Below are 57,671 nucleotides of genomic sequence, written 5' to 3'. Positions count from 1 at the left end.
CCGCCTGATGAAACTGCCGGAGGCAGTCCGCAACAAGTACGACGTCTCGTCGCTGCGCCACGTCATCCATGCCGCCGCGCCGTGCCCGGCCGACGTCAAGCGGGCCATGATCGAGTGGTGGGGACCGGTGATCTACGAATTCTACGGCTCGACCGAGTCCAGTGCCGTGACGTTTGCGACCTCCGAGGACGCGCTGAAGAAGCCCGGCACGGTCGGCAAGATATCGCCCGGCGCCGAGCTCCGCTTCATCGGCGAGGACGGCCGCGTGCTCGGCGTGGGTGAGATCGGCGAGATCTATTCCCGCATGGCGGAGCTGGCCGACTTCACCTATCACAACAAGCCGGAGAAGCGCGCCGAGATCGACCGCGACGGCTTCATCACCTCCGGCGATGTCGGCTATATCGACGAAGACGGCTACGTCTTCATCTGCGACCGCAAGCGCGACATGGTGATCTCGGGCGGCGTCAACATCTATCCGGCGGAGATCGAGTCCGTGCTGCACGCGGTATCAGGCGTGCATGATTGCGCGGTGTTCGGCATCCCCGACGCCGAATTCGGCGAGGCGCTGATGGCGGTGGTCGAGCCGCAAGCCGGCGTCACGCTCGATGAAGCCGAGGTTCGCGCCGCGCTGAAGGCGCATCTCGCCGACTACAAGGTGCCCAAGCACATCGAGATCCGCACCGAGCTGCCGCGCGAAGACTCCGGCAAGATCTTCAAGCGCCGCCTGCGCGACCCCTATTGGGAGCGGGCGGGACGGAAGATCTGAGGTGATGCCGTAAGGGTGGGCACGTCGCAAGGGCCCCTTTGCCTACGGGACTTCGCTCCATCCGGATCTACGTCTTGCGGGCCTTGAAGCGTCTTAGCAGGGACAGATTTCGATCCTATATAGATGGCGTCATCCACCTCCGGATCATGTCATGACCCCCGTCTCCATCCTCCTCAACATCGTCTGGATCCTCATCGGAGGCGCCTGGATGGCGTTTGGCTGGCTGATCGCCGCGATCATCATGGCCATCACCATCATCGGCCTGCCCTGGGCGCGGGCGGCCTTCAACATCGCGGTCTACACGCTGCTGCCGTTCGGTTCAAAGGCGGTCAGCCGCTACGAGGTCACGGGTGTCGAGGATATCGGCACCGGCCCGCTCGGGGTGATCGGCAACATCATCTGGTTCATGCTGGCCGGCTGGTGGCTGGCGCTCGGCCACCTCGTGACCGCACTGGTGCTCGCTGTCACGATCATCGGCATCCCCTTCGCCTGGGCCCATCTGAAGCTTGCAGGCATCGCGCTCTGGCCGATCGGCAAGGTGATCGTGCCGGCATAGGCCCGTGACCGTGAACGTCGGCTTTCGACGGCAGAGCGGAAGTCGCACGGTTTGGCCATCATTGACGGCTTGTGGACCCATGCCGGTCGTCGCCTGTCCGTCCGACACGTCGTTTTCGGGCTGCTCGTCTCGCGCATCTCACGTACATGACAGGAAGAAAGTTAACCACTTTGATTTAACCTAATTTAATATTGAAGACATTAAATCGTATAAAGTGCCACGATACCCGAGCAAGCTTTTGGGGCAGGGCGTTGCGGGCGCACGTGCCCTGGTGGCCCAAGCTCGTTCTATCGGAATGGAGCTGGCTGGCATGGATCGAGAAGACCTTGACGCGATGTCCATCGATGAGTTGTGGGCGCTTCACACTGAGGTCGATCAGATCCTCGCTGCGAGGCTCCTTGCGGAAAAGCGCGAACTCGAAAAGCGGCTCGATCAGCTCGGCCAAGGAGCAAAAGCAAACCCGAACGAACCGGCAAAGAACTCCCCGGCGAAGCACTAGAATGCGAAAGCCGGTTTCTGGCGGGAACCGGGGTTCTGTTATATTTAGTGATTGAAATGAATTAACGTAATTTAATTAATTCGGAGCTCGATGGGGGTTTAATTGCAGCAACCGTGAGGGGCTCGATGTCCTCATCCGAACACAACTACCGGCGCGAGTTTTTGAAGACCTGCGGAAAATTCGCGGCCGTAACTCCTCCTGCCGTAACCATGCTGCTTTCGAGATCAAACTCGGTCGCGGCGTGTGGCGGGGAGGGCGCGGGGGCCCATAAACACTATCATCACAAACGCGGTGAAGATTAGCTGAGGGTCGCCGACCGGGGCGCGGCCTTACTGCTCATCTCTTCTCGCGACGAAATCGGTGGAGAACCTTCGGAGGTTCGAACCCTCGGTACGTCGCCACGCGGAGGACCGGCCATGAGTGGTCTCCATCATCTCCAGACTTCCCCGGCGGCCCTGGCCCGGGCCGATCTTCTCAAATCGGCCAAGGTGCCGGCGGGCAATCCCTGGGTGGATGCCGCTGCCGCTCTTCTTCGTCACCGTTTCGAAGCGCTCGCTTCTCAGCTCGCCGAACTGGAAGCGCTTCGCGAACGAGTGCTTGAGGCTGAGCAGAAGCTCGACCCGAGTTTCACCTGATGAAAAGCTAGGTCGGGCAACAGCAAGCACCGCTAGCTTGATGAACTCGGCCCCGTTCCGCTTCTGGGCCTCTGAAGAGTGCTGCCGCGCCAAAGAAATAGGGCGCCATTGGAGGCAGATATGCTCAGATCGGTGATCAAGTCTACTGTCATAGCAGCGTTGTTGATCACCTTGATTAACCCGCCGGTCATCACCCAGGCCTTTGGCCACGGGAGCGGTGGTGGCGGTGGTGGTGGTGGCGGCGGTGGTGGCGGTGGTGGTGGTGGCGGCAGCGGTGGTGGTGGCGGCAGCGGTGGTGGTGGCGGCAGCGGTGGTGGCGGCGGCGGCGGTGGTGCCGGTGGCGCTGGAGCTGGCAGCGGTGGTGCCGGTGGCGCCGGAGCTGGCGGCAGTGGTGCCGGTGGCGCGGGAGGCGCTGGAGCTGGCGGCAGTGGTGCCGGTGGCGCGGGAGGTGGTGCAGGAAGCGCTGGTGGTGCCGGCAGCGGTGGTGGGGGTGACGCTGGTGGTGCTGGATCTGCGAACGGCGGTGCCGGTGGCGGTTATGGCGGGGGCCATGATTATGCTGGTGCATCCAGCTTGCCCTACTCGAGCCGGCTGGGCACGAACATGCAGATGATCCAAAGAAGCAATGCTTGGCCTCGCGGTGGTTGGGTTCGTGGCGATACTTTTTTTTATGGGTTCCGCGAACGCGCGCCCCGGCTGCGGTGGGATATGTGGAGGTACGCAGCGCCCTCATCTGATCTCCACAGGCTTCACAAGGCTCAGCGAACAAGGATCAAGCCGCACGAAATGCGGAAGATATTGTCGGACCAGAAATCTGTGCAATCGTTCGGGGCGCGAACCTCAGTGGACGCCCATCGCCGAGGGCGCGATGATGCGACAGCTGCCAGCGGACCGGTAAATCGCTCGCGGGTCGAAGTTCAGGCAGCGCCGCCATCCGTGATCGAGCGTCAGGAAGAGCAAAGGACTGGCGCGGCGCCGGTAGATGTCCCGGCGGATGTAATTAAGGTCACGTCGCCACCCGCGATCGAGCGCAAAAGCGAGGAAACGATCGGCACGGCACTCGTAGACGCGGATGTCGCTCAAGTCAGCCCGCCATCCATCATCGAACATCACGACGCGTCGATAACGAGGTCACTCGAAGGGCTGGTCATGATGATGGCACTCGTGGCACTTGGTCTTGTCCCATTGCTCATTCGCCATGGGTATGCCCAACGCGTGTTAGCCTATGCTGCGACGCGTCGCTCCGAACCACAAGTTGGCGATGCTCGCCCCGTCTACTTACTTTGTCCACCGCGGATCGAGGCCGATCCAGATCTCGTATCCAATCTGGAAGCCTCCGTGAAAAACGTTCTCGACACAATCAAGGAGGCGGAGGCCGAGATCGCTCTCTCGCGACAGCTCCGAAGACCCTCGTGAAGCCGAGACCCTCGCTTTGTCAGTACACCACGTGCAGGGAAAAAAGAGCGCGCCATAAGCCGTAAAACCATTGCGCAGGGAAGGCCGGGAGCCCGGCATCACCTGTGGTCAACCCGCGTGCGTTTCTCGCGTGCGGACCCTGGGTGCCAGCCGGCGCCCGGCCTTCCCTGCGCCCTTTCTTCTCGATGAGGGCGAAACGGTCAGCAGAGCTCGGGCGGAGCGCGCCGCGAGACCGCGAAGAGATGCTTGTTGAAAGACTGATTGTTTTCTTGTGCCCCGGACGCAGCGCAGCGCGCCCCCGGCAATGCAAGGCATCGTCCGGTGCGGGGTGATGCACTGCAGAGCCGGGGCCCAGAATGCGGCGATGTGCTCTTCGGCTCCTGGTCCCGGCTCTGCGCCGCAACGCCCGCAACGCCAAGGGCGTTGCAGCGCGTCCGGGACGCGAGCCTCGCCGGCAGTGTGCACCGCCCCCAACTTCACCTTGCACTGCGGTAGAAAAATAGCGCACACTCCTCCCGACCGGGGAGCCGAGCCAGCTCTTCAAGAGAGCGCTTGAAGGGGAGCGAGCCATGTCCCTCCAGACCGTACCATCCGACGCCAGTGAGCATCGCCCCAATCGCCCTGAGGACGTCCAGGCGATGGAGGCCGATGCGCGGCTGCGGGACGACATCCGCCTGCTCGGGCGCATCCTCGGCGACACCGTCCGCGACCAGGAAGGGGCCGACGTATTCGACCTGGTCGAGCGTATCAGGCAGACCTCGATCCGGTTTCACCGCGATGAGGACCGGCTCGCCCGCCGCGAGCTCGAGCAGATCCTCGATAGCATGTCGATCTCCGAGACGGTGCGGATCGTCCGTGCCTTCAGCTATTTCTCGCACCTTGCCAACATCGCCGAGGACCAGAACAACATTCGCCAGATGCGCGCGCGCAGCGCCGCCAGGAGTGGCGGCTCCGGCGTGCTGGCGGAAACGCTCGCCCATGCCAGGGACGCCGGCATCGGCCCTGACCAGCTGCGCAACTTCTTCAAGACCGCGCTGGTCAGCCCGGTGCTGACCGCGCACCCGACCGAGGTCCGCCGCAAGAGCACCATGGACCGCGAGATGGAGATCGCAGCCCTGCTCGACCGCCGCGAGCGGGTCGCCATGACAGCGGAGGAGGCCGACGCCAGCGACGAGCAGCTCCGCCGCGAGGTGCTGACGCTGTGGCAGACCAATCTCTTGCGCCGGACCAAGCTCACCGTGCTCGATGAGGTCGCCAACGGCCTGTCGTTCTACGACTACACTTTCCTGCGCGAGGTGCCACGCCTGATCAACGCGCTGGAGGACCGGCTGGACGAGCGCGGCGAACAGGCTGCGAGCGAGCTCGCCTCGTTCCTGCGCATGGGCAGCTGGATCGGCGGCGACCGCGACGGCAATCCCTTCGTCACCGCCGACGTGATGCGCGGCACGCTGCGGCTGCAGTCGAGCCGGGTGATGCAGTTCTATCTGAACGAGTTGCACGTGCTCGGCTCGGAGCTGTCGATCGCGGCGCATCTCGCCGACGTCTCCGAGGAGCTGCGCACCTTGGCGGAGCGCTCGCCGGACACCTCGCCGCACCGGAGCGGCGAGCCTTATCGCCTTGCGGTTTCCGGCATCTATGCGCGCCTGACCGCGACGGCCGAAAAGCTCGAGGTCGAGATCACGCGCCGGCCGGTCGGCAAAGCGGCGCCATACGAGAGTGTCAGGGAGCTGCAGGCCGATCTCGACGTGCTGCATCGCTCGCTGGTCTCCAACAACGCGCGCGTTATCGCCCGCGGCCGGTTGCGGCATTTGCGGCGCGCGGTGGACTGCTTCGGCTTCCATCTGGCGCGGCTCGACATCCGCCAGAACTCGGCGGTGCACGAGCGCACAATTGCCGAGCTGATGGACGCCGCCAACCCCGGCATGTCCTATCTCGCGCTCGGCGAGGACGCGCGCATCTCGCTGCTCACCAATGAATTGCGCTCGACGCGCGCGCTGGTGTCGCCCTTCGTCAAGTACAGCGACGAGACCATGGGCGAGCTCAACGTCTTCCATGCCGCCGCGGAAGCGCATGCGAAATTCGGCTCGGATGCCATTCCCCAATGCATCATCTCGATGTGCAAGGGCATGTCCGACATGCTCGAGGTCGCCGTGCTCCTGAAGGAAGTGGGCCTGGTCCATCCTTCAGGGCGCAGCGCCATCAACATCGTGCCGCTGTTCGAGACCATCGAGGATCTGCAGGCCTCGAGCGGCATCATGGACCGCATGCTGTCGCTGCACGATTACCGCCGCCTCGTCGACAGCCGCGGCAGCGTGCAGGAGGTGATGCTCGGCTATTCCGACTCGAACAAGGACGGCGGCTTCGTAACTTCCGGCTGGGAGCTCTACAAGGCCGAGATCGGCCTCGTCGAGGTATTCGAGCGCCATCATGTGCGGCTGCGTCTCTTTCATGGCCGCGGCGGCTCGGTCGGCCGAGGCGGTGGGCCGAGCTATGACGCCATCATCGCGCAGCCCGGCGGCGCCGTGAACGGCCAGATCCGCATCACCGAGCAGGGCGAAATCATCTCGTCGAAATATTCCAACGCCGAGGTCGGACGCAACAATCTGGAGATCCTCGCCGCGGCAACGCTCGAAGCAAGTCTGCTGCATCCGCGCCAGAGCGCGCCGCGCCGCGAATACCTGACTGCGATGGATGAATTGTCGAACCTCGCCTTCAAGGCCTATCGCGGCCTCGTCTACGAGACCGAGGGCTTTGTCGATTACTTCTGGGCTTCCACGGTCATCAACGAGATCGCAACGCTGAACATCGGCAGCCGCCCGGCCTCGCGCAAGAAGACCCGCGCGATCGAGGATCTGCGCGCGATCCCCTGGGTGTTCTCCTGGGCGCAATGCCGCCTGATGCTGCCGGGCTGGTACGGCTTCGGCAGCGCGGTCGAGCAGTGGATTGCGGAGCATCCCGACAAGGGCATGCCGTTCCTGAAAGAGCTCTACACGGAATGGCCGTTCTTCCGCATGCTGCTCTCGAACATGGACATGGTGCTGGCGAAGAGCTCGATCGCGATCGCCTCGCGCTATGCCGAGCTCGTGCCGGACGAAGCTTTGCGCGAGAAGATCTTCGGCCGCATCCGCCGCGAGTGGCATTCCTGCATCGAGACGCTGCTCGACATCATGGGGCAGGACCGCTTGCTGCAAGGCAATCCGCTGCTGGAGCGCTCGGTGCGGCACCGTTTCCCCTATCTCGATCCGCTCAACCACGTGCAGGTCGAGCTCTTGAAAGAGCACCGCGCGCAGAATCCCGACGAGCAGGTGCTGCGCGGGATTCAGCTGACGATCAACGGAATCTCGGCGGGGTTGCGGAATACGGGGTAGGGCGAGGCAGCCCGCCGCACCCTCGCTCGTCACGGCCGGGCTTGACCCGGCCATCCACGTGCCTCTGCAACCACGGGACAGGCGTGGATGCCCGGGTCAAGCCCGGGCATGACGAACAGAGTGCGGGGCATTCAACAGAAATGCGCCCCCTGCGTCTCCACATAGACCGCATAGAGCGACTGGCTCGCGGTCATGAACAGGCGGTTGCGCTTCTTGCCGCCGAAGCAGACATTGGCGCAGGTCTCCGGCAGCAGGATCTGGCCGATGCGCGCACCGTCGTTCGGTGCGAACACCTGCACGCCGTCGTAGCCCGGCCCGACCCAGCCAGCGCCGACCCAGATGTTGCCTTCGGTGTCGACGCGCAATCCGTCCGGGAAGCCCGACTTGCCCTCGAGCTTCATGTCGATCAGCTTCTTCGGGTTCGACAGCTTCGTCCCGTCGATGTCGTAGGACCACACCACGTTCTCGGCCTGCGGATAATGCGTGATGCCGGTGTCGCAGACATAGAGCTTCTTGTAGTCGTGGGAGAAGGCGATGCCGTTCGGCTTGAACGGCTCGTCCGCGACTTTCGCCAGTTGGCCAGTTTGCGTGTCGAGGCGATAGACGGCTTCCTTCTGGTGTGGCTGAACCGAGCCTGTGTTGGCGAGCTTGCCCTCGTAGATGCTGATCGCGCCGTAGCCGGGATCGGTGAACCAGATTGCTTTGTCGTTGGGATGCACGACCATGTCGTTCGGGCCGTTGAGCGGCTTGCCGTTTGCCTGCTCGGCCAGCGCTGTCACCGAACCGTCATGCTCGTAGCGGACAAGACGGGTGCGCTCGGCACTGATCTGACGTCCCTCGGTGTCGAATGAATTGCCGTTGGCCTCGTTCGACGGCTTGTGGAACTGCTCGGAGATGTGGCCGTCGTCGTCGAGATAGCGCAGCTGCCGGTTGGCCGGGATGTCGCTCCAGACGAGATATTGGCCTTGCGCGTTCCACGCCGGCCCCTCCGCCCAGAGGCAGCCGGTATAGAGCCGCTTGATCGCGGTGTTGCCGACCTTGGCCTTGAAGCGTTTGGGGTCGATGACGACGATGTCTGGGTCGGGATAGCGCTGCGGCTCGGCGTTGGCCCCGAAGTCGCGGGCGTCGGCGTTGGAGGCGAGCAAGGTCGATGCAGCGAGTGTCGCCGCACCTTGCAGCAGGGTGCGGCGGTCGAGACCGCTGCTGGCCGTTGTGTCGTCGGGGTTGGTCAGTATTCTTGTCATGGTTTCCTCCCAAAGTTTCGTTGGGAGGACACCATTCGCCCGCATTCAGGCGTAAACCGGGGCGATCTCCGGCCGAGACAACCGAAGATCGCAGGGCAGGAATGCCGGAAATGCGGCTAGACGGGATCCCAAGTAAAGATGTCGGCGGAGCGGTCGAGCTTGTAGAACGAGCCCTTCAGCGCCGGCATGCCGTGTTCCGCGATGGATTGCGGCGTCCAGCCTTCGCTCCGCTGCACCGAGCGGATCGGGCGGTTCTGGCTGAACAGGAAGATCTCGTTCATGCGCACGCCGAAGATCTGGCCGGTGACGTCCTTGGCGGAATCGCCGAGCAGATAGCCGCAGAGCGGCGCGATCTTCTCCGGTCCCATCTGCTTGATCTTCTCGACCCGCGCCTTCTCCGCCTCGGTCTCGGTCGGGATGGTGCCGATCATGCGCGTCCAGGCGAACGGCGAGACGCAGTTGGAGCGGACATTGAAGCGGCCCATGTCGAGCGCGATCGACTTCGACAGCCCCACGATGCCGAGCTTGGCCGCGGCGTAATTCGCTTGTCCAAAGTTGCCGATCAGGCCGGAGGTCGAGGTGAAATGCACGAAGGAGCCCGACTCCTGCTCGCGGAAGATCCGCGCCGCAGCGTGGCTGACGTAGAACGAGCCCATCAGGTGCACCTTGATGACGGCCTCGAATGCTTCCACGCTCATCTTATGGAAGATCATGTCGCGCAGGATGCCGGCATTGTTGACGACGCCGTCGAGCCGGCCGAAATGATCGGTCGCGGTCTTCACGATCTTGCTGGCGGGGATCGCTTCCGCGACGCTTTCGAAATTGGCGACCGCGCTGCCGCCGCGCTTCTTGATCTCCTCGACCACTTCCTCGGCGGGCGCGGCGTTCGAGCCGGCGCCGTCGGCGGCCCCGCCGGGATCGTTGACCACGACCTTGGCGCCTTCGGCCGCACACAGCAGCGCGATCTCGCGCCCGATGCCGCGGCCTGCGCCGGTGACGATGATGACCTTGTCTTGCAGTGATTTCGTCATGCTAGCCTCTCTATGTTGCCGTCGCGGCCGCAGCTAACCAAGCTCGTCACGCGCGGGCGTGACCCGCGCATCCATCTTCAGAAGAGGATGGATTGCCGGGTCAAGCCCGGCAATGACGAGCAAATGTTGTCCGAGCCGCTTACCTCTCGTTCGTGAACACGATCGTGCCCGATGCCGCGAACATGCCGCCGACGCCATGGCACACCGAAATCTTCGCATTCGGCACCTGCGCCGGTGCGATCCCGCGCATCTGGCGCACGCTCTCCTGAAGCGCGTACATGCCGTACATGCCGGAATGCATGTAGCTCAAACCGCCGCCATTGGTGTTGAGGGGCAGTTTCCCGCCCGGCCGCGTGTTGCCGTCGGCGATGAACTTCCCGGTCTCCTCGTACGGCATGAAGCCGAGATCGCCGAGGCCGAACAGCGGCAGATGCGCAAAGGCATCGTAGATCATGAGGTGATCGACGTCCTTGTGTGTGATGCCGGCCTCCTTGAAGGCCAGCGGGCCCGCAACTTTGAACGCGCGCGAGGAGTTGAACGTCTCCATCTGGCTGACCATCGGCGTTTCCACGCTCTCGCCCGTGCCCATGATGTAGACGGGCTTCCTTGGAAAATCCCTGGCACGGTCGGCCGAGGTCAGGATCAGCGCGCCGCCGCCGTCGGTGACGAGACAGCATTGCAGCAGCCGGAACGGATAGGCGATCATACGCGAGTTGAGCACATCGGCGACCGTGATCGGGTCCTTCATCATCGCGCGCGGATTCTTCGCCGCCCATTCCCGCTGCACCACCGCCACCGAAGCAAGCTGCTCATGCGTGATGCCGTAGGTCTTCATGAAGCGCAGCACGGGAATTGGGAACATGCTCGGCGGGCCGTAGACGCCATAGGGCGCTTCGAACTGGCCCTGCAGGCTGTCTGCGGGAATCGAGCGCGGCAGCTTGCCGATCATCGACTTGCCGCTCTCGGCATGGGTGATCAGCACCGTCTTGCACAGGCCCGCCTCGATCGCCGCCGCCGCATGGCGGACGTGCAGCATGAAAGAGCAGCCGCCGACCGAGGTGCCGTCCACCCAGGTCGGCTTGATGCCGAGATAGTGGCAGACCTGCTGCGGTGTTTCGACCGCGGTGGCAAAGCCGTCGATGTCGGACAGCTTCAGCCCGGCGTCGGCAATGGCATTGAGCGCCGCATCCGCATGGAGCTGGAGCTGCGAGGCGTTGGGGATGATACCGAGCTCGGTCGTCTCGGCCGCGCCGACGACGGCAACCTGGTTCCTGCGCATGACTTACCCCTTCACCGGACGGAACACGGGGAGGGTGATCTTGTCGTCGAGTGCCTCGAAAGCGACCTCGAGCTTCATGTCGAGCTCGAGTGCCTCAGGCGTCTGCGGGCAATCGATGATGTTGCTCATCATCCGCGGGCCTTCGTCGAGTTCGACCACCGCGATGGCGTAAGGCGGCGTGAAGCCCGGCGCGGCGGGGCGATGGTTGATCACGTAGCTGTAGAGGAAGCCCTTGCCGCTCGCCTTGAAGATGCTGACCTTGCGCGAGGCGCAGGAGGGGCAGAACGGGCGCGGCGGGAAGTAGACATGCGCGCAGGCATCGCAGCGCTGCAGGCGCAATTCGCCGGCTTTCGTGCCGTCCCAGAAATGCTGGGTCTCCGGCGTCGGTTTCGGTCGCGCGCGCTGCGGTTCGGCCATTCGGAACGCCCTCCCAAGGGCAGGCTTCACGCCCGCCTGTTTCGATCTTGATGCGACAATCGACCATCGTGCGTCAACGGTCCAGCAATGCGCATGCATGCCATCATGCGCACAATGCTTGTGTCGAACCGAGCCAGAGCTATAGATTGCGCGCGAAATATTCCGTGAGACAGACATGCCCGATTTTCCGACACTGGCGAAGCTCGCCGAAGACCTCGAAAGCGGCCGCACCACCGCCCGCAAGCTGGTCGAGGCATGCCTCGCCAAGATCGCCGACCCCGCCGGTGAGGGCCGCCGCACCTTCATCCATGTCGATAAGGACGCGGCGCTGACCACCGCCGATGCCATGGATGCCCTGCGCAAGGTCAAGGCGGCGCCCTCGCGCTATGCCGGCATCCCGATCTCGATCAAGGACCTCTTTGACATCAAGGGCCAGGTGACGCGCGCCGGCTCCCGCGCGCTCGACGATTCCCCGGCGGCCGAGCAGGACGCGGCCACGGTATCGCGGCTGCGCAAGGCCGGCTTCGTGCTGATCGGCCGCACCAACATGACCGAGTTCGCCTATTCCGGCATCGGTATCAATCCGCATTACGGCACGCCGAAGGGCGCCTGGAACCGGGCCGAAGGTCACGTGCCCGGCGGCTCCTCCTCCGGCGCGGCGGTCTCCGTGCTCGACGGCATGGCGCATGGCGCGCTCGGTACCGACACCGGCGGCTCCTGCCGCATTCCAGCCGCCTTCAACGGCATCGTCGGTTACAAGCCGACGCAGCGGCGCGTGCCGCTCGATGGCACCGTGCCGCTGTCGTTCTCGCTCGACAGCATCGGGCCGCTGGCGCGATCGGTCAGCTGCTGTGCCATACTCGATGCCGTGCTCGCGAACGAGCCCATCGTCGCGCTGAAGCCGCGGCCCGTAAAGGGCATGCGGCTGGCGGTGCCCACCACGATCGCGCTCGATGATCTCGATGCGGAGGTCTCCGAGACCTTTGAGCGCGCGCTGAAGACGCTTGCCGACCATGGCGCCGCCATCGAGCGCATCGAGATGTCCGAATTCCACGACATCGGCCCGATGAACGCCAAGGGCGGCTTCGCTGCCTCCGAGAGCTATGCCTGGCACCGCTATCTCATCACGTCCAAGGGCGACGTCTACGATCCTCGCGTGTCGGTGCGCATCATGCGCGGCGAGGCGCAGAGCGCGGCCGACTACATCGATCTCCTCAACGAGCGCCGCTCGCTGATCGCGCGCGTCAATGCGCGCATTGCGCCCTATGACGCCCTGGTGCTGCCGACCACCGCCAACACGCCGCCGAAGATTTCCGATCTCGCCGACGACAAGGCCTTCACCACTCAGAACCTGCGCGCGCTGCGCAATTGCACCCTGATCAACATGATCGACGGCTGCGCCATCTCGCTGCCCTGTCATCGCGCGGGCGACGTTCCTGTCGGCCTGATGCTTGCGGGCGCGGGCGGCTCGGATCGCCGTATCTTTGAGCTTGCTGCCGGCATGGAGGCCGTCATTCGTGTTTGACCTCACTTTCACCATCGACGCCCAGGACACCACCACGCCGCTGACCTTGGCGATCGACCAGATGGTCATCGCCGGCTGGACCGGCCGCGATCCGGTCGCGCGCGACAAGCACATCGCCGAGCTACAGGAGATGGGCATCGCCCCGCCGGCCTCGACGCCGATCTACTACCGCGCCTCGGCGCGGCGGCTGACCCAGGAAGACCGCATCGAATGCAGCGGCGGCGATTCCAGCGGCGAGGTCGAGTTCGTGCTGATCGGCTGGCAGGGCCGCATCTTCGTCGGCTGCGGCTCCGATCACACCGACCGCAAGGTCGAGGCCTATAACGTCACGGTCTCCAAGCAGATGTGCGACAAGCCGATCGCCTCGACGCTGTGGGAGCTCGAGGACGTCATCGGTCATTGGGACAAGATGATCCTGCGCTCCTACGCCACGATCAAAGGCGAGCGCGTGCTCTACCAAGAGGGCACGCTGGATGCGATGCTCCCGGTCGCCGACCTCATCGCGCGCGGCTTTGATGGCGGGAAGCTGCCCGATGGCTGCGCCATGTTCGGCGGCACCTTCGCCGCCAAAGGCGGCATCCGCCCTGCCGACCGCTTCGATTTCGAGATTGAAGATCCCGTGCTGAAGCGCACGATCAAGCACGGCTACGACGTGGTGACGCTGCCGGTGAGGGGCTGATCTCTCCCCGCCGTCGTTGCGAGCGAAGCAATGCAGGCTGGTTCCGAGGAGGGACTCTGGATTGCTTCGTCGCAAGGGCTCCTCGCAATGGCGGGGGGATGGTCATCGGAAATCGGGTGGCGGCGGGGGCGTCGTATTGCGAGAGTCGCAGCCATGACAGCAACCGCACGCAAATCGTCCCATTCTCCCTCCATTGACCTCGCCGGGCAGATCGACGCACTCGATTGGCCGCAAATCACCGCCGAGCTCGACTCCCAAGGCTGCGCCGTCCTGAAGAACCTGCTGACGTCGGACCAATGCCGCGCCATGGCCGAACTCTATCCGGACGATACGCACTTCCGCAGCCGCATCGTCATGAGCAGCCACGGCTTCGGTCGCGGCGAGTACAAATATTTCTCCTATCCGCTGCCCGAGCTGATCGCGCAGCTGCGCCCGGCGCTCTATGCGCATCTCCAATCCGTCGCCAATCGCTGGAACGAGGCGATGGGGATCGACATCCGCTATCCCACAGCGCATGCGGCATTCCTGAAGCGCTGTCACGAGGCAGGGCAGGCGCGGCCGACGCCGCTGCTGCTGCAATATGAGGCTGGCGACTACAACTGCCTGCACCAGGACCTCTATGGCGAGCACGTGTTCCCGCTCCAGGTCGCGATCCTGCTCTCCGAGCCCGGGCGCGATTTCACCGGCGGCGAGTTCGTGCTGACCGAGCAGCGGCCGCGCATGCAGTCCCGCGCCGAGGTGGTGCCGCTCGCGCAGGGCGATGCGGTCGCCTTCGCTGTGCATCACCGCCCGGTGCAGGGGACACGCGGCACCTACCGCGTCAATCTCCGCCATGGCGTCAGCCGTATCAGGTCCGGCCATCGCCACACGCTGGGTGTGATCTTCCACGATGCCAAATGAGCGCTGCGATTGACGGGTGATCTGTTCGACAATGTCGCCGAGGCGCAGCGCTCACGCGAGCAGATCGCGGACGGTGCCGTGCTGCTGCGCGGCTTCGTCAAGCCGATCGAGAGCGAGCTGGTCGATGCGGTGCGGGCCATCGTCGCGCAATCGCCGTTCCGGCGGATGACCACGCCCGGCGGCTATCAGATGTCGGTGGCGATGACCAATTGCGGCGAGCGCGGCTGGATCACCGATCACACCGGCTATCGTTACGATCCCATCGATCCGCGCACCGGCGCGCCTTGGCCGGCGATGCCGCCGGTGTTTTGCGATCTCGCCCGCCGCGCGGCGGAGCAGGGCGGCTTTGCCGGCTTTGCGCCCGATGCCTGCCTCGTCAATCGCTACGAGCCCGGCACGCGGCTGTCGCTGCATCAGGACAAGGACGAGCTGGATTATTCCGCGCCGATCGTCTCGGTCTCGCTCGGCCTGCCCGCGACCTTCCTGTTCGGCGGCCTCGCGCGCGCCGACAAGCCGCGCCGCTTCCGACTTGTTCATGGCGATGTCGTGATCTGGGGCGGCGCCAGCAGGCTCGCCTATCACGGCGTCGCGCCGCTCGCCGATGGCGAGCATCCGCTGCTGGGAAGGAAGCGGATCAATCTGACATTTCGCAGGACGCGCTAGGGACCCGTCATTCCGGTGGCGCGCGCTAGCGCGAACTATGGTGCGCATCGCCCCGGAACGACACTAAGGCTTCGGCGGATGAATGAACGCCCACGGGCTCACCTCCGAATCCCTGGTCACCTCGACCGAGATCAGATACGGCCCGCCATGGCTGAGCGCCTTCTCCATCGCCGCCTTGAACTGATCGGGCGCGGTCACGCGTGCTGCGGCCACGCCAAAGGACTCCGCGAGCTTGACGAAATCCGGATTGACGAGGTCCGACGCCACCACGCGGCCGTCGAAGCGTTCGCGCTGGTCGCGTCGGACATTGCCATAGGCGTTGTTGTTGAACACGAGCGTCACCACGCCGATGTTGAACTGCACGGCGGTGGCAAGCTCCTGCACGCCGAACATGAAGCCGCCGTCGCCGGTGATCGCCACCACCGGCTTGTCGGGATTGGCGACCTTGGCGCCGAGGGCGGTCGGAAAGCCCGAGCCGAGCGTGCCCTGGTAGCCCGAGGTGATGAAGGTGCGCGGCTGGTACACCGGGAAGCCGTACCAGGAGGCGAAGCCGACCTGCGACAGTTCATCGGTGACGATCGCGTTGTGCGGCAGCACCTCGCGCAGGATGTCGAGATAGGCCATCTGCGGCTGGATGCGCTGGATCTCTGCTTGCGCCGCCGCAGTGGCTTCGCGGATGTCTCCGCGCCGGCCGCGGCCTTTGGCATAGCCGACCTTCTTCACGGCGGCGACGAGATCGGCGGTGCCGGCCTTCGCATCGGCGACAATCCCGACATCGGCGGCGAGCCGGCGCATCTCGGCCGGATCGATGTCGATACGAATGGATTTCAGGCCGCTCGGTTGACAGGGCCAGCGGAAACCGGATGCCGGCAGCTCCGCGCGCGTGCCGATCGCGATCATCAAATCGGTTGTCGGCCACAATCTGTAGGCCGCCGCCATGGTAAGGCCGAGCTCGTGCGCGTTGGAGACGATGCCGCGGCCGCTGCGGAAGGCGACCACGGGCGCATCGATCATCTCGGCCAGCTCGAGGATCTCCTCGCGCGCCTCGATCGCGCCGCTGCCGACGAAGATCATCGGCGACTTGCCCGCCTTGATGAGCGCGGCCGCCTGCTTGATCGTATCAGGATCGGGTTGCGGCGCAGGCAGCGGCTCCAGCACCTGGGCAGCTGCCGTATTCGCGCGCTGGGTGAGAACGTCCCAGGGCATCTCGACCGAGGCGGGACCGCGCCGTCCCGACATCATCTCCTGGAACGCGCGCGCGACGACCGTCGGCGCGTTGCCGGGATATTCGATGCGCTCGGCCCATTTCACATAGGTGCGCAAGGTCGCGAGCTGGTCCGGCATCTCGTGCAGATGGCCGCGGCCCTTGCCCAGGAACGGCGTCGGCACCTGGCCGGTGACGCACAGCACCGGCTCGTTGCAGCCGAACGCGGTGAGCAGAGCCGCGCTGGCATTGAGCACGCCGGGGCCTGGCACCACGCTGAACACGCCGGGTCGGCCGCTCGAGCGCGCATAGCCGAATGCCATGTAGCCGCAGGCCTGCTCATGTCGCGCGCCGATCACCTTGAGCTGGGCCTGATGAAACGCGTCGAACAGGCCGTAGACTTGCGCGCCAGGCAGGCCGAACACGGTGTCGACGCCATGGGCGACGAGCCCGCTTACGATCGCTTCGCCGCCGGTGAGGGTGGTCATTGCACTATTCCACTTTGGTTGTTGGTCAGGCTTCGTCGATGATGCCGTTGCGTAGAGCGCCGATGCCCTCGGCCGCGATCTCGACGACGTCGCCGGGCTTCAGGTATCGCGGCGGATCGAACCGCGCGCCCGCTCCGGTCGGCGTGCCCGTGACGATGATATCGCCGGGGACGAGGGTTGCGAAGGTCGAGATATAGTTGATGAGATAGCGGAACGGAAACATCAACCGGCTGGTGCGATCGTCCTGCCTGAGCTCGCCGTTGACATGCGTGGTGAGACGAATGTCCGCAATCTGCGATTCCGATGTGTAGGGCACGAGCCACGGGCCGAGACTGCCGCTGGAGTCAAAGTTCTTGCCCTGGGTGACGTTGAACTTGGCATGACGCAGCCAGTCGCGCACCGAGCCCTCGTTGCACAGCGTCAGCGCCGCGATGTGGTCGAGCGCGGCGCTTTCTGGAATGTGCCGGCCCTGCTTGCCGATCACCAGCACGATCTCGCCCTCATAGTCGAGCTGCGCGGAAGCACGCGGGCGGACCAGCGGCGTGTCGTGGCCGACGAAGGAGCGTGGGCTCCGCATGAACATGCTGGGATATTTCGGCGCGTCCTGGCCGTCCTTGTATTCGGCGTTACGGTCGGGATAGTTGACGCCGATGCAGATGATCTTTTCCGGCGCGGGCACCGGCGGCAGCCAGGTGATGTCGGCGAGCGCGTGATCGGCCGTGCGGCCGGTGGCCTCCTCGGCGAGGCTCACGAGCTTGCCGGCCGCGATCACCTCGCGCAGGGTGGGATAGTCCTTGGCGTAGCGCGCCGACAGATCGATGATGCCGCCGTCCACGACGGCACCGTAGCGGGTTGCACCCTTGACGGAATACGTGGCGAGGCGGGGGAGTATCATCAATCCGCCACCAGCACGTCGGCCACGAATCTCGGCTCGCGCACTGGCTGGCCCGTAAAGGGCGAGCCTCGCTCGAACCAGGAGCGCGGGGCAGGCGCGCCCCACAGCGTCTGGCGGCGCGGATCGCGCAACGACCAGCGCAGCGGCTCATGGTCGTGATCGCCGGTGAAATAATCGCTGGTGTAGAGCTCGAGGCGGTGGCCGTCGGGGTCGCGGACATAGAGGAAGAACGCGTTCGAGATGCCGTGACGTCCCGGGCCGCGCTCGATGTTCTTCACGAACCCTTGCGAGGCCATGACGTCGCAGAGATGGATGATGTTCATCGCCGTCGGCGTCCAATAGGCGAAATGGTGCAGCCGCGGGCCCTTGCCGTTGGTGATGGCAAAATCGTGGACATTGCCTTTGCGATGCATCCAGGCCGCGGCGATGCGCCCGTTCGGGCCGTCCTCCTCGGCATATTCGGTGAGGCGGAAGCCGAGCCGGGCGTAGAACTCCATCGTGTCCTGCACTTCGGCAGCGAACACGTTGAAATGGTCGAGCCGTTGCGGATGGCAACCCCGGTAGAGGTCGTAGCGGCGCAGCAAATGCGGTCGGCGATCCATCGATGCATAGAGCTCGATCTGGAAGCCGAAGGGATCGGTGAACTGCAGCGTGCGGCCCTGGAACGGCTGATCGGCGAAGGCGTAGCTGAGGCCGTGCTCGGACAGGAACGCGGCCGCCTTGTCGAGATCTTTGTCGTTGCCGACCTTGAGGCCGAGCCTGTTGCAGGCGGGCACGGCTGCCTTGCGCAGCACCAGCGAATGATGCTGATGCTCCTCGGCGGCGCGCAGGTACACGACCTTGTCGTCGGCGTCCTCGACATGCAGGCCGACGGTGGTCTCGTAGAACGAGCGGCTCAGCTTCAGGTCGGTGACGTCCAGCACGACGTGGCTGGAGCGGATGATGTTGAACGGTGGCTCGAAGACGTGTTGCGGTACGGGCATGTACGTTTCCCCTCGTCCTGTCATTCCCGGGGCGGTCCGCAGGACCGAACTATGGTGCGCAATTGCGCACCTGAGAATCTCGAGGTTCCGGGTTCTCCGGGCCGCGCTTGCGCGGTCCCGTCACCCCGGAACGACGAAGCGTTAAATTCCCAGCTTCTGAATCTTGTGCGTGCCCCGCGCCAGCGAGACGTGCTTGGTTTCCATGTAGAAGTCGAATGAATAGTCGCCGCCGTCGCGGCCGATGCCGGAGGCCTTCATGCCGCCGAACGGCGTCGGCAGATGGCGGACGTTCTCCGAGTTAAGCCAGATCATGCCGGCCTCGAGCGCATCCGCAACGCGCAATGCGCGGCCCATGTCGTTGGTCCAGACATAGCCGGTGAGGCCATAACGGATGTCATTGGCGATCTCGACGGCGTCCTTTTCGTCCTTGAACGGCAATACCGTGAGGAACGGGCCAAACACCTCCTCCTGCGCCACGCGCATCTTGCTGTGCGCGCCGGTCACCAGCGTCGGCTCGACATAGTGTCCGCCGCCCGGGCCGTCAAAGGCCTTGCCGCCGACCGCGATGGTCGCGCCGTCCTGGCGTGCGACGTCGAAATAGGAGCAGACTTTTGCGAGGTGGCGCTCGTGGATCAGCGGCCCGATCTCGGTGGCGGGATCGAGGGGATGGCCGATCCTGAGCGCCTTCACGCGCGCGGTCAGCTTCTCCATGAACTTCTCCGCGATGCTCTGCTGGATCAGCAGGCGGCTTGATGAGGTGCAGCGCTCGCCGTTGAGCGAGTAGATCATGAACACGACGGCATCGAGCGCGCGGTCGAGATCGGCATCGTCGAACACGATCACGGGGTTCTTGCCGCCGAGCTCGAAATGCACCCGCTTCAGCGTGGGCGCGCCCTGAACCATGATCGCCGAGCCGGTCGCGCTCTCGCCGACGAAGCCGATCGCCTTGATGGCGGGATGCTCGGTCAGCGCCTTGCCGGCCTCTTCGCCAAAGCCGTGCACGGTGTTGAGCACGCCGTCGGGAACGCCGGCTTCCTTCACGAGCCTCGCCAGAATGGAGGCCGTCACCGGCGACCACTCGGCCGGCTTGTGCACGACAGTGCAGCCGGCGGCCAGCGCCGGGGCGATCTTCCAGGTCGAGAGCATGAACGGCGTGTTCCACGGCGTGATCACGCCGACGGGGCCGATCGGCACGCGGGTCGAGATGTTCCAGTGCTCGTCGCTCGGCGTGTTGAGGCCGTCGCGCGCTTCGGCGCATTTGTCGGCGAAGAAGCGAAAGTTCTCGGCGGCGCGGATCGCGGCCTTGGCCATGAAGCGATAGGCCTGTCCGGTGTCGATGCATTCGAGCACGGCGATGTCTTCGGCATTGTCCTCGATCGCATCGGCCACCCGATGCAGCAGCTTGCGCCGCATCGCAGGCCCCATGTCGCGCCAGGACTTGAAGGCGATCGCCGCGGCCGTTGCCGCCGCGTCGACATCCTCCGCATTGCCACGCGCGACGCTGGCGAGCACGGCGCCATCGACCGGCGATTTGGTCTCGAATGTCTCGCCCGAGATCGAGGCGACGGTCTTGCCGTCAATCGTGTGGCCGATGCCATCAGCGCGCAGCGTCTTCAGCAGCGGCGCGATGCGGTCGCGGTTGGCCTGAAATACGTCGGCTTTCGGCGTGGGCTTATCCATGGGCAGCCTCTACTTTCAGGGCGTCGTGGATGTTGTTGCGCTTCCAGCTCGTATCCTTGTCGTTGATCTGCATGTCGAACGATAGGGCGAACTTGCTGGCGGCGAAAACGGGATCGAGATGTCTTGAGAGCGCCTGGAAGACCTGCTCGCCGGCCCTCTGGCGCGTGGGAAGGTCGCGGCCCTCGCCGATGCGCAGCACCATGTCGAGAAAGCCGTAATCCTGCCGCGCGTCGGCGATCGCATAATGCTCGCACTTCACGGCGCGGACGCGGATGCCGCCGAGCGGGAAGATGCCGGTCTCGACCGCCGCCTTGCGCACCACTTCGCAGACCGCGCCGATGTCGAGACGGCCATCGAGATTGGCCGAATATTCGATGGTGAAATGCGGCATCGCGGTTTCACTCCCTGTCTTCTTGTCCGCCTTAAGCGAAGTAGCAGCTCACCGAGCCGTAGGCGCCATAGTCGGCTTGAATTGTGTCGCCCTTGCGGGTCTCGATCGGACGGATGAAGGAGCCGGCGAGCACGACCTGACCGGGCTCCAGCGCAAGGCCGAGCGGCGCGATCTTGTTCGCAAGCCACGCCACGGCTGTCGCAGGATGATTGAGCACGCCGGCGGCAAGGCCGGTTTCTTCCAGCTGGCCGTTCTTGAAGCAGAGCGCTCCGATCCAGCGCAAATCGGCGTCGAGCGGACGGATCGGCCGTCCGCCGAGCACGATGCCGGCATTCGCCGCATTGTCGGCGATGGTGTCGAAGATTTTTCGCGTGGCTTTGGTCCTGGGATCGACGCGCTCGATTCGCGTGTCCAGGATCTCCAGCGCCGGCACGACGAAGTCGGTGGCGTTGAGCACGTCGAACAGCGTGCACGCAGGGCCGGTGAGGCGCTTGCTCATGACGAAAGCGAGTTCAGCCTCGACGCGCGTCGCGATGAAGCGCTCGGTCGGGATGATCCCGCCATCGGCGAAGAACATGTCGTCGAGCAGCACGCCGGAATCCGGCTCGTCGATATTGAGCGCGCTCTGCATCGCCTTCGAGGTCAGGCCGATCTTGTGGCCCTTGACGATGCGCCCCTCCGCGATCTTGACGTCGACCCAGGCCTTCTGAATCGCGTAGGCATTGGCAATGGTGATGTCAGGGAAATCCTGCGAGAGCTGGCGAATCTGCGAACGGGTCTTCTCCGCCTGATGCAGACGCCTCGCGCAAGCCTGGATATCGTCGTTGGAAAGCGCCATTCGTCATCATACAAATCGTGGTGCCCGGAGATACTTAACATGTTAAATGAATGCGTCAAACGGAATCTCGGGTTGTTGCACTGCAAACGTTTTGCAGTCTGAAAGGGCGTCATGAGCAAGAGACCGGCTGACCCCGCCAACGGAAGCGTGCCTGCCGCGCGCCAGGTGCCGATGCGCGACTTCTCGCGCTCGCTACCGATGTCGCTGCTGCGGGCGCGCGAGGCGGTGATGCGGCAGTTCCGGCCCTCGCTGCGCGAGCACGGCCTGACCGAGCAGCAATGGCGTATCCTGCGGGCGTTGGCGGCCATCGAGGCTGTCGAGGTCACGGAACTCGCGCGTACCGCCTTCCTGCTCGGGCCGAGTCTGTCGCGCATCCTGCGCGACCTCGAGGCGCGCAACCTGATCGAGCGCAAGACGGCGAAGGCGGACCAGCGTCGCAGCATGGTCTCGATCTCGAAGGAGGGCGTGAAGCTGATGGCCGCGGTGGCACCGACGTCGGAAGCGATCTATGCCGAGATTACGCGGCGCTTTGGCGCACGTAAGCTCGCCGAATTGCAGGAGATGCTCGGCGAACTCGAGCACAGCCTCGCCGGGCTCCGAAGCGCGGATGATACCCTCGCGGAGGGATGAGCCCAGATATGCGTGCGTGCGCGGTCAGAGCCATGGACATTCACGCTTTTTTTCGCTCAAAGTGCGGCCCAACGCGATCCGCGGCGAGTGAGAGCAACAGGGAAGGAAAGGCAACGTGGCGAACAAAGTCAAAGAGATCTGGAAGTCGGGCAAGGCCGTGGTCAACGCGTGGCTGGCAATTCCCTCCGGCTTCTCGGCGGAGATGATCGCGCAATGCGGCTTCGACAGCGTCACCGTCGACATGCAGCATGGCGTGCAGGACTATCTGTCGATGGTGCAGTGCTTCCAGGCCATGGACAAGCATCCGGTGACCCCGATGGTTCGCGTGCCCTGGAACGAGCCCGGCATCATCGGCAAGGTGCTGGATGGCGGCGCCTATGGCGTGATCTGCCCGATGGTCAACACGCCGCAGGAAGCCCGGAACCTGGTCTCCTATGCGAAATATCCGCCGAAGGGCGTGCGCTCCAACGGTCCGATCCGCGCCGGCATGTACGGCACTGCGGGCTCCTACCAGAAGACGGCCAATGACGAGATCGTGCTGCTGCCGATGATGGAGACCAGGACCGCGGTCGAGAACATGGAAGCGATCCTCGACGTCGAGGGCATCGACGGCGTCTATATCGGCCCGTCCGACCTCGGCTTCTCCTACGGCCTCGAGCCCAAGCTCGACCGCAGCGAGCCCGAGATCCTCGCGATCTACGAGAAGATCATCAAGGAATGCGGCAAGCGCGGCCTCAACCCGGGCATCCATTGCAGCGGCGCCGAAGGCGCTGCGCGCGCCATCAACATGGGCTTCAAGCTGGTGACGCTGTCCAACGAAGTCGGCCTGATGACGACCTATGCCAAGATGCAGGTCAACGCGACCCGCAAGGATTCCGGCGGCAAGGCCTGATGCTCTCGCGTCCCGGACGCGATGCAGCGCGTAGCGCTGTTTCGCAGAGCCGGGACCTGGAAGCCAATGAAGCACATGACGTAAGCCTGGGCCCCGGATCAACAGCGCACCGCTATCGCGCTGCGCAGCGTCCGGGGCACGATAGTTTCGATACAGGAGACCACCCATGACCATCAGCCCCGTCATCCGCCTGCATCCCGATGATGGCGTGGTGATCGCGCGCGCGAGCCTGCCGCCGGGAACATGGGTCGCAGACGGCGTGACCACGGTCGATCGCATTCCCTCCGGCCACAAGGTCGCGATCAAGCCGATCGCAACGGGCGAGCCGGTCAAGCGCTACGGCCAGATCATCGGCTTTGCCACCCAGGCCATCGCGCCCGGCCAGCACGTGCACACCCAGAACTGCGGCATGGGCGACTTCGCCAAGGACTACGCCTATTGCGCCGACGTCAAGCCGACGCCGAATTTCGACCTGCCGGCGACGTTCGAAGGCATCCGCCGCCCGGACGGCCGCGTCGCCACGCGCAACTATATCGGCATCCTCACCTCGGTGAATTGCAGCGCGCATGTCGCAAGCCTCGTCGCCGACGTCTTCAAGAAGAATCCCTTCACCGGCGACAATCCGCTGGCCGACTTCCCCAATGTCGACGGCGTGGTCGCGCTGACCCACAAGACCGGCTGCGGCATGACGCAGAACGAGCCGCTCGCGCTGCTCCGCCGCACCCTCGGCGGCTACGCGCGGCACGTCAATTTCTCCCATGTCATCGTGCTCGGCCTCGGCTGCGAGGTGAACCAGATCGGTGGCCTCATGGAAGAGCAGAAGCTCGCCGGCCGCTTGCGTGCGATGGACATCCAGGAGGTCGGCGGTACCCGCAAGACGGTCGAAGCAGGCATCGCCTTCGTGCGCGAGGCGCTCACTGACGCCAACAAGGTCAAGCGCGAAACCGTGCCCGCGAGCGAATTGACCGTGGCGCTGCAATGCGGCGGCTCGGACGGCTATTCCGGAGTATCAGCCAATCCTGCGCTCGGCGCTGCCAGCGATCTCGTGGTGCGTCACGGCGGCACCGTGATCCTGTCGGAGACGCCGGAGACCTACGGCGCCGAGCATCTGCTCACGCGCCGCGCGATCAGCCGCGAGGTCGGCGAGAAGCTGGTCGATCTCATGCGCTGGTGGGACGAATATACCGCGCGCGAAGGCGCCGAGATGAACGCCAATCCGAGCCCCGGCAACAAGGCCGGCGGCCTCACCACCATTCTGGAGAAGTCGCTCGGCGCGATGGCGAAGGCCGGCACCACCAATCTCGTCGAGGTGCTGCGCTACGCCGAGCCCGTCACCAAGAAGGGGTTCGTCTTCATGGACACGCCCGGTTACGATCCCGTGGCTGCGACCGGCCAGGTCGCCGGCGGCGCCAACCTCGTCTGCTTCACGACCGGCCGCGGCAGCGTGTTCGGCTGCAAGCCGGCACCCTCGATCAAGCTCGCCACCAACACGCCCATGTACAAGCGCATGGAAGAGGACATGGACGTCAATTGCGGCACCATCCTCGAAGGCGAGGAGAGCGTCGAACAATGCGGCCAGCGCATCTTCGATCTCATCCTCAAGACTGCCTCGGGCCAGCCGACCAAGAGCGAGAGCTTTGATTTCGGCGGCGCCGAGTTCGCGCCATGGGTGCTGGGCGCGACGATGTAAGAAAGTGAATGGCGAATAGGGAGTGACGAATAGGACGGGCAAGCTTATTCGCTATTCGCCACTCACCATCCGCCCGTGCCGTAGGCACCCTCTGCCCGTTGTTAGTGCTTGATCACGCTGACCTCAGGTGTTCTGCTCAAAAAAGCTGCTGGAGCACCGCACCCCGTGTCGATTTACGTCGCGCTACACCACGTCACGCACTACAAGTACGACCGCCCCATCGACCTTGGCCCGCAGACCATCCGCCTGCGGCCGGCGCCGCACACGCGCACGCCGATCCTGAGCTATTCGCTCAAGGTCACGCCCGCCAACCATTTCGTGAACTGGCAGCAGGACCCGCAAGGCAACTGGCTTGCACGCTACGTCTTTCCGGAGAAGACCACCGAGCTGAAATTCGAGGTCGACTTCACGGCGCAGATGACCGTGGTCAACCCGTTCGATTTCTTCGTCGAGCCCTACGCCGACAGTTTTCCGTTCGAGTATCCGAAGGACCTGAAAACGGAGCTCGCGCCTTATCTCGAGACCATCAAGCCCGATCGCCTGTTCGCCAAATTTCTCGACTCGATCCCGCACGAGGCCCCGAACACCGTCAACTTCCTGGTCGAGCTCAATCGCGAGCTCCAGAAGAAGATCCGCTACATCATCCGCATGGAGCCGGGCGTTCAGACGCCGGAGGAGACGCTTGCCTCCGGCGCAGGATCGTGCCGCGACTCCGCCTGGCTGCTGATCCAGACCTTGCGCCATCTCGGTCTCGCCGCCCGCTTCGTCTCCGGCTATCTCGTCCAGATCCGTCCCGACATCGATCCGATCGAGGGACCGCCCGAAGTCGAGAACGATTTTACTGATCTGCACGCCTGGGCCGAGGTCTATCTGCCCGGCGCGGGCTGGATCGGATTCGACGCGACCTCCGGCATGCTTGCGGGCGAGGGGCACATCCCGGTGGCCGCCACGCCGCATTATAGCTCGGCCGCGCCGATCTCCGGCGGCGCCGGCTTTGCCGAGGTCGAGTTCTCCTTCGATATGAGCGTCAAGCGCATCCGCGAGGCGCCGCGCATCACAAAGCCGTTCTCCGACGAATCCTGGGCGCGGCTCAACGACCTCGGCGAGCAGGTCGACGGCGATCTCGCCGCGCAGGACGTACGGCTCACCATGGGCGGCGAGCCGACCTTCGTCTCGGTCGACGATCTCGAGGCGGGTGAGTGGAATACCGAAGCCGTCGGCCCGACCAAGCGCACGCTCGCCGACGATCTGATCCGCCGCCTGCGCACGCGCTTCGCTCCGGGCGGCCTTTTGCATTACGGCCAGGGCAAATGGTATCCGGGCGAGAGCCTGCCGCGCTGGGCCTTCGGCCTCTACTGGCGCAAGGACGGCGTGCCGATCTGGAAGAACGCCGATCTCATCGCGAAGATCGCGAACCCACGGCGGCCCGAGGTCAGGGACGCCGAGGCCTTCATGGAAGGCACCGCCGCGCGGCTCGGGGTCGATCTCGGCTACATCATGCCGGCCTATGAGGACCCGGCCTATTGGCTGATGAAGGAGGCCGAGCTTCCGGTCAATGTCGATCCCACCGATTCCAAATTGTCCGATCCCGAAGCGCGCGCACGCATGGCGCGCGTGTTCGACCAGGGCCTGACCACGCCGCGCGGCTTCGTGCTGCCGATCCAGCGCTGGAATGCGCCGCCGCGCTGGCGCAGCGAGCGCTGGCCGCTCCGGCGCAATCATCTGTTCCTGACGCCGGGGGATTCTCCGCTCGGCCTGCGCCTGCCGATGGGCTCGCTCGGCTACGTCCCGCCGAACCAATATCCCTACGTCGTTGAACAGGATCCGACGGAGCCGCGCGGCAAGCTGCCGGTGTTCACCCGCATGGCGCGCCCGCCATCGCCGCCGCGCACCGCCCCCGAGCATCTCAACACGTCCATTCCCGTGCGCACCGCCATGGCAGTGGAAATCCGCGACGGCGTGATCTGTGCCTTCATGCCGCCGGTCGAGCGCATCGAGGATTATCTCGAGCTTGTCTCGGCACTGGAAGACACCGCCGAGGAGATGCAGCTTCCCGTTCACGTCGAAGGCTATCCGCCGCCGTTCGATCCGCGCATCGAGGTGATCAAGGTGACGCCCGATCCTGGTGTCATCGAGATCAACATCCAGCCGGCCAGGAGCTGGCGCGATGCGGTCGAGATCACCTCCGGCCTCTATGAGGACGCGGCGAAGGTCCGCCTCGGCGCCAACCGCTTCCTGGTCGACGGCCGCCACACCGGCACCGGCGGCGGCAATCACGTCGTGGTCGGCGGCTCGAGCCCACAGGATTCGCCGTTCCTGCGCCGGCCTGATCTGCTGAAGAGCCTCGTGCTGTACTGGCAGCGGCATCCGTCGCTGTCCTATTTCTTCTCCGGCCTCTTCATCGGCCCGACCAGCCAGGCGCCGCGCATCGACGAGGCCCGCCACGACAGCATCTACGAGCTCGAGATCGCGCTCTCGCACGTGCCGCCGCCCGGTTACCAGACGCCGCTGTGGCTGGTGGACCGGCTGTTCCGGCATCTGCTCGTCGACATCACCGGCAATACCCACCGCGCCGAAATCTGCATCGACAAGCTCTATTCGCCGGAGGGGCCTACGGGGCGGCTCGGTCTCGTCGAATTCCGCGCGCTCGAAATGCCGCCGGATCCGCGCATGTCGCTGGCACAGCAGCTCCTGATCCGCGCGCTGATCGCAAAATTCTGGCGCGAGCCGCTGGCCGGCAAGTTCGTGCGCTGGGGCACCGCGCTGCACGACCGCTTCATGCTGCCGCATTTCATCTGGGAAGATTTTCAGGAGATGCTCACCGAGCTGAAGCAGTTCGGCTACCCGTTCGAGCCGGAATGGTATCTGGCCCAGCTCGAATTCCGCTTTCCCGCCTTCGGCCGGGTCCATCATGGCGGCGTGACGCTGGAATTGCGGCAAGCGCTCGAGCCCTGGCACGTGCTCGGCGAGGAGGGCTCGGCCGGCGGCACGGTGCGCTATGTCGACTCGTCGGTCGAGCGGCTCCAGGTCAAGGCCGAGGGCTTCGTCGAGGGCCGCCACATCGTCACCTGCAACGGCCGCCGCCTGCCGATGACCCCGACAGGACGCTCGGGAGAAGCCGTGGCCGGCGTCCGCTTCAAGGCTTGGCAGCCGGCTTCCGGCCTGCACCCGACCATCCCCGTCCACGCGCCCCTGACCTTCGACCTGATCGACACCTGGAACGGCCGCTCGCTCGGCGGCTGCGTCTACCATGTCGCCCATCCGGGCGGGCGCAACTACGACACCAAACCGGTCAACACCTACGAGGCCGAGGCGCGGCGGCTGGCGCGCTTCCAGGACCACGGCCACACCCCGGGTCCGATGCAGCCGCCGCCCGAGGAACGCACAAATGAGTTTCCGCTGACCCTCGACTTGCGGACGCCGCTCCTGCAATGAGTATGATGCGGGGGCAGTGAGAGGCGCATGGGCGAGGGCGTAGCCGAAGACAACGATCAGGCGGGTAGGGCCCAGGCCCAGCAGCGGATCGCGCAATGGGTCCGCGACTACACCCGCCTGCCCGGCATTCCCGACGAGTTCCTTGGGCCCGACGGTGCGCCGCGCGCGGTCTGGAGCCGCTTCTTCGATGCCTTCGGCGCGCTGGCGCCCGACGAGATCGAGCGGCGCTTCGGCATGGCCGATCGTCATCTCCGCGAGGCCGGCGTCACCTACCGCGCGCCCGGCGACAGCGCCGATCGGCCCTGGTCGATCAGCCATCTGCCGCTTTTGATCGACGAGGCCGACTGGCAGCAGCTTTGCGCCGGCATCACCCAGCGCGCCGAGCTGCTCGAGCGCGTGCTGCGCGATATCTATGGCGAGGGCCGGCTCGTCACCGAAGGCGCGCTGCCCGCGGCCGCGATCGCCGGCAGCCCCGAATATCTCCGTCCCGTATGCGGCGTGCCGCCGCCGGGCGGGCGCTATCTCTCGATCTATGCCGCCGACGTCGGCCGTGGCCCCGACGGCCGCTGGTGGGTGCTCGGCGACCGCACCCAGGCGCCCTCGGGTGCGGGCTACGCGCTGGAGAACCGCCTGGTGCTCTCGCGCGCCTTCTCCGACCTCTATAAGTCGATGAACGTGCCGCGTGTCGCGCCCTTCTTCGAGTCGTTCCGCGACTCGCTACGTGCGCGGGCCGACCGCGACGAGCCGCGGATCGGCGTGCTCACCCCCGGCAGCTTCAGCGAGACCTATTTCGAGCATGCGACACTGGCGCGCTATCTCGGCTTCCTGCTGGTCGAGGGCGACGATCTCGCGGTCAGCGACAACCGCGTCCACATCCGCACCGTCGCCGGGCTCAAGCGGTTGGATGTGCTGTTGCGCCGGATCGATTCCAACTCGCTCGACCCGCTCGAGCTCGATGCCTCCTCGCGGCTGGGCGTGCCTGGCCTGATCGATGTGCTGCGCAAGGATGGCGTCGTCGTCGCCAACATGCCTGGCTCGGGCGTGCTGGAGGCGCGGGCGCTGCTCGGTTTCCTGCCGGCGCTGAGCCGCCGCCTGCTCGGCGAAGAGCTGAAGATGCCGCACATCGCGACCTGGTGGTGCGGCCAGCGCGCTGCGCGCGACGAGGTGCTGGCAAGGCTCGACGAGGTTGCGATCGAAGGGGCCTATTGGCGCGGCGTGCCCGGTTTCGACAGCAATGGTCCGGTGCTTGCGAGCGAGCTGGATGCCGCCGAGCGCCAGCGGCTGGTCGATGCGATTACAGCGCGCGGCATGGACTATGTCGGCCAGGAGGTGGTGCGGCTCTCGACCATGCCGGTGTGGGAGCATGGGCAGATCACGCCGCGTCCTTTCGTGTTGCGGGTGTTCGCCGCCGCAACCCCGGACGGCTGGGCCATCATGCCCGGCGGATTCTGCCGGATCGCCGAGCAGCCGGACGCACGCGCGGTGTCCATGGGCGATGGCGCGCGCGCCGCCGACGTCTGGGTCGTCTCCGACAAGCAGGTCTCGACCGCGACGCTGCTACCCGCGACCGACAAGGTGCGCATCCGCCGCATCGCCGGCGTGCTGCCGAGCCGCGCTGCCGACAATCTGTTCTGGCTCGGCCGCTACCTCGAGCGCGCCGAGGCGACGCTGCGGCTGGTGCGCGCTTTGGGCTCGCCGAGCGGGCCCAACAAGGGCACCGCGGCCTCGGTGCAATCGGCCGAACGCATCCAGCGCATGCTGGTGGCCTGGGGCGCGGTCTCGCAAACCTCGCGCACCGCGCCCGGGCGCATCGTCGCAGAAGGGTTGCAAAGTCCCGACCGTTTCGGCTCGGCGCTGTCGCTGGTGCGCGCGGCCCAGCGCACCGCGACTTCCTTGCGCGAGCGGCTGTCGCCCGATGCCTGGCAGGTCATCACCGAGATGGCCGAGCGTCTCGCTTATGAAGTGGAGGACGACGACAGCGTACTGCGCGCGGCCGAGCTGACGTTGCAGGAGCTTGCGAGCTTCGCAGGCCTTGCCCAGGAGAACATGAACCGCGCCGCGGGCTGGCGTTTCCTCGACATCGGTCGCCGCGTCGAGCGCGCCATCAACACCACGCGCTTTACCCGTCAGTTCGCCTATGACGAGGCCGGCGACGAGGATCTCGACATTCTGCTGACGCTGGTGGATTGCCAGATCACCTACCGCTCGCGTTATCTGCTGGCGCCGATCCTGGCACCGGTGCGCGACCTCGCCGTGCTCGATCCCTACAATCCGCGGTCGGTGGCCTTCCAGGTGACCACGCTGAACGAGCACATCGCCGCGCTGCCGAGCCTGAAGGAGCACGGCCTGATCGAGAAGCCGCAGCGCCTCGCGGTAGCGATGCAGGCGATGCTCGCGACCGCGGAGGCCGAAAAGCTCGAGGTCAAGACCCTGTTCGCCCTGGAGCAGGATCTGCTCAGCCTCGCCGACGCGGTCGGGCAGCACTACTTTCCGCACGGTCCCAATGCCAGCCGGCCGGAAAAGCTGACGGGGCTGGCGTGATCTACGACATCCGTCACGTCACCACCTACGAGTACGAGAATCCCGTCAGCTTCGCCCGCTGCACGCTGCGACTGGAGCCCAGAAGCGGCGGCGGCCAGGATTTGATCTCGCACGATGTCGAGATCCATCCACGCCCGGCCGAGCGCAACGTGCGGCGCGACTTCTTCGGCACGCTGACCGAGAGCGTGGTGATCGAAGCCGCGCATCGCAACTTGCGGATCGATTCACGTTCCCGTGTATCTGTCTCGCGACAGCCGCCGGCGCGTGATGCCGCGAGCCCACCATGGGAGACCATCCGCGACGTTGCCTTCGAGGCGACGAGCCTCGGACCGTCCTCGCCGGTCGGCTATGTCTTTGCGAGCCCGCTGGTGCCGGTGCTGCGCCCGGTCAGCGCCTATGCGGCGGAAAGTTTTCCGCCCGGCGCGGGTGTCCTCAAAGGCGCGGTGGATCTCATGCATCGCATTCGCAACCAGTTTCGCTACGACCCCAAGGCTACTGTGATCTCGACGCCGCTCAATGAGGTCTTCGACAAGCGCCACGGGGTCTGCCAGGACTTTGCCCATGTGATGATCGCAGGGCTGCGCGGGCTCGGTCTTCCGGCCGCCTATGTCAGCGGCTACCTGCGTACCGCTCCGCCGCCCGGCCAACCGCGCCTGCAAGGTGCCGACGCCACCCACGCCTGGGTGTCGCTCTGGTGCGGGGCGGAGCTCGGCTGGATCGATTTCGATCCGACCAACGATCTCCTGGTCGCCAATGATCATATCGTGCTCGCGGTCGGGCGCGACTTTTCCGACGTCTCGCCGGTCGACGGCGTCATCGTCGGCTCGCCAAAACAGAAGCTCGGCGTCGCCGTCGACGTGCTGCAGGTAGAATAACCGCAATCTTGCGGTCTGGACACCCGGCGCCTCTAGGGTGTATCGCGCCATCGTTGCAACCGAGCTATGGCGGAGCGCAACTGCAACATCTTTCCGGATTTCCGCCCCGGGATTTGGCCAAGCGGCCCAAGATGGGCTATGCTGGCTCTTGCATCGAGGACGAGAGGAAATGTCGGGAATTGGCGTGAAACACCACCGACAATCGGGGCCGCACCCATGATGACGTTACCGAGACTGGCGGCGGAAACCCTGGAGAAGATGCTGGGCTCGTTCATGCGTCGCCGGTACGATGAGACGTCTGCAAGTATCGTCGAGAGCGCCACCCGCACCGCGATGGAATGCATCGGCAACAGCGATGCGCTCTATCATAACATCGAGCATACGATGCTGGTGACGCTGGCTGCCCAGGCGATCCTCAAGGGCCGAAGTCTTCATACGCATCTGTCGGCCGAAGATTACGTCCACGTCCTGATCGCCTGCCTCGCCCACGACATCGGCTATGTGCGAGGCCTGTTCGAGGAGGACGATTGCGATGGATTCGTGATCGATGCGGCCGACACCAAGATCTCCCTGCCGCGCGGCGCATCTGATGCCAGCTTGATGATGTATCACGTCGATCGGTCAAAGCTTTATGTCACGCGGCGGCTGCGACATATTCCCGGACTCGACCCGGACCGCATTGCCCGCGCTATCGAGGGCACGCGCTTTCCGGCCCGCGAGGGCCAGGACTATGACGAGGATGCCTCGATCCTGCGCGCGGCCGACTTCATCGGCCAGCTCGGCGATCCCAACTATCTGCGCAAGGCCAACGCGCTCTATTACGAATTCGAGGAGGTCGGCATCAATCGTCAGCTCGGCTACGATTCGCCGGCCGATATCGTGAACCGCTATCCGCAATTCTATTGGAACAGCGTCGCACCGCACATCCAGACCGAGATCAGTTATCTCAACAAGACCGAGATTGGCCGGCAATGGATCGCCAACCTCTACAGCAACGTCTTCCGCGCCGAACGCGACATCTCGCTGTCCGGTCCGCAGAAATAGCGGCGCGTTTTATCGGCCGCCGGTGGCGCCCAAGCCCGGCGATGCCGATCAGTACGAGGGCACCGGGATCGGCCTTTCGATCGCATCGCGCATCGTGCAACGCCACGGCGGACGCATCTGGGCCACTGCCGAGGTCGGCAAGGGCGCAGCATTCTATTTCGGCATTCCCGACTGAACTGCGCTCGAGCCGCCGCATTCGATCTTGATTTGCGTCGACGTTGGTGCGGGCGGCGGCTGCTCTGGCTGTCGCCCCGAAATGGCCGTGCTATCATGACGCCGTGCCCCCGGGCTTCGCATGCCCGCGGTCTCCGATTTTTCCTCATCTCGGGAACCTTTTCCGATCGGAGCCGTCCAAGCTGAAGGACCGCTGCTGGATGCGGCCCGTCGGAAGAGGAGGCTGTTGATGAAGTCACAAGCGCGCAAGCTTGAGCGTGTCGCGGTCGCGCAGGCGCCGAGCGATCGGCCTGAGAGGTATGAGGTCGAGCAGGCGGTCCGGACCATGATCCGCTGGGCCGGCGACGATCCCGAGCGCGACGGCCTGCGCGACACGCCGGATCGGGTTGCGCGCGCCTTCGAGGAATATTTTACCGGTTATGCGCAGGATCCGACCGAAATCCTGCAAAAGACCTTCGAGGAGATCGAAGGCTATGACGAAATGATTGTCCTGCGCGGCGTTCGCTTCGAAAGCCATTGCGAGCACCATATCGCGCCGATCGTCGGCCGTGCCTGGGTCGCCTATATCCCGCAAGGGCGCGTGGTCGGCATCAGCAAGCTTGCGCGCGTGGTCGATATCTATGCCAAACGGCTCCAGATCCAGGAGAAGATGACTGCGCAGATCGCCAACACGATCAACGACGTGCTGAAGCCTCAAGGGGTCGGCGTCATCATCAAGGCGACGCATCATTGCATGACGACGCGCGGTGCGCACAAGCCCGGGACCGATCTCGTCACCAGCCGCATGTTAGGGGTGTTTCGCGATAATGCGCTGACCCGCCAGGAACTGCTGGGCCTGGCCAACTCGGACGATTGATCCGCGACAGCGCGAGGAGACGACGCCATGACCGAGGACAACAAGCCGCGTGGGCCCGACCTGACCAGGGGCGTGTCGCTGACGGAGTTCAAGGACGGTAAATTGCTTGGTCATGTCGGCGAGGAGGATGTCCTGCTCGTTCAGGCCGGCAGCGAGATTTTTGCGATCGAGCCGGCTTGCAGCCATTACCACGGCCCGCTCGCGGAGGGGCTCGTGGTCGGCGAGACCATCCGCTGTCCCTGGCATCATGCCTGCTTCTCCTTGCGCTCGGGCGAGGCCACCCGCCCGCCGGCGCTGAATCGGCTTGCGCTATGGGACGTCGCGCGCGACGGCGACAGGATCGTCGTTCAGCGCAAGCGCGAGGCACCCAGGCCGTCAACGGCTCATCGCAGCGCGCCGACGCCGGAAAAATTCGTCATCGTCGGCGGCGGTGCGGCCGGCTTCGCGGCAGCGGCGACGCTCCGGCGCGAAGGCTTCGCCGGTGCCATCACCATGCTCAGCAATGACGGCGCGATGCCGGTCGATCGGCCGAACCTCTCCAAGGATTATCTCGCCGGCAGCGCGCCGGAGGACTGGCTGCCGTTACGGTCCGAGGATTACTATCGGGACACCGGCATCGATCTCAGGCTCAACACGAATGTCTCTGCGGTCGATCCAAAATCTCGCAGCGTCACGCTGGGCAATGGCGACAGGCTGCCATTCGACCGTCTGCTGCTTGCGACCGGGGCCGAGCCGGTGAAGCTCCAGATTCCTGGCGCCGACCAGCCCCATGTCCACACCTTGCGATCCGTTGCCGACAGCCGCGCAATCATCACGGCGGCAGGCAGCGCGAAACGCGCGCTCGTGATCGGCGCCAGCTTCATCGGCCTCGAGGTCGCGGCTTCCTTGCGCGCGCGCAAGCTGGAAGTCCATGTGGTCGCGCCGGAAGAACGGCCGATGCAGAAGCTGCTCGGCGCCGAGATGGGCGACTTCGTCCGGTCGCTGCATGAAGAGAATGGCGTTGTTTTCCACTTGAAGGATACGGTCGAAAAGCTCGACGGCAAGCGCGCGAGGCTGAAGAGCGGGGCTGTCGTTGAGGTTGACCTCGTCGTGGTCGGCATTGGCGTCAAGCCGCGCCTCGCGCTGGCCGAACAGGCGGGCCTCGCCGCCGATCGCGGCGTGAGCGTGAGCGAATATCTGGAAACCAGCGTCGCCGGCATCTTCGCGGCCGGCGACATCGCACGCTGGCCCGATCCGCATTCCCGGCAAACCATTCGTGTCGAGCATTGGGTGGTGGCGGAACGGCAGGGTCAGACCGCGGCGCGCAACATGCTCGGCAAGCGCGAGCGCTTCGACGCGGTGCCCTTCTTCTGGTCCCAGCACTACGACGTGCCGATCAATTATGTCGGCCACGCCGAGAGCTTCGACGACATCGCGATCGACGGCAGCATTTCCGGCAAAGACTGTCTGCTGAAGTACCGCAAGGCCGGCCGGGTGCTGGCGGTCGCTTCAATTTACCGCGATCTCGACAATCTCAAGGCCGAGCTCGAAATGGAACGGTCGCGCGCCTGACGCACCGCATTCGATCTTGATTTGTGTCAATGCTGCTGCCGGTGCAGCTGCTCTGCTGGCTGTCGCCCCGGTACGGTGCGTGCTATTCTGGCGTGTACCCGCGGGCTAGGAGTGACCGCCATGACCAGTGCTTCCGACACGTCTCGTAATCCAAGCCTTGGCTCGGGCATCGCGACGCTGCATGCGAAATGGGGCTGGATCGTCGCGCTCGGCGTGATCTATCTCATTGCCGGATTCGTCGCGCTTGGCAGCATGGTGATGGCGACGGTGGCGAGCGTGATCGTGGTCGGCGCGATGATGATCGTCGCAGGCGCTACCGAGATCATCGGCGCGTTTCAGATGAAGAGCTGGGGCAAGGCCCTGATCTGGGCTCTCCTCGGCGTGCTCTACGTGATCGCGGGCTTACTGACCTTCGAGAATCCGCTGTTCGCGGCCGTCCTGCTGACTCTATTTCTCGGCGCCTCGCTGATCGCCTCGGGCGCGGTCAGGCTGTTTCTCGCCTTCAGCATGAAGCGCGAGAGCCCGTGGGTCTGGGTCGCGCTGTCGGCCGTGATCACGCTGCTGCTCGGGCTGGTCATTCTGGCGCGCTGGCCGGTGAACAGCGTCTATATCCTCGGCCTGTTCCTCGGCATCGATCTGATCATGGCCGGTGCTGGCTGGATCAGCCTCGGCTTCAGCCTGAAGCGGCGCGGCTAGGCGAACTGGGCGCGAAGACCTCGGACCACCTCTCCCCGATGGGGAGAGGTGAACCCTGGACTCATGAGCGAACGTATCAGCAACTCGACGCAAGACCATCTTGTTGAACTCCGCTGATCTGGCGCGCTGACAAAAGCAGCGCGCCGCGCGTGCGCCTCGCCGCGCGGCGATCATCATCGGGGAGACACCATGAGAGCCGCTTTGGCCCTGGCCGCAGCTTTGGCTGCCGCCTGCCTGTCCACGCCTGCACCTGCGCAAAAATCCTATGGTCCCGGCGTCAGCGACACCGAGATCAAGATCGGCAACACCATGCCCTATAGCGGCCCGGCCTCGCCGCTCGGCATCACCGGCCGGGTGATCGCTGCCTATTTCGACGAGGTCAACGAGAAGGGCGGCGTCAATGGCCGCAAGCTCAATCTGATCTCGCTGGACGACGCCTTCTCGCCGCCGAAGACCATGGAAGCCGCGCGTCGGTTGGTCGAGGGCGACGGCGTCGCCTTCATCTTCGCGACCATGGGCACTGCGCCGAGTTCGGCGATCGCGAAATATCTCAACAGCAACAAGGTGCCGCAGATCTTCCTGATCAGCTCGGCCTCGAAGTGGAACGATCCCGCCAACATGCCGTGGTCGATGGCGCTGCCCTGGGCGCCGAACTACACCAGCGAGGCCGCGATCGACGTCGCCTATGCCCGCGCCAAGAACCCGAATGCGCGCTTTGCGGTGCTCTATCAGAACGACGATGCAGGCAAGGAATATCTTCGCGGCGTCAGGGAGGCGCTCGGCGCCGATGCAGACAAGGCGATCGCGATGGCCTCGAGCTTCGAGGTCGCCGATCCCACCGTCGATTCCCAGGTGCTGACGCTCGCCAGCACCAAGGCCGACGTCTTCATGATCTACTCGGTGACGCCACGCGCCTGCGCGCAAGCCATCCGCAAGGCACATGAAGTCGGCTGGCAACCGACGCGCTTCCTCGCCTCCGGCTGTGCCAACAAGGCTACCGTGATGGTGCCGGCCGGGCTCGAGGCCGGCAAAGGCGTGCTGTCGCTCGGCTCGCTCAAGCCCTTCGTCGAGCAGTCGAAGGACGATCCGGCGATGACCGCCTATATCGAGTTTATGAAGAAGCGCCTGCCGAATGCCGACGTCAACAACGTCGCGGGCCTCTACGGCTACACCGTCGCCGAGGCGCTGGTGGTGCTGCTGAAGCAGTGCAAGGACAATCTGACGCGCGAGAACATCATGGCGCAGGCCGCCAATTTGAAGAACGTGCCGCTGTCGCTATTGATGCCCGGCATCACCCTCAATACCACGCCGCAGGATTTCCGCCCGATCAAGGACGGCTATATGCTGCAGTTCGACGGCAACGACTGGGTGGTGGCGAGCGAGCTGTTGCGCGGCACGTGAGGGGCGAGGCCGGCGGCCGCTTCGGAGACACCGATGCCTCCCCAACGTCATGGCCGGGGCCTGTCCCGGCCATCCACGCCTTGCGACACGGCACGAAGAACGTGGATGCCCGGGACAGGCCCGGGCATGACGACGTCAAACGCTGCGAACAGGAGACCCCAATGCACTTTCAACATTCCGCCCGTTCGCTGGAGCTGCAGGAGCGCGTCCGCCAGTTCATGCGGGCGCATGTCGAGCCGGTCGAGGATCTCTATTACGAGCAGGTCAAGCCGGAGGCCGCGCGCTACAGGACGCCGCCTGTGCTGCAGGATTTGAAGCGGCTGGCGCGCGAGCAGGGGCTCTGGAACCTGTTCCTGTCAGGCAAGCACGGCCAGGACCTCAACAACACTGGCCTCTCCAACCTTGAATATGCGCCGGTGAAGGAGATCATGGGCCGCATCCTCTGGGCAGCCGAAGTTTTCAACTGCTCGGCCCCCGACGTCGGCAACATGGAGGTGCTGGCGAATTACGGCACCAAGGCGCAACAAGAGCGCTGGCTGACGCCGCTGCTGGAGGGGCGCATCCGCTCCGGCTTCTCGATGACCGAGCCGCGGGTTGCCTCCAGCGATGCCACCAACATCCAGTGTGAGATCCGGCGCGACGGCGGCGACTACGTCATCAACGGTCGCAAGTGGTTCACATCAGGCGCGATGAACGAGGATTGCGAGATCCTGATCGTGATGGGCAAGACCGCGCCCGACCATCCCGATCGCCATCGCCAGCAATCCATGATTCTGGTGCCCAAGAACACGCCCGGTGTGCGCATCGTCCGCGACATGCTCACCTACGGCTATGACGACGCCCCGGTCGGCCACCCCGAGATCGTCTACGACAACGTCCGCGTGCCCGCAGAGAACATCCTGCTCGGCGAGGGCCGCGGCTTCGAGATCGCGCAGGGCCGGCTCGGCCCCGGCCGCATCCACCATTGCATGCGGTTGATCGGCTGCGCTCAGCGCGCGCTGGAATTGATGTGCCAGCGATCGGTTGCGCGCGTCGCCTTCGGCAAGCCGCTGGCCGAGCAGGGCTCTGTGCGCGAGGACATCGCAAACTCCTTCTGCGAGATCGCGCAGGCGCGGCTGTTGACGCTGCAAGCCGCCGACAAGATGGACCGCGAAGGCAACAAGGCCGCCCGCGACCTCATCGCTGCCGCGAAGATCGTGGTGCCCAGCATGGCCGCCCGCGTCATCGACCGCGCCATCCAGATCCACGGCGCCGCCGGCGTCTCGCAGGACACGTTCCTCGCCCGCGCCTATGTCTACGCCCGCTTCATCCGCATCGGCGACGGCCCGGACCAGGTGCATTTGGCGGCGGTCGGGAAGGAGCTGATCAGGCGGGGCGGGGTGATGGGGTAGTTGGGCCCGGCTTCGCGGTGCCTGCATTCGCTCGATGTTCGCTTATGGTTGCGAAGCAGACCAATCAGCCAATGCGGCACTTGTACTGGTGCGAATTGAAGAAGTTCGCACCAGTGGGAAAAGTCAGCCTCGGCAAAACAGGTCGATCACGCACATTCACGCAAAAGTTGCTTGCCGTTTGGCGAGGAGTGTGAGGAAGTAAGAAACGGTTAAGGCAAAATCGATACAACTTTAGCACGAATGGGGCACGGGGCTGACGGAAATTTGGTCCTGGTCCGGGGAGGGATACGACCGCCCGTCAGATGCATTGGGTCCCGGAGGTCATCAATTTTTGATGTTTTTCAGGGGCCTGTCATGTTTTCCAACATCTCGATACGAACGAAGATTACCGCGGTCGTTTCCGGCCTCTTGCTGGCTCTGATCGGCACCGGCGTTTTCGCCGTCTGGAATATGCAGGTGATCAACGCAGCGGTCGTCGACATCCGGAGCAATTGGCTTCCGAGCGTCCGCGTGATCGGCGAGTTGCGCGCTACCACCATTACTTACCGCAACGCGGTGCGGCAGCATCTTTTGTTCGACCGTGCGCAGGACAAGGCGGACCTTGATAAGCGCATCGAGACAATCGCCGAAAGGATGGCGCAAAACATTGCGGACTACAAGAAGCTCATCTCCAGTCCGCAGGAGCGTGCACTCTTTGATGAATGGAGCGGCCTCTGGAACGATTACATGAAGGGCGCTCAGGAGGTGCTGATTCTGTCGCGTGCTGCGGCTGGTCGTTTTCCTCAAGAGGCCAACGATCTCAACAGCAGAAACGTGAATCCCATTGGCCTCGACGCGGATAAGGTCCTGGCGAGTGCTATTGATCTCAACAACAAGGGCGCGGACGCTGCGGGAGCCGAGGCCGCAATCGCCTACATTAGCGCGGTCAAGACCCTCGTGGCGACAGTGACGATCGCCGGACTCCTCGGCGCCCTCGTTGCCTTTTTCGTGATGAGAACCGTATCGCAAGGCATCAACGCAATCGTCTCGCCGATGCGGGCCCTCAGCGCCGGCGATCTATCCGCAGAAGTAACCCATCAAGGCGAGCGCACCGAGATCGGCCAGATGGCCGATGCGCTGCAGGTGTTCAAGGAGGCGCTGATCGCCAAGAAGGATGCAGAGGAGGCGCGAGCCGAGCAGGAGCACCAACAGGCCGAGCTCCGGAGGCGCGAGATGCACCGCCTTGCCGACGCATTCGAAGGTGCGGTGGGCGAAATCGTTCAGACGGTCTCCTCTGCGTCCAGCCAGCTCGAGGCATCGGCGGGCACGCTGAGGGCGACGGCCGAGCGTACCCAAGATGTAGTGGCCGGCGTCGCTGCCGCCTCCGAGGAAGCGACGACCAATGTCCAGTCGGTGGCGTCCGCGTCCGAAGAATTGGCGGCATCGGTGGGAGAAGTCGGCCGCCAGGTACAGGAATCTTCGCGCATCGCGGATGAGGCCGTGCGACAGGCCGAGATCACGAACGAACAGATCGAGCGTCTCGCGCAGGCAGCCGCACGAATTGGCGACGTAGTCGATCTCATCAACAGCATTGCGGGCCAAACCAATCTCCTGGCGCTCAACGCGACGATCGAGGCGGCGCGTGCAGGTGATGCCGGTCGCGGCTTCGCGGTCGTGGCGAGCGAGGTCAAGGCCTTGGCCGAACAGACGGCGAAGGCCACTGAAGAGATCGGCCAGCAGGTCGGAAGCATGCAGGCGGCCACCGAAAAATCGGTCGCAGCCATCACTGATATCAGCGGCACCATTTCCAGAATGTCAGAAATCGCAACGGCCGTCGCTGCCGCGGTGGAGCAGCAGGGCGCGGCGACGCACGAGATCGCTCGCAACATCCAGCAGGCGGCCCAAGGCACCGGCGGCGTCAGCGCCGGAGTCGCCAACGTGCAACGCGGCGCAGCCGAAACGGGCAGCGCGTCGGCTCAGCTTCTGTCATCCGCCGGGCTGTTGTCGCGCGACTCGACACGTCTCAGGGAGGAGGTCGCGCATTTCCTGCGCACCGTTCGCGCCTGATCGGTTCTCGGTGAAGAACCAGATTCAGCTCCAGCGGCTTGGCAGTTCCGGGGGGCATCCTGAGCTGCCGACCGGCTCGTCAGGCTTGGCCCATCGCCGACTTGCCGAGGCTAAACGGTCGCTTCAGGTTTTGGCGGCAGAGCCGACGAGACGCGGCCACTTTGGCAAGACTTGCGCGCCCCCGATCACCATGGCGAACAGGGCCGTACAGCGCGTGTTTCCATGATGACATGATGCCGGTGTTTTGCCCGACGAGTCAAAATCTATTTCGTAGAATCAGTAGACATGCGAGTGCGTCGCTAAGCCATTGAAAAACCTGTGCTGGCCTACTGTGCATGGGGTTGTTTTTCAAGTTTTTGTTTGACGCGGCCCGCTTGGCGGCCGCTATCCCGACTTGGCGATGCGGCCGTCCGTGGCTCCCGAGCGCAGGTTCTGGAAGAACGTCTCGACTTCCCGCGATAGCGTGTCCGCCGTCGCGGTCAGGCTGCTCGCCGCCGTCAGCACGGAGGCTGCCGCCGTGTCGGTCTCGCCGATAGCATCGCGCAGCGAGGTGATGTTCGCCACGAGCGTCTCGTTCCCCTGCGCAGCGCTTTGCGCGTTGGAGGAGATCTCGCGCGTGGCGGCGTCCTGCTGGTCGACGGCGCCGGCGATCGCCGAGGTGACCTCGTTGATCTCGCGGACCGCGCCGCCGATCTCGCGCACGGCGTCGACCGCATTGCGCGTGGAGGCCTGGATCATCGAGACGTTCTCGCTGATTTCGGCCGTGGCCTTGGCGGTCTGGCCCGCGAGCGCCTTCACTTCATGAGCGACCACGGCAAAGCCGCGGCCGGCATCGCCGGCGCGCGCGGCCTCGATGGTGGCATTCAGCGCGAGCAGATTGGTCTGCTCGGCGATCGCCTGGATCAGGTTGAGCACGCCGTCGATGCGTTGCGTGGCCGCGGCGAGGCTCTCGATCTCGGAGATCGACTTCTCGGTGCGCTGGCCGGTCTGCTCGACCGCACCGGCCGATTGCCGCACCTGGCGCCCGATCTCTTCCACCGAGGCCGACAGCTCCTCGGCGGCGCTCGCGACCGCCGAGACGTTGTGTGAGGCCTGCTCGGTGGCGTTCGCCGCGGTGCCGGCGCGGCTGCTCGCATCCGCAGTGACACGCGTGATGGTCTGTGCGGTCTCGCGCATGACCTGCGCGTTGTCGCTGAGGCCGTGCATGATGGCGCCGATCACCCCGCGGAATTCCTCGACCGATCGTTCGATGTGGCGGGCGCGCTCCTCGCGCGCGGCTGCGTCTTGCGACACTTGCGAGGCGAGGTTGCGGTTTCGGCCCATGGCCTCCTGGAACACCTGGATCGCGCGGGCGAGGGCGCCGATCTCGTCGGCGCGGTCCGAGTGCGGCACCACGACGTTTTCGGCACCGTCGGCGACCTGCTTGATGGTGGCGGTGATCGAGGCGAGCGGCCGGGCGATCGAGCGGGCGATGATGACGATGCCGATCACGACGAGGGCGAGCGCCAGGCCGCCGAGGCAGGTCAGCAAGAACGACAATTCGCGATTGGTTTCGGTCTGCTGCGCGATCTGCCTGGCGCGCTCGGCATAGACCTTGGACAGCGCCTCGAGATCCTTGTTCAGGGCCGAGCGCACGCTGCGATTGGCGTCATTGTCGCCCCATTCGCGGCCCGCGGCCGCATTGATCTCGACGCCGCGGCGCACCAGCTCCTTGCGGAACTCGACGAACTGCTCGATGCGCTTCTTGAAGGTTGCAAACTGCTCGGCATCGTCGGCTTTGACGATGGTCTCCCAGCGCTTCACGACGTCGAGGATCTGGGCATTGAACTTGAGCAGGCCCTCGCCGTACTTCTGCACCAGCGACGGCTCGGTCGACATGTAGACGCCGCGCGATTCCATCACGACCGCATAGACCAGCGAGTTGACGCGCTCGACGTTGAGCGCGGCGGCGTTCGCCGTCTCGATCGCGCTGATCAGCTCGGCGCTGCGGCGGCTGTTGTAGTCGGACAGCATCGCGATCGCCGCCGTCAGCAGCGCGAACAGCGCGAAGATCGCGTAGAGCTTGGTGGCAAGCGTGAAACGGCCTGCCAGGGCGGTGGCATTCCCAGATCGGTCAATTGTCATGGTGTTCGAGGGCCCGGATGAGCTTGAGGCGGGAGGTGAGCGCGGTCGTGTAAAATTGATGCAAAACTATGCAGAACGAAGATGGACGCGACGTTAATGCGTCCGTCGGCTGCCTTCGTCTTAGGTCGAACGAAACGTAAGATATCTCAGCGTCTTGATCCGAAGGTATAGTTTCACGATAGTCCTGGAGTCGGCCATTGGCCGATGAACCCCGGAGGCACCCTTGGTCTACCGACATACCATCGACGCCACGAGCTACGCGTTTCCGGATCTGCGCGACCTGCTCGCCAAGGCAACGCCGCCGCGTTCCGGCGACCGGCTGGCCGGGGTTGCCGCCGACACCGCCGCGCAGATGATCGCGGCACGGATGGCGCTTGCGGATGTGCCGCTCGGCCAGTTCCTGCAGGAAGCTGTCGTCCCCTATGAGCTTGACGAAGTCACCCGCCTCGTCATCGACAGCCATGACGCCAAGGCCTTCGCGCCGGTGGCCTCGCTGACGGTCGGAGCTTTCCGCGACTGGCTGCTGTCGGACGCCGCAACGCCCGAGGTGCTGCGCAAGCTGGCAGGCGGCATCACGCCGGAAATGGCGGCCGCGGTGTCAAAGCTGATGCGCAACCAGGATCTGATCCTGGCGGCGCGGAAATGCGAGGTCACCACCGCCTTCCGCAACACCATCGGGCTAAAGGGACGGATGAGCACGCGGCTGCAGCCCAATCATCCGTTCGACGACGCCAGAGGCATCACCGCCTCGATCCTCGACGGCATCCTGCTGGGAGCCGGCGATGCCTGTATCGGCATCAATCCCGCGAGCGACGATCCCACCGTCATTGCGCAATTGCTGCGGCTGCTCGACGAGATCATCGCGCGGCTGAAGATCCCGACGCAAGGCTGCGTGCTGACCCATGTCACGACGACGCTGTCGCTGATCGGGCAGGGCGCCCCGGTCGACCTCGTCTTCCAGTCGGTCGCCGGCACGGAGGCCGCCAACCGCAGTTTCGGCATCGATCTCGCGCTTCTGAAAGAGGCGAAGCAGGCCGGACTGTCGCTGCGGCGCGGCACCGTCGGGCAGAACGTGATGTATTTCGAGACCGGCCAGGGCTCGGCGCTCTCGGCGGGCGCCCATCACGGCGTCGATCAGCAGACTTGCGAGGCGCGCGCCTATGCGGTTGCTCGCGCCTTTGATCCGCTGCTCGTCAACAGCGTGGTCGGCTTCATCGGACCGGAATATCTCTATGACGGCAAGGAAATCATCCGGGCGGGACTTGAGGATCATTTCTGTGGCAAGCTGCTCGGCCTGCCGCTCGGGGTCGACATCTGCTACACCAACCATGCCGAGGCGGACCAGGACGACATGGACAATCTCCTGACGCTGCTCGCCGCCGCCGGCGTCACCTTCGTCATGGGCGTCCCCGGCGCAGACGACGTCATGCTGAACTACCAGTCGACGTCTTTTCACGACGCACTCTATGTCCGCGACGTCTTCGGTTTGCGCCGCGCGCCGGAATTCGACGACTGGCTGGCGGGCTCGGGCATTGCAGGCGCCGATTTCCGTCTTGCCGGCGATGCAGGCCTGCTGCCCGATTTTGCCTCGCGGCTGATCGCATGAGGCGGCGGCAGGTGCCAGCTCTCCCTGCCTAGGAAACCATCGGCGCCTTCCGGAATTATGCTTGCGCCACAATATTGAGAAATTCCGGCGACAGCGTTAGCCTATGTGCATGGCTGGCAATTGTCGCACCATCGGTCGAGCGTGGCGGGGGAGCTTTGATGCGAGCTGAAAGCAACGGAACGTCCCGGCGGATTCTCTGTGTATTTCCACGCTACACCTCGTCCTTCGGTACATTCGAGTATTCCTATCCCCTGACCGATGGCGTCCGCGCCTTCATGCCGCCGCAGGGGCTGTTGCTGATCTCCGCCTATCTGCCGCAGGACTGGCAGGTCAAATTCGTCGACGAGAATCTGCGCCGCACGACGAAGGAGGAGTTCGAATGGGCGGAAGCCGTCTTCGTCAGCGGCATGCACATCCAGCGCCAGCAGATGAACGACATCTGCCGCCGCGCCCATGAATTCGATCTCCCGGTCGCGCTCGGCGGTCCCTCCGTCAGCGCCTGCCCCGACTATTATCCGTCGTTCGACTATCTGCATGTCGGCGAGCTCGGCGACGCCACCAACCAGCTGATCGAGATTCTGTCGCGCGATACCTCGCGTCCTGACGAACAGGTGGTCCTCACCACCAAGGACCGGGTGCCGATGACGGAATTCCCGATCCCCGCTTACGAACTCGCCGACGTGAAGAAATACTTTCTCGGCAGCATCCAGTATTCCAGCGGCTGTCCCTATCAGTGTGAGTTCTGCGACATCCCGGGCCTCTACGGCCGCAATCCGCGGATCAAGACACCGGAGCAGATCATCGCCGAGCTCGATCGGCTGCGCGAATGCGGCATGACCGACACGATCTATTTCGTGGACGACAATTTCATCGGCAACCGCAAGGCGGCGATGGACCTGCTGCCGCATCTGATCGAATGGCAGAAGAAAACCGGCTACGTGGTGCGGCTCGCCTGCGAGGCGACGCTCAACATCGCCAAGCGGCCCGAGATCCTCGAGAAGATGCGCGAGGCCTATTTCATCACCATCTTCTGCGGCATCGAGACGCCGGATCCGGATGCATTGCATGCGATGCACAAGGACCACAACATGATGGTCCCGATCCTGGAGGGCGTGCGCACCATCAACTCCTACGGCATGGAGGTGGTCTCGGGCATCATCATGGGGCTCGACACCGACAAGCCGAACACCTCGGACGCACTGCTCGCCTTCGTCGAGGAGTCCCGGATTCCGCTGCTCACCATCAACCTGCTCCAGGCGCTGCCGAAGACGCCGCTGTGGGACCGGCTGGAGCGCGAGGGACGATTGGTCGATGACGAGGGTCGCGATTCCAACGTCGAATTCCTGCTGCCCTATGACGAGGTCGTCTCGTCCTGGAAGCATTGCATGGAGGTCGCCTACGCGCCCGAGAAGGTCTATGCGCGCTATCAGCATCAGTGCGATTACACCTATGCCAACCGACTCAAGGTGCCAGTGGCACCGGAGATGAAGACTTGGCCCAACATCAAGCGCGGCCTCGTCATGCTGCGCAACATTTTCTGGAAGGTCGGCGTGCTTGGCGATTACAAGCGCGTGTTCTGGAAGTTCGCGCTGGGACGCATCAAGCGCGGCGATCTCGAAGGCTTGATCGGCTGCGCCACGATCGCGCATCACCTCATCACCTTCGCGCGCGCGGCCTCGAGCGGCAAGCAGAACGCTTCGAATTATTCGATCCGGCTGCGCGAGGCCGCCGTTCCCGCCGAATGATGCGACATGTCTGATCCGGTCCCGCTGCGTCGTCCGACGCTGGATTTGCGGGCGTTCACGCCCGCGCGCGTTGCGCTGGGCCGCAGCGGCGCGAGCATGCCGACACGTGCGCTGCTTGATTTCACGCTGGACCATGCCCGCGCGCGCGATGCCGTGCATGCCGCCTTCGATACGCCGCGTCTGGTCGCCGATCTCGGCGCGCTCGGACTTGCCGTGACCGAAGTGAGGAGCCGAGCGGTCGATCGCAGCGACTATCTGCGGCGGCCGGATCTGGGACGACAGCTTGAGCCCGGCTCGGCGCAGCTTCTGGCGCGAAGCACCTCCGCGCCGTGCCAGCTCGCGCTTGTGATCGGAGACGGCCTGTCCGCGGCGGCGGTCCACAACCATGCTGCGATGGTGGTGAGGCGCCTGTTGCCATTGCTTGCGGAGCGAGATGCTGTCGCAATCGGCCATGTCGTCGTCGCCTCAGGCGCCCGGGTCGCGCTCGGCGACGAGATCGGCGCGATCCTCGGTGCGCGCTTGGTCGTGATGCTGATCGGCGAACGGCCCGGCCTGTCGGCACCCGACAGTCTTGGCGCCTATCTGACTTTCGCACCGAAGCCCGGCCGCACCGATGCCGAGCGCAATTGCGTGTCGAACATCCATCATGCCGGGTTGAGCTGTGACGAGGCCGCCCTCAAGATCGCCTGGCTCGTCCGGGAGGGCTTGGCCAGAGAGGTGACCGGCGTGGCGCTGAAGGACGAAAGTGGCGACCGCCCCCCGCGTCGACTTGGCGCGGCTTCGGCTGAAGGAACGGAATCGGGGGCCAAAATGTCCTCATCTTGATCGGTTTGGTCGACCTGCGCCTGCTTGCGAGACCATGGCGGGACCTGCTAAACCCCGTGCGGCGATTTTCCGCGCATTTTCAAGGGCCTCCCATCCGTATGGCGTTTTCAGGCCGTTCGCGGGGCGCAATAAGCTCACAAACCGAGCCGATTTAGGAACTGGACAAAGCATGCTCGAAAAGCACAGCGAGAATGAGGTTCATGTCGACAAGGTCGAGCAGGGACCTGCGTCCTCGATCGCCTTCGGGCTGGAGCGGCTCGGGCTGGTCGCCGTCCGGGCGCCGATTGTCTCCTGCATCGTCCTGCTTGCCCTGATCGTCGGCGCGGTGTTCGGCATCCAGCGCATCAAGATCGATGATTCGCTGTCGCAGCTATTCCGCTCCAACACCCGCGAATTCCGCCAATACGAAGAGGTGACCAAGAAGTTCCCGGCCGAGGAGTTCGACGTCCTTGTCGTGGTCGAGGGCAAGACCCTGCTGGAGCGGAACAACCTGGAGAAGCTGCGCGACTTCGTCACCGACCTGCAACTGGTCGAGGGCACGCGTGGCCTCGTTTCGCTGTTCTCGGCACGCCAGGCGCCGGCCCCGGGCAAGCTGCCGGCGGCGCTGTTCCCGGCCGAGCTGCCGGAGGGCGCGGCCTATGACAAGTTCATCGAGACCGTCAAGAACAACGAGATCATCCGCGGCAAGCTGCTGTCGGAGGACGGCACGCTGGCGCTGATCGTGCTCTCGCTCGATCCGGAAGTCGTCGGCTCCAACAAGCTGACCAAGACCGTCGGCGACATCCGCGGGCTGATCAAGGAGGATCTCAGCGACACCGGGCTCAACGTACAGCTCTCGGGCGTGCCGGTGATGCAGCTCGAGATCCGCAATGCCGTCGAGCGTGACGGGCTGACCTACAACATCCTCGGCATCCTCGCCGGCTGTGTCATCGCCATCATCTTCTTCCGCAAGATCTCGTTCATGGTCGCGGCGGCGTTCCCGCCGATGATCGCGATCCTGCTGGCTCTCGGCGCGCTCGGCTGGGCCAATTTCAATCTGAACATGTTCCTGAACGTGATGACGCCGCTCATCATGGTCATCAGCTTCTCCGACTCGATGCAGCTCACCTTCGCTGCGCGCGACCGGCTGATTGCAGGCCAGGACAAGTTCACCGCGTTCAAGAACGCGGTGCTGGTGGTCGGCCCGGCCTGCGTGCTGACGCACGGCACCGCGGGCATTTCCTTCATCGCGCTGCAATTCTCCGACTCCGATTTGATCCGCAAGTTCGGCGAAGCCGGGCTCGCCGCCACCATCATCGCGCTGGTCGCCGTGCTGTCGCTTGTGCCGGTGTTCGGCGTGCTGTTCGTGCGCAACGAGAAGGTCTTTGCGGTCAAGTTCCAGGGCGCCGATGCCGGCGTCCAGGCGCTGCGCAATTTCTGCTATTGGATCGCGGTGCGCATGGTCGGCCGTCCCGGCCTGTTCAGCCTGATCGCGGTGCTGTTCGTCGGTGGCCTCGGCGTCATCTATGCCAATCTGGAGCCGCGCTACCGGCTCGCCGATCAGGTGCCGGACAAGCGCCAGGCGGTTGCCGCCAGCGACCGCTTGGATGCCAAGCTCACCGGCGCAAATCCCGTCAACGTGCTGATCGTGTTCCCGAAGGGCGAATCGCTGTATTCGCCGGAGACGCTGCAGACCATCGCCGACGTGCACGCGACCGTGGAGAAGGCGGCCGGCGTCGGCAACGTCTGGTCGCTCGAGACCCTGCGCCGCTGGCTCGCGGAAAAGGCCGGAAGCACCGACGTCGCGACGTTGAAGGAATACGTCAACGTCATTCCCGAGCATCTGGTGCGGCGTTTCATCGACGCCGAGCAGGATGCCGTCGTTGTCGCCGGCCGCGTGCCGGACAAGGATTCGAGCCAGCTCCTGCCGATCGTGGACAAGCTCGACACCGAGCTCGACGCCGTCCGCAAGAAGCACCCCGGCTACGAGGTCGCGGTGACCGGCCTTGCCGCCATCGCGGCGCGCAATTCGGCCAACATGATCGAGAAGCTGAATCGCGGCCTCACCGTCGAATTCGCGCTGGTCGCGATCTTCATCGGCCTCGCCTTCCGCTCCTGGGTGGTTATGCTCGCCTGCATCCTGCCCGGCATCTTCCCGGTCGTGATGTCGGGAACGGTGCTATGGGCGATGGGCGAGGGGCTGCAATTCGCCAGCGTCGTCGCACTCACCGTCTCGTTCGGTTTGGGCCTCAGCGCCACCATCCACTTCCTCAACCGCCTGAGACTCGAGAGCAAGCCGGGCGTCGGCTCGGCTCTCGCGGTGGAGCGGGCGACCGTGCTGGTGGGACCTGCGCTGATCCTGACCACGGTGGTGCTGGCCTGCGGCCTCGTCGTCACCGTGTTCTCCGATCTGCCGTCGCTGCGGCTGTTCGGCTGGCTCAGCGCCTTCTCGATGGTCATGGCCCTCGTCGCCGACCTCTTCATCCTCAGGCCGACGGCGATGTGGCTGATCAACCTGCACGGCAAGTTGCAGGGCACGGACAAGCCGGCGATCTGAGCGGCATCGTGGCGCTTTGGTCCGTGCACCACTGGAGGAGGCGCAGCGAGTGCTCCAGCAAAAAGCGCCCGGCTCGCGAGAGCCGAGGGCTTTGTTGTTCTTGAACGGAAACGGGCTCTATCCCTTCGTCATCGTGATGTTGACGCCGCGGATCTCGCCCTTGGAAGAGATCTGCACGGTCTGCTTGGTGCCGTTGGTGCGCAGCGACAGATTGGCTGCAAAGCCGTTGGCCTCGACGAATACGTCGATCTGGCCGCCGCCGGCCGTGCCCTGGAGATTGCCGAAGATGTTGCGGCTCGCCTCGCTCCAATTGCCGGAGATGCGGTCGCCCTGGCTCGTCACGTCGCTGGTGAGGTCGAACTTGTAGCTGTCGGAGGCGCAGTGCAGGGCCTGCTTGAGGTTGAGACCGCTGCCCGCGACCTTGTAGTCGGCCTTGCAGCGGATGCGCTCGGTGGACCCGTCGGACAGCGAGACCGTGCCGGTGCCGGTCCACGCGCCGTCGAAGCCGGCAAACGGCCCGGACGATTGAGCATGGCTCGCCGAAACCGAGAAGAGCAGCGCAGCCCCAACGCCAGCCGCAGTGATTGCCAGTCCAGATCGCCCAAAGAATCTCATCACAAATATCCCGTTTTGGAACGACGTCCGTTCAAGATCGAAGACGTCTCGCCACATCGAAAGTTTAGTGTTCCGAGCCTGTGCCAGGTTCAACGTGCCCTCACCCGAGATGGCGGTTCACCGGGCCCGGGAAGGGGGCGAGGACCATCCGATTTACCTTGTTCCGGGGTGTTTCTGGCCAAAACCACGGGGCGGAGAGATGCAGCTCTGCAACAGCCGTGCAGCAAAATGCGGTCTCTCTGAATTATGATGTAGTATCAACCCCTTACATCTGCCAATGAAGGCGCGGGGAAGACCTGATTTGGTGGGTGCGGCGCCAATTTGGCCGCATTTGCCAGTGCTTGTGCCTTCTCTCGGCCGCACCTCCTGCGGCGACTTGCCATCAGAACAATCCGCTCCGGTTGTCCGCCCTGTGCAGCCCGGGATCGGTGCGATTCTGCCGTCAGAATGAAGGAATACAATGCGTAAGCTTCTCGTCGCTCTCACCCTGCTGTCGGCATCCCTCTCGACGGCTGCGCTCGCCCAGCAAGGGCGCGGCACGGAGGCCGAGCAGAAGGCCTGCACCCGCGATGTGCAGAAGTTCTGCCGTCCGGTCATCGATCAGGGCGATTTCACCATCCTGGCCTGCCTCAAGGAGAACCGGGCCAAGATCTCGCAGGCCTGCGACCAGGTGCTGAAGAACCACAACCAGTAAGCTCGGCCGCTGGCCCACACCAAGGCGGCCCCGGCGCCGCCTTTTCGGCCGCGGTCCGCAGAGGGCAGCCATCGAGCGGCAGGATTGGTTTTGCGGCCGTCTTCCCCTATATGGGGGCCGCGGCGGCATCGCCGGCGTGAGCCCGCGCGAGCGAAAAAGCCGTTCCTGTCCAAACGATTGTAAACCAGCCCTCGATGACATCTGCGAGCGAATTGCGATCCGGCAAGGGTGACCGCGACGAGAATTTTCCCGTCGCGTCCTGGATCATTCATCCGCGTCATCGCGCCCTGATCCTGGCCTATTACAATTTCGTCCGTACCGCCGACGACATCGCCGACCATGCGACACTGCCGGCCGACCAGAAGCTCGCTTATCTCGACCTGCTCGAGACGGAACTCCTCGGCGGGGGCGACACCCAGGCCGAGGCGGTCACCCTGCGCCGTGCGTTGGCCGAGCGCGGCATGGCGCCGCGCCATGCGCTCGACGTGCTCATCGCCTTCCGCATGGACGTGACCAAGCTGCGCTACGAGACGTGGGACGAAGTCATCCACTATTGCCGATATTCTGCGATGCCGGTCGGCCGCTTCATGCTCGACGTTCACGGCGAGAGCACCTCGACCTGGGCCGCGTCGGACGCGCTCTGCGCAGGCCTGCAGATCAACAATCACCTGCAGGATTGCGGCAAGGATTTCCGCGAGCTCAACCGCGTCTATCTGCCGCGCGATGCGCTGGCAGCACACGGTGCCTCGGTCGAGCAGCTTGGCCTCGCTCAATCGCCGCCGGCGATGCTGGCCTGCCTGCATGGGCTCGCCGCGCGCAACGAAGCGCTGCTCGACGAGGGCAGGTCGTTAGCTGCGGAGATCCGGGATTTCCGCCTCGGCGTCGACGTTTCCGTCATCCAGGCCTATGCCGACCGGATCGTGCGCCTGCTCAGGCTGCGCGATCCCCTGCGCGAGCGGGTGCATCTGAACAAGTTCGAGCTTCTCACCTTCAGCCTCGCCGGCATGATCGGCGAAGTCGGCCGCCGCGCGATCGGACGCAAGGCCGTTTCCAGACCGGGGACTGCACATGACGCTTGAGGCGACCACGCCCGGCGCCAATTACGGCTCGACCGCATCCGGCAGCTCGTTCTATGCCGCGATGCGCATCCTGCCGCGTGACCAGCGCGAAGCGATGTTCCAGATCTACAGCTTCTGCCGCCAGGTCGACGACATCGCCGATTCCGACGGCCCGCGCGAACAGCGGCTCGCAGCGCTTCAGGAATGGCGCAACGACATCGACGCGCTCTACCAGGGCCATCCGCCGCCGCGGCTGAAGGACTACGTCGCCTCGGTGAAGACCTTCGGCCTCAAGCGCGAGGATTTCCTCGCCATCGTCGACGGCATGGAGATGGACGTGCCGCAGGACATCCGCGCGCCCGACATGGCCACGCTGGATCTCTACTGCGACCGTGTCGCCAGCGCCGTGGGACGGCTGTCGGTGCGGGTGTTCGGCATCCCCGAGGAAGACGGCATCCTGCTCGCGCACCATCTCGGCCGCGCGCTTCAGCTCACCAACATCCTGCGCGACATCGACGAGGATGCCGGTCTCGGCCGGCTCTATCTGCCGCGCGAGGCGCTGCTGCATGCCGGTATCACCTCCAATGATCCGAACCGCGTGATCGCCGAGCGCGCGCTGCCGAAGGTCTGTCTGCCGCTGGCGCAGCGTGCGAAATCGCATTTCGAGAAGTCGGACGAGATCATGAATCGCAACAAGCGCCGCGCCGTGCGCGCGCCGCGGATCATGTCGAAATACTATCATTCCATTCTGGACCTCCTGATCGCGCGCGGCTTCACCGCGCCGCGCGAGCCGGTGCGTGTGTCGAAGATCACACGCATCCTGATCCTGCTCCGTTACGCTTTCATCTGATGCAAAACACAGCTCACATCATCGGCGCTGGAATGTCCGGCCTCTCCGCCGCCGTGCGGCTCGCCAATGCCGGCTTCAAGGTGGCCGTGCACGAGGCGACGCACCAGGCCGGCGGCCGCTGCCGGTCCTATTTCGATGGCGCCACCAATCTCACCATCGACAACGGCAATCATCTGGTATTGTCGGGCAACAGCCATGTGCGCGCCTATGCGCGCGCGATCGGCACCGAGGCCGGCCTCGTCGGCCCCGAGCGCGCGCAGTTTCCCTTCGTCGACATCAAGACGGGGCAGCGTTGGCAGATCGATCTCGGCGATGGCCGGCTGCCGACCTGGGTGCTCGACGAAAGCCGCCGCGTGCCCGACACCGGCCTCACCGATTATCTCAAGCTGGCGCCGCTGCTCTGGGCGTCGGAGGAGACGCTGGTTGGCAAGTCCATTCCAACCGAGGGCATCCTTTATCAGCGCCTGGTGCAGCCGCTGCTGCTGGCGGCGCTCAACGTCGATCCGCCCGAGGGCTCGGCGGGGCTTGCTGGCGCGATCGTGCGCGAGACGCTGCTCGCGGGCGGGCAGGCCTGCCGTCCGCTGATCGCGCGTGACGGCCTCAGCGCCGTCTTGATCGAGCCCGCCGTGAAGTTTTTGCAGGAGCGGGGCCACACCGTTCAGCTCGGCCACGAGCTGCGTTCGTTCGCCAACACCGGCGGCAAGGTGGCTGCACTGAATTTCGGCGGCGAGGACGTGATCCAGCTCGGTGCCGGTGACGTCATCGTGATGGCGGTGCCGCCGCGCGCGGCCTCCAGCCTGCTGCCGGGCCTGAAGACGCCGACCGAATTCCGCGCCATCGTGAATGCGCATTTCCGCATCACACCGCCGCCGGGCTCGGCGCCGATCCTCGGCGTGATCGGCGGCGTCGTGGAATGGCTGTTCGCGTTCCCGAACCGTCTCTCGGTGACCATCAGCAATGGCGACCGTCTCGTCGACATGCCGCGCGAGGAGCTCGCGCAGGCGATCTGGAACGATGTCTGCGCGGCGGGCGGCGTTTCCGGCGAGCTGCCTCCCTGGCAGATCGTGCGCGAGCGCCGTGCGACTTTCGCCGCGACGCCGGCGCAGAACGCCCTGCGTCCCGGGCCGGTCACTGCGCTGAAGAACCTGTTCCTTGCGGGTGATTGGACTGCTACGGGATTGCCTGCAACCATCGAGGGATCAGTTCGGTCCGGTGATCGCGCCGCCGATCTGGTTCTCGCTGCACAGCGGCCCTGACGGGCAATGTCCCGGCCAACCTTCAATCGACTATCGGAGCAATCGAGCGATATGGATTCCGTGAACGCGACCAGCCGCGAAGCTTTGGAATCGAGCATTGCGTCGGCGACGCAGGGCGTCCTCGACTTCCAGCAGGCGGACGGCCATTGGGTATTCGAGCTCGAGGCCGACTGCACGATTCCGGCCGAGTACATCCTGCTGCGCCACTATCTCGGAGAGCCGGTCGACGCCGTGCTCGAGGCCAAGATCGGCAATTACCTGCGCCGCGTGCAGGGCGCCCATGGTGGCTGGCCGCTGGTGCACGATGGTGAGTTCGACATGAGCGCCAGCGTGAAGGCCTACTTCGCGCTCAAGATGATCGGCGACTCCGTCGACGCACCGCACATGGTGCGGGCGCGCGAGGCCATTCATGCCCGTGGCGGCGCGATTCATAGCAACGTCTTCACGCGCTTCCTGCTCGCGACGTTCGGCGTCGTGACCTGGCGCGCCGTGCCGGTGCTGCCGGTCGAGATCGTGCTGCTGCCGTTCTGGTCGCCGTTCCATCTCAACAAGATCTCCTACTGGGCGCGCACAACCATGGTGCCGCTGATGGTGATCGCCGCGCTGAAGCCGCGCGCGAAGAATCCGAAGGGCGTCGGCATCGACGAGTTGTTCCTGCAGGATCCGCGTTCGATCGGCATGACCGCGAAGGCACCGCACCAGAGCATGGCTTGGTTCCTGCTGTTCCGTTCGCTCGATGCGATCTTACGCGTGATCGAACCGATGTTTCCGAAGAGCCTGCGCAAGCGCGCGATCGATGCGGCGCTGGCCTTCATCGAGGAGCGGCTCAACGGGGAGGACGGCATGGGCGCGATCTACCCGCCCATGGCCAACATCGTCATGATGTACGACGCCCTCGGCAAGGACGAGAACTATCCGCCGCGCGCGATCACGCGCCGCGGCCTGGACAAGCTGCTCGTGATCGGCGACGAGGAGGCCTATTGCCAGCCTTGCGTCTCGCCGGTGTGGGACACGACGCTCACGGCGCATGCGCTGCTGGAAGCCGGCGGCGACAAGGCGGTGCCTGCGGCCAAGCAGGGCCTCGACTGGCTGATCCCGAAGCAGGAGCTCGAGGTGAAGGGCGATTGGGCGGTGAAGCGGCCCGACGTCCGCCCCGGCGGCTGGGCCTTCCAGTACAACAACGCGCACTACCCTGATCTCGACGATACCGCGGTCGTGGTGATGTCGATGGACCGCATGCGCCGTGAGCACGGCGTCGCCGGCTATGATGCCGCGATCGCCCGCGGCCGCGAGTGGATCGAGGGCATGCAGAGCGACGACGGCGGCTGGGCCGCCTTCGACGTCAACAACCTCGAATATTACCTCAACAACATCCCGTTCTCCGACCATGGCGCGCTGCTCGATCCGCCGACCGAGGACGTCACGGCGCGCTGCATCTCGATGCTGGCCCAGCTCGGCGAGACCGTGAAGACCAGCAAGCACGTGGCCGATGGTGTTGCCTACTTGCGGAAGACCCAGCACCCGGAGGGGTCCTGGTACGGCCGCTGGGGTATGAACTTCATCTATGGAACCTGGTCGGTGCTGTGCGCCCTCAACATGGCGGGCGTCGACCACAAGGACCCCATGATCCGGAAGGCCGCGGCGTGGCTGACCTCGATCCAGAACGATGACGGCGGCTGGGGCGAGGACGCCGTCAGCTACCGGCTCGACTACAAGGGCTGGGAGTCCGCCCCCTCGACCGCCTCGCAAACGGCATGGGCCTTGCTTGCCCTGATGGCGGCAGGCGAGGTTGATCACCCCGCCGTCGCCCGCGGGGTGGAGTACCTGATTGCAACACAAAACAAAAAAGGATTGTGGGACGAGCAGCGGTACACCGCCACAGGCTTCCCCCGCGTGTTCTATCTACGGTATCATGGTTACCCAAAGTTCTTTCCGCTGTGGGCATTGGCGCGGTATCGGAACTTGCGGAACACCAACAGCAGGGTGGTAGGGGTCGGAATGTGACTTTGGGGACGGGGGACTATTTTACCGCGGGTCAAGCCATCGACCCGCGGCCGATACTGATCGTGACCGGACTGGTTCAGGAGGCCCGTATCGCAGCCGGGCCCGGAATGGCGGTTATCTGTTCATCCAGCAGCCCGACGCAGTTGCGGGCGCTTCTGACGGTGGTGGACCCCGACACGATTCGCGGTGTGATCTCGTTCGGCGTGGCCGGCGGGCTCGACCCGAGCTTGCGCTCGGGCGACGTCGTGCTGGCGACCGAGGTGCTGTCCGGCGATGCCCGCTGGGCCGCCGGGCTGTCGCTCGGCGACGACCTGATCGAGCGCCTGACCTCCGGCCGCCGCCGCGTCGTGCGCGGCAGCCTCGCCGGGGCCGAGGAGGTGGTCACGAAACGCTCGTGCAAGGCGGCGCTGCATTCGGAAACGGGCGCAGCCGCCGTCGACATGGAAAGCCACATCGCGGCCGCCTATGCCGCCGAGGCCGGGCTGCCCTTTGCCGCGGTCCGCGTCATCAGCGACCCCGCCCATCGCGCCCTGCCGGCGCTGGCCCGCGTCGCGATCAAGCCGAACGGGCAGATCGATTTCGGTGCCGTGCTGCGCGGAATCGTGCGCAATCCGGCGACGTTGCATGCCCTGGTCTCGACCGGCATCGACTTCAACCGCGCGCTGCGGTCACTTCGCGGCTGCCGCGATTATCTGATCGGGACGGAGCTGATCGGCAGCGAGGCGCTGGTCTCCGAGGCCGCGTGAGCGCATACGTCGAACTGCCGAAGGCCCGTTCGCCATGGCGTGCGGGCCTTTTTCGTTAGGCCAGCTTCGTACTGACGGTCACGGTAACGCCTGCGAGCATCAATCCCTGGTCCAGTCCTCTAGCCGCAACCCGGCGATACGCTGGAATTCGGCGGTGTTGTTGCTGACAAGCGGCAGGCCGTGCGCCATCGCTTGACCGGCGATCAAGATGTCATAGGGACCGATTGGTGTGCCGCGCTTCGCAAGCTCCGCCCGGATCTCGCCCGCGGCTCGCGCGTCCTGTTGGTCGAGGTCGAGGATGTCGAGATCGGAAAATAGAAGGCGAAGCGTTTCCATCCAGCACTGTCAGCCGGTCGGGCAAAACACCGGAACAGCCAGTCAATCCCTTCCGGAAAAAATATTTCACTTTTCCGAATTTCGGATTTATGGCATAGGGCTGTCATCCCGATCCTGCCAGAGGGGCGCTTCGCGATCGTCACGAGATGCGGGTCGGGGTGCGGTGGACGCGGCAGCGCCGGCGCGAAAGGCGATGACAGGGCGGGCAACCGTGAGTCATGCGCGGCGCGATACGACACGGCGCTGTCACAGCGGCCAAGCTGGATCTTTCGGGGTGAGCACACGCGAGCCTCGGATGCGTCCGGCATGGCCGTCCGCGGACGGAGAAGTCGTGTGGTCCCGACGCCCGGGGTTCTGGCGTCAAACTTCGCGGTGATGTGGCAGCCAACCGGCACGCGCATCGATCAGCGGCGAGGCGACGGGGGCAATAGTGCAACGCTCCCCGAGGAGCAACTGTGTTGAAGTAGCCGGGCGATCGGCCGGCCTCAAGGCTGGCGCTGGCGCGCCACCGCCTCCGGCGGCTTCCGGCCTTGACCCCGTCCGCTCGCCGGTCTTCAGGGCGTGCAAGCGCTCGGCGGAAGCCGAGCGGAGTTGCTC

The 57,671-nt window shown here is 64.8% G+C and carries 47 protein-coding genes and 1 pseudogene (1 of these 48 running past the window's edge); 35 read left to right on the top strand and 13 right to left on the bottom strand.

Annotated elements, in window-relative coordinates; all coding sequences use genetic code 11:
- The 7 genes from EAV90_RS12915 to ppc form a co-directional block, all read left to right on the top strand.
- Window positions 1-766 carry the end of an acyl-CoA synthetase gene (locus EAV90_RS12915; RefSeq protein WP_129143534.1) on the top strand. 779 nt of this gene lie to the left of the window's left edge, so the window shows 766 of its 1,545 coding nt (coding positions 780-1,545); its start codon lies off the left edge, out of view; it ends in the stop codon at window positions 764-766.
- A 151-nt stretch (window positions 767-917) separates the two neighbouring features.
- Complete coding sequence (locus tag EAV90_RS12910) at window positions 918-1,322, top strand: YccF domain-containing protein (protein WP_122404246.1); 405 nt, start codon at window positions 918-920, stop codon at window positions 1,320-1,322.
- Between the two features lie 310 nt (window positions 1,323-1,632).
- Window positions 1,633-1,821 carry a hypothetical protein gene (locus tag EAV90_RS40085; RefSeq protein WP_181956124.1) on the top strand — a complete coding sequence of 63 codons (189 nt, stop codon included), beginning with the start codon at window positions 1,633-1,635 and terminating at the stop codon, window positions 1,819-1,821.
- 416 nt (window positions 1,822-2,237) lie between these two features.
- A complete protein-coding gene (locus EAV90_RS12900; protein WP_129143533.1) occupies window positions 2,238-2,456 on the top strand; it encodes a hypothetical protein in 219 nt (72 codons plus the stop codon).
- 220 nt (window positions 2,457-2,676) lie between these two features.
- Window positions 2,677-3,069, top strand: a complete 393-nt coding sequence (locus EAV90_RS40080) for a hypothetical protein (protein ID WP_208738487.1) — start codon at window positions 2,677-2,679, stop codon at window positions 3,067-3,069.
- A gap of 323 nt (window positions 3,070-3,392) precedes the next feature.
- Window positions 3,393-3,872 (top strand): hypothetical protein, encoded by a 480-nt coding sequence (locus EAV90_RS12890; protein WP_129143532.1) that lies wholly within the window; start codon window positions 3,393-3,395, stop codon window positions 3,870-3,872.
- Between the two features lie 569 nt (window positions 3,873-4,441).
- On the top strand, window positions 4,442-7,240 hold the full coding sequence (ppc, locus tag EAV90_RS12885; protein WP_129143531.1) for a phosphoenolpyruvate carboxylase: 2,799 nt from the start codon (window positions 4,442-4,444) through the stop codon (window positions 7,238-7,240).
- A gap of 131 nt (window positions 7,241-7,371) precedes the next feature.
- Here ppc and EAV90_RS12880 read toward each other — a convergent pair whose 3' ends face one another.
- The 4 genes from EAV90_RS12880 to EAV90_RS12865 form a co-directional block, all read right to left on the bottom strand.
- Window positions 7,372-8,484: an SMP-30/gluconolactonase/LRE family protein gene (locus EAV90_RS12880; protein ID WP_129143530.1), complete on the bottom strand. Its 1,113-nt coding sequence runs from the start codon at window positions 8,482-8,484 to the stop codon at window positions 7,372-7,374.
- Between the two features lie 116 nt (window positions 8,485-8,600).
- Entirely contained in the window at window positions 8,601-9,515 is a 915-nt protein-coding gene (locus tag EAV90_RS12875) for an SDR family NAD(P)-dependent oxidoreductase (protein ID WP_122404241.1), read from the bottom strand.
- A gap of 139 nt (window positions 9,516-9,654) precedes the next feature.
- Window positions 9,655-10,794 (bottom strand): thiolase C-terminal domain-containing protein, encoded by a 1,140-nt coding sequence (locus EAV90_RS12870; protein ID WP_129143529.1) that lies wholly within the window; start codon window positions 10,792-10,794, stop codon window positions 9,655-9,657.
- A gap of 3 nt (window positions 10,795-10,797) precedes the next feature.
- Entirely contained in the window at window positions 10,798-11,211 is a 414-nt protein-coding gene (locus tag EAV90_RS12865) for a Zn-ribbon domain-containing OB-fold protein (RefSeq protein WP_122404239.1), read from the bottom strand.
- Window positions 11,212-11,386: 175 nt separating this feature from the next.
- Here EAV90_RS12865 and EAV90_RS12860 point away from each other — a divergent pair, with 175 nt between their 5' ends.
- The 4 genes from EAV90_RS12860 (at window position 11,387) to alkB (ending at window position 14,978) form a co-directional block, all read left to right on the top strand.
- Window positions 11,387-12,736: an amidase gene (locus EAV90_RS12860; protein WP_122404238.1), complete on the top strand. Its 1,350-nt coding sequence runs from the start codon at window positions 11,387-11,389 to the stop codon at window positions 12,734-12,736.
- The gene (locus tag EAV90_RS12855; protein ID WP_129143528.1) at window positions 12,729-13,415 is read left to right on the top strand and encodes a DUF2848 domain-containing protein; all 687 of its coding nucleotides are present in this window, start codon (window positions 12,729-12,731) and stop codon (window positions 13,413-13,415) included. The genes EAV90_RS12860 and EAV90_RS12855 overlap by 8 nt, the downstream gene beginning before the upstream one ends.
- Before the next feature lie 153 nt (window positions 13,416-13,568).
- Window positions 13,569-14,315, top strand: a complete 747-nt coding sequence (locus EAV90_RS12850; RefSeq protein ID WP_129143527.1) for a 2OG-Fe(II) oxygenase — start codon at window positions 13,569-13,571, stop codon at window positions 14,313-14,315.
- 9 nt (window positions 14,316-14,324) lie between these two features.
- Window positions 14,325-14,978, top strand: a complete 654-nt coding sequence (gene alkB / locus EAV90_RS12845) for a DNA oxidative demethylase AlkB (protein ID WP_129143526.1) — start codon at window positions 14,325-14,327, stop codon at window positions 14,976-14,978.
- Between the two features lie 63 nt (window positions 14,979-15,041).
- Here the strand turns inward: alkB and EAV90_RS12840 are convergent, their stop codons facing one another.
- From EAV90_RS12840 to hpaH, 6 genes are all read right to left on the bottom strand, one after another.
- Window positions 15,042-16,670 (bottom strand): thiamine pyrophosphate-dependent enzyme, encoded by a 1,629-nt coding sequence (locus tag EAV90_RS12840; RefSeq protein ID WP_129143525.1) that lies wholly within the window; start codon window positions 16,668-16,670, stop codon window positions 15,042-15,044.
- 25 nt (window positions 16,671-16,695) lie between these two features.
- Window positions 16,696-17,565 carry a fumarylacetoacetate hydrolase family protein gene (locus EAV90_RS12835; RefSeq protein WP_129143524.1) on the bottom strand — a complete coding sequence of 290 codons (870 nt, stop codon included), beginning with the start codon at window positions 17,563-17,565 and terminating at the stop codon, window positions 16,696-16,698.
- Complete coding sequence (hpaD, locus tag EAV90_RS12830) at window positions 17,565-18,548, bottom strand: 3,4-dihydroxyphenylacetate 2,3-dioxygenase (RefSeq protein WP_129143523.1); 984 nt, start codon at window positions 18,546-18,548, stop codon at window positions 17,565-17,567. Before hpaD ends, EAV90_RS12835 begins: the two co-directional genes overlap by 1 nt.
- Window positions 18,549-18,689: 141 nt before the next feature.
- Window positions 18,690-20,228, bottom strand: coding sequence for a 5-carboxymethyl-2-hydroxymuconate semialdehyde dehydrogenase (gene hpaE / locus EAV90_RS12825; protein ID WP_129143522.1), 1,539 nt, complete (start codon window positions 20,226-20,228; stop codon window positions 18,690-18,692).
- A complete protein-coding gene (locus EAV90_RS12820) occupies window positions 20,221-20,619 on the bottom strand; it encodes a 5-carboxymethyl-2-hydroxymuconate Delta-isomerase (protein ID WP_129143521.1) in 399 nt (132 codons plus the stop codon). Before EAV90_RS12820 ends, hpaE begins: the two co-directional genes overlap by 8 nt.
- 31 nt (window positions 20,620-20,650) lie before the next feature.
- Window positions 20,651-21,457: a 2-oxo-hept-4-ene-1,7-dioate hydratase gene (hpaH, locus tag EAV90_RS12815; protein WP_129143520.1), complete on the bottom strand. Its 807-nt coding sequence runs from the start codon at window positions 21,455-21,457 to the stop codon at window positions 20,651-20,653.
- 111 nt (window positions 21,458-21,568) lie between these two features.
- Between hpaH and hpaR the strand changes: the two genes are divergently transcribed.
- The 14 genes from hpaR (at window position 21,569) to EAV90_RS12740 (ending at window position 40,679) form a co-directional block, all read left to right on the top strand.
- Window positions 21,569-22,087, top strand: coding sequence for a homoprotocatechuate degradation operon regulator HpaR (gene hpaR, locus EAV90_RS12810; RefSeq protein WP_122404228.1), 519 nt, complete (start codon window positions 21,569-21,571; stop codon window positions 22,085-22,087).
- Between the two features lie 115 nt (window positions 22,088-22,202).
- Window positions 22,203-22,979, top strand: a complete 777-nt coding sequence (locus tag EAV90_RS12805) for an HpcH/HpaI aldolase family protein (protein ID WP_128262697.1) — start codon at window positions 22,203-22,205, stop codon at window positions 22,977-22,979.
- Between the two features lie 166 nt (window positions 22,980-23,145).
- Window positions 23,146-24,669 carry a UxaA family hydrolase gene (locus EAV90_RS12800; protein ID WP_129143519.1) on the top strand — a complete coding sequence of 508 codons (1,524 nt, stop codon included), beginning with the start codon at window positions 23,146-23,148 and terminating at the stop codon, window positions 24,667-24,669.
- 165 nt (window positions 24,670-24,834) lie between these two features.
- Window positions 24,835-28,104, top strand: coding sequence for a transglutaminase family protein (locus tag EAV90_RS12795; protein WP_129143518.1), 3,270 nt, complete (start codon window positions 24,835-24,837; stop codon window positions 28,102-28,104).
- Window positions 28,105-28,131: 27 nt separating this feature from the next.
- Window positions 28,132-30,645 (top strand): circularly permuted type 2 ATP-grasp protein, encoded by a 2,514-nt coding sequence (locus EAV90_RS12790; protein ID WP_122404224.1) that lies wholly within the window; start codon window positions 28,132-28,134, stop codon window positions 30,643-30,645.
- Window positions 30,642-31,520 carry a transglutaminase family protein gene (locus tag EAV90_RS12785; protein ID WP_129143517.1) on the top strand — a complete coding sequence of 293 codons (879 nt, stop codon included), beginning with the start codon at window positions 30,642-30,644 and terminating at the stop codon, window positions 31,518-31,520. Before EAV90_RS12790 ends, EAV90_RS12785 begins: the two co-directional genes overlap by 4 nt.
- A gap of 216 nt (window positions 31,521-31,736) precedes the next feature.
- Complete coding sequence (locus EAV90_RS12775) at window positions 31,737-32,564, top strand: HD domain-containing protein (RefSeq protein ID WP_129143516.1); 828 nt, start codon at window positions 31,737-31,739, stop codon at window positions 32,562-32,564.
- Window positions 32,482-32,739: an ATP-binding protein gene (locus tag EAV90_RS41220; protein WP_283810464.1), complete on the top strand. Its 258-nt coding sequence runs from the start codon at window positions 32,482-32,484 to the stop codon at window positions 32,737-32,739. Before EAV90_RS12775 ends, EAV90_RS41220 begins: the two co-directional genes overlap by 83 nt.
- Before the next feature lie 228 nt (window positions 32,740-32,967).
- The gene (folE, locus tag EAV90_RS12765) at window positions 32,968-33,594 is read left to right on the top strand and encodes a GTP cyclohydrolase I FolE (protein ID WP_122404221.1); all 627 of its coding nucleotides are present in this window, start codon (window positions 32,968-32,970) and stop codon (window positions 33,592-33,594) included.
- A gap of 27 nt (window positions 33,595-33,621) precedes the next feature.
- Complete coding sequence (locus tag EAV90_RS12760) at window positions 33,622-35,145, top strand: FAD-dependent oxidoreductase (RefSeq protein ID WP_129143515.1); 1,524 nt, start codon at window positions 33,622-33,624, stop codon at window positions 35,143-35,145.
- A 120-nt stretch (window positions 35,146-35,265) separates the two neighbouring features.
- Window positions 35,266-35,841 carry an HdeD family acid-resistance protein gene (locus tag EAV90_RS12755; RefSeq protein ID WP_129143514.1) on the top strand — a complete coding sequence of 192 codons (576 nt, stop codon included), beginning with the start codon at window positions 35,266-35,268 and terminating at the stop codon, window positions 35,839-35,841.
- Window positions 35,842-36,030: 189 nt separating this feature from the next.
- Window positions 36,031-37,242 (top strand): ABC transporter substrate-binding protein, encoded by a 1,212-nt coding sequence (locus tag EAV90_RS12750; protein WP_129143513.1) that lies wholly within the window; start codon window positions 36,031-36,033, stop codon window positions 37,240-37,242.
- A gap of 161 nt (window positions 37,243-37,403) precedes the next feature.
- Entirely contained in the window at window positions 37,404-38,633 is a 1,230-nt protein-coding gene (locus tag EAV90_RS12745) for an acyl-CoA dehydrogenase family protein (protein WP_129143512.1), read from the top strand.
- Between the two features lie 354 nt (window positions 38,634-38,987).
- Window positions 38,988-40,679, top strand: a complete 1,692-nt coding sequence (locus EAV90_RS12740; RefSeq protein WP_129143511.1) for a methyl-accepting chemotaxis protein — start codon at window positions 38,988-38,990, stop codon at window positions 40,677-40,679.
- Between the two features lie 384 nt (window positions 40,680-41,063).
- On the opposite strand, the gene EAV90_RS12735 is transcribed toward EAV90_RS12740, so the two are convergent.
- Entirely contained in the window at window positions 41,064-42,803 is a 1,740-nt protein-coding gene (locus EAV90_RS12735) for a methyl-accepting chemotaxis protein (protein ID WP_122404215.1), read from the bottom strand.
- A 223-nt stretch (window positions 42,804-43,026) separates the two neighbouring features.
- Here EAV90_RS12735 and EAV90_RS12730 point away from each other — a divergent pair, with 223 nt between their 5' ends.
- From EAV90_RS12730 to EAV90_RS12715, 4 genes are all read left to right on the top strand, one after another.
- Window positions 43,027-44,409 carry an ethanolamine ammonia-lyase subunit EutB gene (locus tag EAV90_RS12730; protein WP_122404214.1) on the top strand — a complete coding sequence of 461 codons (1,383 nt, stop codon included), beginning with the start codon at window positions 43,027-43,029 and terminating at the stop codon, window positions 44,407-44,409.
- 158 nt (window positions 44,410-44,567) lie between these two features.
- On the top strand, window positions 44,568-46,154 hold the full coding sequence (locus EAV90_RS12725) for a B12-binding domain-containing radical SAM protein (protein WP_122404213.1): 1,587 nt from the start codon (window positions 44,568-44,570) through the stop codon (window positions 46,152-46,154).
- A 6-nt stretch (window positions 46,155-46,160) separates the two neighbouring features.
- On the top strand, window positions 46,161-46,979 hold the full coding sequence (gene eutC, locus EAV90_RS12720; RefSeq protein ID WP_129143510.1) for an ethanolamine ammonia-lyase subunit EutC: 819 nt from the start codon (window positions 46,161-46,163) through the stop codon (window positions 46,977-46,979).
- Window positions 46,980-47,148: 169 nt separating this feature from the next.
- The gene (locus EAV90_RS12715) at window positions 47,149-49,515 is read left to right on the top strand and encodes an efflux RND transporter permease subunit (protein ID WP_129143509.1); all 2,367 of its coding nucleotides are present in this window, start codon (window positions 47,149-47,151) and stop codon (window positions 49,513-49,515) included.
- A 117-nt stretch (window positions 49,516-49,632) separates the two neighbouring features.
- Here the strand turns inward: EAV90_RS12715 and EAV90_RS12710 are convergent, their stop codons facing one another.
- Window positions 49,633-50,130, bottom strand: coding sequence for a hypothetical protein (locus EAV90_RS12710; RefSeq protein ID WP_122404210.1), 498 nt, complete (start codon window positions 50,128-50,130; stop codon window positions 49,633-49,635).
- A 460-nt stretch (window positions 50,131-50,590) separates the two neighbouring features.
- Here EAV90_RS12710 and EAV90_RS12700 point away from each other — a divergent pair, with 460 nt between their 5' ends.
- The 6 genes from EAV90_RS12700 to EAV90_RS12675 all read left to right on the top strand — a co-directional run bounded on the left by EAV90_RS12700 (window position 50,591) and on the right by EAV90_RS12675 (window position 56,738).
- Window positions 50,591-50,824, top strand: a complete 234-nt coding sequence (locus tag EAV90_RS12700) for a hypothetical protein (RefSeq protein ID WP_122404209.1) — start codon at window positions 50,591-50,593, stop codon at window positions 50,822-50,824.
- Between the two features lie 194 nt (window positions 50,825-51,018).
- Window positions 51,019-51,903: a squalene synthase HpnC gene (hpnC, locus tag EAV90_RS12695; RefSeq protein ID WP_129143508.1), complete on the top strand. Its 885-nt coding sequence runs from the start codon at window positions 51,019-51,021 to the stop codon at window positions 51,901-51,903.
- Window positions 51,893-52,732 (top strand): presqualene diphosphate synthase HpnD, encoded by an 840-nt coding sequence (hpnD, locus tag EAV90_RS12690; protein WP_129143507.1) that lies wholly within the window; start codon window positions 51,893-51,895, stop codon window positions 52,730-52,732. The genes hpnC and hpnD overlap by 11 nt, the downstream gene beginning before the upstream one ends.
- Window positions 52,732-53,988 carry a hydroxysqualene dehydroxylase HpnE gene (gene hpnE / locus EAV90_RS12685; protein WP_129143506.1) on the top strand — a complete coding sequence of 419 codons (1,257 nt, stop codon included), beginning with the start codon at window positions 52,732-52,734 and terminating at the stop codon, window positions 53,986-53,988. Before hpnD ends, hpnE begins: the two co-directional genes overlap by 1 nt.
- Window positions 53,989-54,039: 51 nt before the next feature.
- A complete protein-coding gene (gene shc, locus EAV90_RS12680) occupies window positions 54,040-55,992 on the top strand; it encodes a squalene--hopene cyclase (RefSeq protein WP_122404205.1) in 1,953 nt (650 codons plus the stop codon).
- On the top strand, window positions 55,932-56,738 hold the full coding sequence (locus EAV90_RS12675) for a phosphorylase (RefSeq protein ID WP_347338798.1): 807 nt from the start codon (window positions 55,932-55,934) through the stop codon (window positions 56,736-56,738). The genes shc and EAV90_RS12675 overlap by 61 nt, the downstream gene beginning before the upstream one ends.
- A 99-nt stretch (window positions 56,739-56,837) precedes the next feature.
- Here EAV90_RS12675 and EAV90_RS12670 read toward each other — a convergent pair.
- Window positions 56,838-57,074: pseudogene (locus EAV90_RS12670) on the bottom strand (PIN domain-containing protein); the annotation flags it as partial.
- Between the last annotated feature and the right edge of the window lie 597 nt (window positions 57,075-57,671).

This window comes from Bradyrhizobium vignae (assembly GCF_004114425.1).
Lineage (GTDB): Bacteria > Pseudomonadota > Alphaproteobacteria > Rhizobiales > Xanthobacteraceae > Bradyrhizobium > Bradyrhizobium vignae.
Note: the sequence above shows the minus strand (reverse complement) of the source record. Positions and strands in the feature narration are given on the sequence as shown.

Excerpts from the sequence above, each read along its gene's own strand:
- EAV90_RS12910 (WP_122404246.1), top strand. The coding sequence starts at position 918 with ATGACCCCCGTCTCCATCCTCCTCAACATCGTCTGGATCCTCATCGGA.
- EAV90_RS40085 (WP_181956124.1), top strand. The coding sequence starts at position 1,633 with ATGGATCGAGAAGACCTTGACGCGATGTCCATCGATGAGTTGTGGGCG.
- EAV90_RS12900 (WP_129143533.1), top strand. The coding sequence starts at position 2,238 with ATGAGTGGTCTCCATCATCTCCAGACTTCCCCGGCGGCCCTGGCCCGG.
- ppc (WP_129143531.1), top strand. The coding sequence starts at position 4,442 with ATGTCCCTCCAGACCGTACCATCCGACGCCAGTGAGCATCGCCCCAAT.
- EAV90_RS12880 (WP_129143530.1), bottom strand. The coding sequence starts at position 8,484 with ATGACAAGAATACTGACCAACCCCGACGACACAACGGCCAGCAGCGGT.
- EAV90_RS12875 (WP_122404241.1), bottom strand. The coding sequence starts at position 9,515 with ATGACGAAATCACTGCAAGACAAGGTCATCATCGTCACCGGCGCAGGC.
- EAV90_RS12870 (WP_129143529.1), bottom strand. The coding sequence starts at position 10,794 with ATGCGCAGGAACCAGGTTGCCGTCGTCGGCGCGGCCGAGACGACCGAG.
- EAV90_RS12865 (WP_122404239.1), bottom strand. The coding sequence starts at position 11,211 with ATGGCCGAACCGCAGCGCGCGCGACCGAAACCGACGCCGGAGACCCAG.
- EAV90_RS12860 (WP_122404238.1), top strand. The coding sequence starts at position 11,387 with ATGCCCGATTTTCCGACACTGGCGAAGCTCGCCGAAGACCTCGAAAGC.
- EAV90_RS12850 (WP_129143527.1), top strand. The coding sequence starts at position 13,569 with ATGACAGCAACCGCACGCAAATCGTCCCATTCTCCCTCCATTGACCTC.
- EAV90_RS12840 (WP_129143525.1), bottom strand. The coding sequence starts at position 16,670 with ATGACCACCCTCACCGGCGGCGAAGCGATCGTAAGCGGGCTCGTCGCC.
- EAV90_RS12835 (WP_129143524.1), bottom strand. The coding sequence starts at position 17,565 with ATGATACTCCCCCGCCTCGCCACGTATTCCGTCAAGGGTGCAACCCGC.
- hpaD (WP_129143523.1), bottom strand. The coding sequence starts at position 18,548 with ATGCCCGTACCGCAACACGTCTTCGAGCCACCGTTCAACATCATCCGC.
- hpaE (WP_129143522.1), bottom strand. The coding sequence starts at position 20,228 with ATGGATAAGCCCACGCCGAAAGCCGACGTATTTCAGGCCAACCGCGAC.
- EAV90_RS12820 (WP_129143521.1), bottom strand. The coding sequence starts at position 20,619 with ATGCCGCATTTCACCATCGAATATTCGGCCAATCTCGATGGCCGTCTC.
- hpaH (WP_129143520.1), bottom strand. The coding sequence starts at position 21,457 with ATGGCGCTTTCCAACGACGATATCCAGGCTTGCGCGAGGCGTCTGCAT.
- hpaR (WP_122404228.1), top strand. The coding sequence starts at position 21,569 with ATGAGCAAGAGACCGGCTGACCCCGCCAACGGAAGCGTGCCTGCCGCG.
- EAV90_RS12800 (WP_129143519.1), top strand. The coding sequence starts at position 23,146 with ATGACCATCAGCCCCGTCATCCGCCTGCATCCCGATGATGGCGTGGTG.
- EAV90_RS12790 (WP_122404224.1), top strand. The coding sequence starts at position 28,132 with ATGGGCGAGGGCGTAGCCGAAGACAACGATCAGGCGGGTAGGGCCCAG.
- EAV90_RS12775 (WP_129143516.1), top strand. The coding sequence starts at position 31,737 with ATGATGACGTTACCGAGACTGGCGGCGGAAACCCTGGAGAAGATGCTG.
- folE (WP_122404221.1), top strand. The coding sequence starts at position 32,968 with ATGAAGTCACAAGCGCGCAAGCTTGAGCGTGTCGCGGTCGCGCAGGCG.
- EAV90_RS12760 (WP_129143515.1), top strand. The coding sequence starts at position 33,622 with ATGACCGAGGACAACAAGCCGCGTGGGCCCGACCTGACCAGGGGCGTG.
- EAV90_RS12755 (WP_129143514.1), top strand. The coding sequence starts at position 35,266 with ATGACCAGTGCTTCCGACACGTCTCGTAATCCAAGCCTTGGCTCGGGC.
- EAV90_RS12750 (WP_129143513.1), top strand. The coding sequence starts at position 36,031 with ATGAGAGCCGCTTTGGCCCTGGCCGCAGCTTTGGCTGCCGCCTGCCTG.
- EAV90_RS12745 (WP_129143512.1), top strand. The coding sequence starts at position 37,404 with ATGCACTTTCAACATTCCGCCCGTTCGCTGGAGCTGCAGGAGCGCGTC.
- EAV90_RS12740 (WP_129143511.1), top strand. The coding sequence starts at position 38,988 with ATGTTTTCCAACATCTCGATACGAACGAAGATTACCGCGGTCGTTTCC.
- EAV90_RS12735 (WP_122404215.1), bottom strand. The coding sequence starts at position 42,803 with ATGACAATTGACCGATCTGGGAATGCCACCGCCCTGGCAGGCCGTTTC.
- EAV90_RS12725 (WP_122404213.1), top strand. The coding sequence starts at position 44,568 with ATGCGAGCTGAAAGCAACGGAACGTCCCGGCGGATTCTCTGTGTATTT.
- eutC (WP_129143510.1), top strand. The coding sequence starts at position 46,161 with ATGTCTGATCCGGTCCCGCTGCGTCGTCCGACGCTGGATTTGCGGGCG.
- EAV90_RS12715 (WP_129143509.1), top strand. The coding sequence starts at position 47,149 with ATGCTCGAAAAGCACAGCGAGAATGAGGTTCATGTCGACAAGGTCGAG.
- EAV90_RS12710 (WP_122404210.1), bottom strand. The coding sequence starts at position 50,130 with ATGAGATTCTTTGGGCGATCTGGACTGGCAATCACTGCGGCTGGCGTT.
- EAV90_RS12700 (WP_122404209.1), top strand. The coding sequence starts at position 50,591 with ATGCGTAAGCTTCTCGTCGCTCTCACCCTGCTGTCGGCATCCCTCTCG.
- hpnC (WP_129143508.1), top strand. The coding sequence starts at position 51,019 with ATGACATCTGCGAGCGAATTGCGATCCGGCAAGGGTGACCGCGACGAG.
- hpnD (WP_129143507.1), top strand. The coding sequence starts at position 51,893 with ATGACGCTTGAGGCGACCACGCCCGGCGCCAATTACGGCTCGACCGCA.
- hpnE (WP_129143506.1), top strand. The coding sequence starts at position 52,732 with ATGCAAAACACAGCTCACATCATCGGCGCTGGAATGTCCGGCCTCTCC.
- shc (WP_122404205.1), top strand. The coding sequence starts at position 54,040 with ATGGATTCCGTGAACGCGACCAGCCGCGAAGCTTTGGAATCGAGCATT.